Annotated in this window: 34 protein-coding genes (2 of these 34 running past the window's edge); 3 read left to right on the forward strand and 31 right to left on the reverse strand. The window is 54.3% G+C overall.

Annotated elements, in window-relative coordinates:
- The 10 genes from R3I13_RS01475 to R3I13_RS01520 form a co-directional block, all read right to left on the reverse strand.
- A protein-coding gene (locus R3I13_RS01475; RefSeq protein ID WP_346316136.1) for a TonB-dependent receptor crosses the window boundary here: on the reverse strand, window positions 1–2,237 show its 5' portion. The gene continues 745 nt to the left of window position 1, outside the view; only the first 2,237 of its 2,982 coding nucleotides appear in the window; its start codon is at window positions 2,235–2,237; the stop codon falls past the left edge of the window.
- A 12-nt stretch (window positions 2,238–2,249) separates the two neighbouring features.
- Entirely contained in the window at window positions 2,250–3,293 is a 1,044-nt protein-coding gene (locus R3I13_RS01480; protein WP_346316137.1) for a sialidase family protein, read from the reverse strand.
- 466 nt (window positions 3,294–3,759) lie between these two features.
- The gene (locus R3I13_RS01485) at window positions 3,760–4,455 is read right to left on the reverse strand and encodes a GntR family transcriptional regulator (RefSeq protein ID WP_346316138.1); all 696 of its coding nucleotides are present in this window, start codon (window positions 4,453–4,455) and stop codon (window positions 3,760–3,762) included.
- A gap of 314 nt (window positions 4,456–4,769) precedes the next feature.
- Window positions 4,770–6,134 carry a TlpA disulfide reductase family protein gene (locus tag R3I13_RS01490; RefSeq protein WP_346316139.1) on the reverse strand — a complete coding sequence of 455 codons (1,365 nt, stop codon included), beginning with the start codon at window positions 6,132–6,134 and terminating at the stop codon, window positions 4,770–4,772.
- Window positions 6,135–6,154: 20 nt separating this feature from the next.
- On the reverse strand, window positions 6,155–7,687 hold the full coding sequence (locus tag R3I13_RS01495) for a PKD-like family lipoprotein (RefSeq protein WP_346316140.1): 1,533 nt from the start codon (window positions 7,685–7,687) through the stop codon (window positions 6,155–6,157).
- A gap of 18 nt (window positions 7,688–7,705) precedes the next feature.
- On the reverse strand, window positions 7,706–8,476 hold the full coding sequence (locus R3I13_RS01500) for a DUF4843 domain-containing protein (protein WP_346316141.1): 771 nt from the start codon (window positions 8,474–8,476) through the stop codon (window positions 7,706–7,708).
- A 15-nt stretch (window positions 8,477–8,491) separates the two neighbouring features.
- Window positions 8,492–9,946, reverse strand: a complete 1,455-nt coding sequence (locus R3I13_RS01505; protein ID WP_346316142.1) for a RagB/SusD family nutrient uptake outer membrane protein — start codon at window positions 9,944–9,946, stop codon at window positions 8,492–8,494.
- Between the two features lie 19 nt (window positions 9,947–9,965).
- On the reverse strand, window positions 9,966–13,280 hold the full coding sequence (locus R3I13_RS01510) for a SusC/RagA family TonB-linked outer membrane protein (protein ID WP_346316143.1): 3,315 nt from the start codon (window positions 13,278–13,280) through the stop codon (window positions 9,966–9,968).
- Window positions 13,281–13,455: 175 nt separating this feature from the next.
- A complete protein-coding gene (locus R3I13_RS01515) occupies window positions 13,456–14,604 on the reverse strand; it encodes a FecR domain-containing protein (protein ID WP_346316144.1) in 1,149 nt (382 codons plus the stop codon).
- A 61-nt stretch (window positions 14,605–14,665) separates the two neighbouring features.
- Window positions 14,666–15,247: a sigma-70 family RNA polymerase sigma factor gene (locus tag R3I13_RS01520; RefSeq protein WP_346316145.1), complete on the reverse strand. Its 582-nt coding sequence runs from the start codon at window positions 15,245–15,247 to the stop codon at window positions 14,666–14,668.
- A 237-nt stretch (window positions 15,248–15,484) separates the two neighbouring features.
- Between R3I13_RS01520 and R3I13_RS01525 the strand changes: the two genes are divergently transcribed.
- On the forward strand, window positions 15,485–16,663 hold the full coding sequence (locus R3I13_RS01525) for a prolyl oligopeptidase family serine peptidase (RefSeq protein ID WP_346316146.1): 1,179 nt from the start codon (window positions 15,485–15,487) through the stop codon (window positions 16,661–16,663).
- A gap of 25 nt (window positions 16,664–16,688) precedes the next feature.
- On the opposite strand, the gene R3I13_RS01530 is transcribed toward R3I13_RS01525, so the two are convergent.
- From R3I13_RS01530 to R3I13_RS01610, 17 genes are all read right to left on the reverse strand, one after another.
- Window positions 16,689–17,132 carry a hypothetical protein gene (locus tag R3I13_RS01530; protein WP_346316147.1) on the reverse strand — a complete coding sequence of 148 codons (444 nt, stop codon included), beginning with the start codon at window positions 17,130–17,132 and terminating at the stop codon, window positions 16,689–16,691.
- Between the two features lie 256 nt (window positions 17,133–17,388).
- Entirely contained in the window at window positions 17,389–20,292 is a 2,904-nt protein-coding gene (locus R3I13_RS01535; protein WP_346316148.1) for a discoidin domain-containing protein, read from the reverse strand.
- Window positions 20,292–21,695 carry a DUF5005 domain-containing protein gene (locus R3I13_RS01540; RefSeq protein ID WP_346316149.1) on the reverse strand — a complete coding sequence of 468 codons (1,404 nt, stop codon included), beginning with the start codon at window positions 21,693–21,695 and terminating at the stop codon, window positions 20,292–20,294. Before R3I13_RS01540 ends, R3I13_RS01535 begins: the two co-directional genes overlap by 1 nt.
- A gap of 6 nt (window positions 21,696–21,701) precedes the next feature.
- Entirely contained in the window at window positions 21,702–24,764 is a 3,063-nt protein-coding gene (locus R3I13_RS01545) for a TonB-dependent receptor (protein WP_346316150.1), read from the reverse strand.
- 33 nt (window positions 24,765–24,797) lie between these two features.
- A complete protein-coding gene (locus R3I13_RS01550) occupies window positions 24,798–26,507 on the reverse strand; it encodes a RagB/SusD family nutrient uptake outer membrane protein (protein WP_346316151.1) in 1,710 nt (569 codons plus the stop codon).
- A gap of 22 nt (window positions 26,508–26,529) precedes the next feature.
- The gene (locus R3I13_RS01555) at window positions 26,530–29,610 is read right to left on the reverse strand and encodes a SusC/RagA family TonB-linked outer membrane protein (RefSeq protein WP_346316152.1); all 3,081 of its coding nucleotides are present in this window, start codon (window positions 29,608–29,610) and stop codon (window positions 26,530–26,532) included.
- Window positions 29,611–29,637: 27 nt separating this feature from the next.
- Window positions 29,638–30,600, reverse strand: a complete 963-nt coding sequence (locus tag R3I13_RS01560; protein WP_346316153.1) for a DUF4961 domain-containing protein — start codon at window positions 30,598–30,600, stop codon at window positions 29,638–29,640.
- Window positions 30,601–30,619: 19 nt separating this feature from the next.
- Window positions 30,620–31,051 carry a DUF5004 domain-containing protein gene (locus R3I13_RS01565; protein ID WP_346316154.1) on the reverse strand — a complete coding sequence of 144 codons (432 nt, stop codon included), beginning with the start codon at window positions 31,049–31,051 and terminating at the stop codon, window positions 30,620–30,622.
- A gap of 11 nt (window positions 31,052–31,062) precedes the next feature.
- The gene (locus tag R3I13_RS01570) at window positions 31,063–32,766 is read right to left on the reverse strand and encodes a RagB/SusD family nutrient uptake outer membrane protein (protein ID WP_346316155.1); all 1,704 of its coding nucleotides are present in this window, start codon (window positions 32,764–32,766) and stop codon (window positions 31,063–31,065) included.
- A gap of 488 nt (window positions 32,767–33,254) precedes the next feature.
- A complete protein-coding gene (locus R3I13_RS01575) occupies window positions 33,255–35,561 on the reverse strand; it encodes a GH92 family glycosyl hydrolase (protein ID WP_346316156.1) in 2,307 nt (768 codons plus the stop codon).
- 4 nt (window positions 35,562–35,565) lie between these two features.
- Entirely contained in the window at window positions 35,566–36,942 is a 1,377-nt protein-coding gene (locus tag R3I13_RS01580; protein WP_346316157.1) for an SGNH/GDSL hydrolase family protein, read from the reverse strand.
- A gap of 403 nt (window positions 36,943–37,345) precedes the next feature.
- Window positions 37,346–39,835 (reverse strand): glycoside hydrolase family 38 C-terminal domain-containing protein, encoded by a 2,490-nt coding sequence (locus R3I13_RS01585; RefSeq protein ID WP_346316158.1) that lies wholly within the window; start codon window positions 39,833–39,835, stop codon window positions 37,346–37,348.
- Between the two features lie 7 nt (window positions 39,836–39,842).
- Window positions 39,843–41,327 carry a RagB/SusD family nutrient uptake outer membrane protein gene (locus R3I13_RS01590; RefSeq protein WP_346316159.1) on the reverse strand — a complete coding sequence of 495 codons (1,485 nt, stop codon included), beginning with the start codon at window positions 41,325–41,327 and terminating at the stop codon, window positions 39,843–39,845.
- Window positions 41,328–41,645: 318 nt separating this feature from the next.
- A complete protein-coding gene (locus R3I13_RS01595) occupies window positions 41,646–44,978 on the reverse strand; it encodes a TonB-dependent receptor (protein WP_346316160.1) in 3,333 nt (1,110 codons plus the stop codon).
- A gap of 39 nt (window positions 44,979–45,017) precedes the next feature.
- Window positions 45,018–45,998: a FecR domain-containing protein gene (locus tag R3I13_RS01600; RefSeq protein ID WP_346316161.1), complete on the reverse strand. Its 981-nt coding sequence runs from the start codon at window positions 45,996–45,998 to the stop codon at window positions 45,018–45,020.
- A 77-nt stretch (window positions 45,999–46,075) separates the two neighbouring features.
- On the reverse strand, window positions 46,076–46,672 hold the full coding sequence (locus R3I13_RS01605) for an RNA polymerase sigma-70 factor (protein WP_346316162.1): 597 nt from the start codon (window positions 46,670–46,672) through the stop codon (window positions 46,076–46,078).
- An 83-nt stretch (window positions 46,673–46,755) separates the two neighbouring features.
- Window positions 46,756–49,029 (reverse strand): GH92 family glycosyl hydrolase, encoded by a 2,274-nt coding sequence (locus tag R3I13_RS01610; protein ID WP_346316163.1) that lies wholly within the window; start codon window positions 49,027–49,029, stop codon window positions 46,756–46,758.
- A gap of 165 nt (window positions 49,030–49,194) precedes the next feature.
- On the opposite strand from R3I13_RS01610, the gene R3I13_RS01615 reads away from it, so the two are divergent.
- Window positions 49,195–49,632 carry a hypothetical protein gene (locus R3I13_RS01615; protein WP_346316164.1) on the forward strand — a complete coding sequence of 146 codons (438 nt, stop codon included), beginning with the start codon at window positions 49,195–49,197 and terminating at the stop codon, window positions 49,630–49,632.
- The gene (locus tag R3I13_RS01620) at window positions 49,629–50,120 is read left to right on the forward strand and encodes a nucleotidyltransferase (protein WP_346316165.1); all 492 of its coding nucleotides are present in this window, start codon (window positions 49,629–49,631) and stop codon (window positions 50,118–50,120) included. Before R3I13_RS01615 ends, R3I13_RS01620 begins: the two co-directional genes overlap by 4 nt.
- Before the next feature lie 82 nt (window positions 50,121–50,202).
- Here R3I13_RS01620 and R3I13_RS01625 read toward each other — a convergent pair whose 3' ends face one another.
- The 4 genes in view from R3I13_RS01625 to R3I13_RS01640 are tightly spaced (at most 31 nt apart) and all read right to left on the reverse strand, a layout consistent with a single transcriptional unit that may run on beyond the window.
- Window positions 50,203–51,216, reverse strand: a complete 1,014-nt coding sequence (locus R3I13_RS01625; RefSeq protein WP_346316166.1) for a DUF5627 domain-containing protein — start codon at window positions 51,214–51,216, stop codon at window positions 50,203–50,205.
- A gap of 25 nt (window positions 51,217–51,241) precedes the next feature.
- The gene (locus tag R3I13_RS01630) at window positions 51,242–53,005 is read right to left on the reverse strand and encodes a RagB/SusD family nutrient uptake outer membrane protein (RefSeq protein ID WP_346316167.1); all 1,764 of its coding nucleotides are present in this window, start codon (window positions 53,003–53,005) and stop codon (window positions 51,242–51,244) included.
- A gap of 22 nt (window positions 53,006–53,027) precedes the next feature.
- On the reverse strand, window positions 53,028–56,060 hold the full coding sequence (locus R3I13_RS01635) for a SusC/RagA family TonB-linked outer membrane protein (protein ID WP_346316168.1): 3,033 nt from the start codon (window positions 56,058–56,060) through the stop codon (window positions 53,028–53,030).
- A 31-nt stretch (window positions 56,061–56,091) separates the two neighbouring features.
- On the reverse strand, window positions 56,092–57,671 hold the 3' portion of the coding sequence (locus tag R3I13_RS01640) for a RagB/SusD family nutrient uptake outer membrane protein (RefSeq protein WP_346316169.1). Its footprint extends 214 nt past the window's final position; 1,580 of the gene's 1,794 nt are visible here — the last part of the coding sequence; its start codon lies beyond the right edge, outside the window; it ends in the stop codon at window positions 56,092–56,094.

The raw sequence follows: 57,671 nt of genomic DNA on the forward strand, positions 1-57,671 counted from the left end.
TTGTTCTGCAAGCCGCCGGTATTATACAATGCGCTGCTGAAGCCGGAATACGCCGGAAGGTCTATGGTAAACAACAGGTCGCGGGTATCTTTTTTATAATAATCCGCGGTCAGCCTTAACCGGCTGTCGAAGAAGGCAAGGTCGAAGCCGATATCCCATTGCGCTGTTTTTTCCCATTTCAGTTCGCCATTGGCCAGCCCGTTGTGCCGCGCAGCGGGAAATAGTTTGTTATCGAAGATGTAGAAATTGGAAGTGGAAAGCGTGGCGAGGGACTGATAGCTCCCGATCTCCTGGTTGCCGGTCAGGCCGTAGCTTCCCCTGATCTTCAGGTCGGAAAGGAATTTCAGTTCTTTCATAAACGGCTCCTGGGACAAGCGGTACCCTACAGCGACTGAAGGGAAATATCCCCATTTATTCGAAGCGCCGAACTTTGAAGAACCGTCTGCCCTGAACGACGCGGTGAGCAGGTATTTATCATCATACTGGTAATTGACCCTTCCGAGGAAAGAGGCCATGGCCCATTCGTTCACCGAAGAATTGATGATCTTGGAACCCGTAGCGCTGCCGATGGAATTCACGCCCAGCCTGTCATCCGCAAAGCCCGAAGGTTCGGTGGTGTTGCTGGCGTCCTGTTCTTTTTGCCAGGAAAAGCCGCCGAGCAATTCCACGTTATGTTTTTCGCGGAAGATCTTCGTATACCTGACCGTATTTTCGTTGAGCACATTAGTGACCTTCCGTTCGCCGATCATGCCCAGCCCGCCTAAGAGCCCGCCAATATAGGTGGTGGCCCTGGGGTAATATTCCTGGTTGTTCCTGCTGATAAGGTTTATGCCAAGGAGCGATTTGAACGTCACGTTTTCAATTGGCTTGTATTCCAGTGCAATGTTGCCGAGGAAATTGTCCCCCTGCAGTTTGTTTTTAATGGTCAGCAACGAGGCTACCGGGCTTTCGGACTTTGCCGCATTGTACCAGTAATCGACGTATTTGCCGTTTTCATCGAACACGGGAATAGTGGGCGAAGTGGCATATATCTTTTCCCCGACAGACCGCACGTTACCGCCTCCCGCGCCACTGGTGGGCACAGAGCGGTTCACGGTGCGGGAGAAGGAAAGGGATTGCGAGAACTTGACCTTTTCATTGAGCCGCGCGTCCGCATTCACCCTGAAAGAATAACGTTTCAGGTTGGAGTTGATCACGATGCCGTCCTGGTTGAAGTAGTTGCCGGACACGAAATATTTCAGGTTGCCTTTTGCGCTGGACAATGAAACCTGGTGGTTTTGGATAGCTGCGGTCCTGAAAAGCTCGTCCTGCCAGTCGGTACCCTTGCCGATGGCGGCCGGGTCTGTGAAGGGCGTGGGAAGATTGCGCGAAGCTGCCCAGTCGTTGAGGTATTCCGCGTGCTGCTGCCCGTTCATCAGTTCCAGTTTGTTGGCGACAGTCTGCACGCCGTAGTAGCCGTTATAATCCACCGTCATCTTGTTGCCTGATCCGCGTTTCGTGGTAATGATAATAACGCCGTTCGATCCTCTTGAGCCGTAGATCGCGGTGGCGGATGCGTCTTTCAGCACCTGTATAGACTCGATGTCGTTCGGGTTGAGCGATGCGAGCGCGTTGGTAGGCGTGAAGGTTCCGTAGGAAGTACCGGACGGGTCTTTGCTGTTGTTGTACACCGGCACATCGTCTATCACGAAAAGCGGTTCGTTGCCGGCATTCAGCGAGCTGGCGCCCCTGATCCGGATATTCAGCCGCCCGCCTGGCGCACCGGAAGCCTGTGATACATCAACGCCTGCCGCGCGGCCCTGTATCAGTTGGTCCACACCTACTGCCGGCTGGTTTTTAATAACGGCGGAAGAAATGGAAGCAATGGAACCGGTAATATCTTTCCGCTGCTGCGTGCCATAACCCACCACCACTACTTCCTGTACGGAAGCCGACGCAGGCTCCATCATGACGTCGATCTTAGACTGCCCGCCGATCTTTATTTCCGTTGTTTTGTAACCAACGTAGGAAACGATCAGCGTGCCGTTGAGGCTGGAAACCGTGATCTTAAAATTTCCCGCGGTATCCGACCTGGCGGCGTTGGTGGTTCCTTTTTCCAGGATGCTGGCCCCTGCCAGCTTTTCACCGTTCTGTGCGGTGATGGCGCCCGTTAGCGCAAATTTTTTTTCCTGCGCGCGGAGCAAAAGTGCGGACAGTATGCATAGCGTGAATAAAGTGGAGAAGATTCTCTTTTTCATGTCGTGAAATTTTTACGGTTGAGATCTGGCGGCCATCATTTGGTCTGTTTCCTGGAGGCTGAAGCGTGTGCTGACCACCGAATTTTTGTTTTCCCCGGGTTGGTATTTGATGTAGGTTGTTGTTACGAACGTCTGGTCCGGCAGCAGCTCGATGCCGCTGTAGCCGCAATCCCATGTCTTATAACTGTGCAATAATTTGATGCGGTACAACCCGGGCCTTTTGCTGGTGATATCGTCGTATGTGCCTACCCAGGCCACGTAAGCGTTTTTAGTAGAACTGTTGCCGCCGGTATCCCTGAAAACAACTACCAGTCTTCCGTCTGCGCTGTATTTCGCCTTGTGCCGGTCGCCCCAAAGCGGTTCCGGCAAGGGCTCCGGGCTGGTCCAGGTGGCGCCTTCGTCGTTGCTGAGCATGTACAGGGATATTTTCTTTTCATTTTCCCGGATAAGGCAAAGGAGCTGTTTGCCGGAGGGCGAGCGGATTATTTCCGGCTCGCAGGGTTTGAGGCCGGCGGTGTCCAGGATGGTGCGCAGCGGTTGCCAGGTAAGGCCGCCATCGTTGGAAATACTTTGCACGAGGATGCATGATTTTTTTTCCACCATTTCGCCGGGCCTTCTCCGGTTGGTCATACCCAGCAATCTTTTGCCGCCGTCGATGGGGATAATGGTGCAGAACGGCATGCCGACCGGCCCAAGGCCATTGCCTTTCATGGGACTCCAGTTCTTACCGTCGAAGATGGCTTGTTGCATATTACGGTCTGGTCCGCTGCCGGCGAATACGATAAGGTTTTGTTCGCCTTCAGGGTTCGGCAGCAGGTATATAGCGGGACAATTCACCGCTGTGATCCAGTTGGACGGCACAGGCTCGGTGGCCCAGGTGCGGCCGCCGTCGCTGCTTTTTTTGAGGGGGCCGCATTTGCCGCCGTGGCCGTAGGTCCATACGCAGTAAATGGTTTTGCCATCCCGCATGAGAGCGGTGGTAGGCTGGCCGTTATAAATATCTTTTGTGCCCTGCGCTACGATCACATGGCGGGCGGTGTCAGTTGATAAGTCCACGACAGACAGTTGCCCTCTGCTGGAAAAAGATGACAAAAGGAGGCCCGTAAGCAGTAAATACGTGCTTATGCTCATAACTGTGGAGATTTGAGTTTTGTATGCGGAATTTTTATTGTCCTATATGTACTACATATAGACAAAATAAAAGAGAATTTTTAAGTTTTCCTAATTTCTTTGGAAAAAATCTATGAGTGAAGAGCTGATTGCAGGTTATGGTTTTCTAAAGACAGGTATACGTTAAAAGCAAGTCTGTCATTGCAAAGAGCGGAAGGAGCGACGAAGCTGAGAAAGTCGTCATTGCGAGGAGCAGCAAAGCCGAAGCGGGTGGGGCGACGAAGCAATCTCTTCATTGAATTGGCATACTCCAGGCCATGGAGGAGATTGCTTCGTCGCGCTTCCTGTCGCACGGAATCCCTCATTGCTCCTCGCAATGACGAGTCCTTCCTGGCCATTGATGGGTATTACATTATTTCAACCGGTCGAAGTGAGGCTTCAGGTGCTCGTACATGCCTTTTTTGAAATCCTCTTTGGTGCCGTTGCGGAGGATGTCTACCAGGCCGCGGTGGTCCACTTTGCCGCTGTAAGGCTTATTCACCAGGGTGATCACATAAGCGAAAATGGGAAGCAGCATGATCTGGAACCGCTTGAGGGTGCCGTTGCCCGTCATTTCATAGAGCTTGCCGTGAAAGGCGATCTCATTTTTTACACGGAAGGATTTGTCTTTATTGATCTCGCTGTTGGCGATCTCTTCCAGTTCATCGATGTCTTCGGGGGTCATGCGGGCGTAGAGAAGGTCTGCCAGCCCCATTTCCAGCACGAGGCGCAGCTCAAAGATGTCGCGGAGGGTGGTATCGTCTATGATCAGCGGGTCCAGCACCCGCTCGAAGGCCTGGAGGATATCAGGACTGGCCAGCACCGCGCCTTTGCGCTTGCGGGTCTCGATCATCCCCAGCATGCGCAGGCGGCTCATCGCCTCCCTTACCACATTGCGGCTAACACCCAATGCTTCAGCGAGATCGGTCTCTTTGGGAAGCGGGTCCCCGGGTTTCAGCGACATTTTCTTCAAATACTGCCGCAGCTTCGCTTCCACATCATCGGCCATCGTGTTGGCCTTTACCCTGCCGAGGTTTTTGCTCAGATCGTTGATTAACTCATCCTTCATCGTGCCAGATTGACTTTGTGCTATTATGTACTACAAATATATAAGGTTATTCGGTTATTGCGGCAAAAATCCCGTCATTGCGAGGAGCTGCGTGGGGTTTGTGCAAGGGGGGCGATGAAGCAATCTCCTCTGAAGATTGGAGTACTTCAATTTAATGCAGGAGATTGCTTCGTCGCCCCTCGCTTTGGCTCTGCAGTTCCTCGCAATGACGGGATTTCCTGGTCAGCGGGTCGTTTTCCGGGAAAATCTGAAAATAAAAAAGAAAAGGCCGCCCGAAGGCAGCCTCTTGCTTTTAATGGTCAGTTGGGAAAAAATTATTTCTTCGCTTCGTTCTCCAGCAGCAACTTCAATTCTTTGTTAGACGGGCGCGGCGCGTCCGTGGAAACGATGTTGCCTTTTTTGTCGAACACCATGAACCGCGGAATGCCCTTGATGTTGTAGAACTTGGCGATATCGCTCCAGCCGCTGGCAAACAGCTGCACGCCGCCCAGCTCTTCGCTGGCGATAAAATCCTTCCATTTCTGGTGGTCTTTCTGCTCGTCTACAGACACGCTCAGGAACAGCACATCCTGCCCGTGCATTTCTTTTTCCAGCTTTTTAAGGTGAGGGATCTCCCCTTTGCAGGGCCCGCACCAGGTCGCCCAAACGTCCACCAGCACTACTTTTCCTTTGAAATCACTCAGCGATACCTGCTTGCCGTTCACATCGGGATAGGTGAAGTTTACCGCCGGACCGCCTGCAGTAGTGGCTTTTTTTGCCAGCTCCGTTTTGATGCTGCCGGCGCGGAAGGCCTGGTCGCGGGTGAGCAGGTATTTGCCATATTGTTTGTCCAGGTCTGTATACCCCAGGAAGGTCCTGAGCCCGGCGGCCTGCTGCAGCACCACTTCGCCTTTCAGCGTATCGTTCACAATGCCCTTCATGCGCGCTTCGATGCTGTAGTCCGTTACATCGCCTTTGCCCATGCGCGCGGGCATCAGCTGTAGGGTGCGCATCATCCGCATGCCGTAAGGATAACGCAGCAGGCGGGTATCTGTCGTGTAATAAGGTACGTCTATGCTTTTGAAATACGGTGTATAATCAGCCGCTGAAGGATGGGCGGAGCGGGGCGTGCTCAGCAGCTCGGCGGTAACATGGAACAGGTCCATTTCGCGGAACTTTGCAAACTCCGCATCAAAATACCTGTTGCCGGTGGACGCGAATTTCGTTTGCTGCGCCTGCTGGTGGATCTTTTCCAGCAGCGGGAAGAAGTCTGCATAAGTGCTCCTGGACTGCATGAAATAAACGCCTTTCCTTTCCAGCGGCAGCAGTGTGTTGTGCCATTTCTCCACCGCCTGGTTCTCTGCTGAATTCTTGCCTGTCAGTACATACGAAGTATCAGTCACCTTCAGGTTCAGCTGGTCGTTCTGTTTGAAATAAAAAGTGTATTTGTCCTGTGGCGTCTGTGGATTGCCGCTGCCGATCACATAAAACCCTTCTCTTTCAGGACGGTAATAAAACCCGAAAGCGGAATCGGCACCGGGTTTCGAGGCGGCCACTTCTTCCAGCCTTCCATGCTCTACGCGGAAGAGGCGGATATTGCCGTCGTGCCGGCGCGTCCATTCACCGGAAATGGTGACCTGCGCCTTCAGGAATGCGGGCAGGCAAAGAAGGGCCATTACACCCAGATGCAGTTTTTTCATTTGTGTTGAGATAAAGTTGGTTAATAACTGTTTGGATAAGTCGTATTGCCCATCGGCGGCGCCAGGTAGATCACGTCTCCCACGCTACCCTGCCCTTCCATCGTGAAAGCAGGACTGGCGGCCAGGTTGCCGGATGTTTTCGGGAATGCGCGCACTTTGTACTGACTGTTGACGGTAGTGCCTATCAGTATGTAATTGTAATAAAACGGCTGCTCCGCAGTTGTATTGCCGGCATACTTACGGTGACGTATAAACGTAATATTCTCACCCGCAGGCACGGTAAACTGCAATTGCTCCGCGCCATTGCTCAGGTTCCTGGACCATACCTCTCCGCCTGCCGAAAAATACAGGATGTTCTCATCGGCCACGATCATCCCAAAACGTTCGGCCTGGTTCAGCTTATCCGTGGCTGCCAGCGTATCGTTCTCCATTTTCAGCGAGAAATTGGAAGGCGTGATGATGGACAGTATCTTCAGCGCAGGGTCCGTCTTATCGCGGAAGAGCGCCACGCCGGCATATGGGTTGGTGGATTTGATACCCATGAACAGCAGCTCTTTATTATTGCTGTTGGCAGGCATTTCCGTGCCGGGCGCATCTGTAACGGCGGACAATACTGACCCTGTACCGGTGGCGGAAACAAAGGAAGAGCTAAGCTCGTCGAAGAAGAATGGATTATAGAACGAGTACGCCAGGAAATACTTTGAAAGGCTGTAGGGGCTGTTGTTGTCGTCGCGCAGCTGCTTGCCGCCGAACAGGCCCACGTTGGCAGACATAGAATAGATGCTGTGCAGGTGCCCGCCGTTCACGAAATAATTGGCCTGCGAAGCTTCGCTGATGCTGCCGGGCTTTTTCACGGAAGGCGTTTCATAGAACAAGCCGCTGAGGCCATGTATTTCCTTGAAGGTATTGATGTTCACCACGCTGGCATCTTTCCCGGAGAGGATGAAAAGCGCCCTGGTATTGGCCAGCGTGCCGGTAACATTCGATTTGTAATTGGTATAGAAACCGAAAAGGCTTGCTTCGCCATCCAGCTTCCTGTTGTTTACCATCGAAAATACATTCTCCGTTTTTGACGCAGGAACAATGCCGGAAGGCGTTAAGAAAAGATCCACATCTGTTTTGGCGCCATCATCTTTCATCACGTACCAGCCGCGGGTGAACTGGGTGATCACGTTTACGCCGGCGGTCACGATCCTGCTGACGCCGGTATGCACGTTCTTCGCGCCGAACACGAGTACCCAGCCTTTGGCCGGCTGCGTTACCAGGTAATCCAGCGCCTTGGTACGCCCGATGGTATCCACTTTGGGCGCGGAGCCCTGTACATTGGTTTCGTAAATGCCCCACCAGTAAGTGAATTCCGCCTTGGGATCGCTGGAGCTTACCTGCGGGTCGATCGTGATCCTGTCTACCAGCGAAACTTTATCGTAAGTGCCTGCAATACCGGTAATGGTGATCTCTTCCGGCACATCGTAGGTATAATTGCCATGGTCCTTGTAGCAGGAGCTGATCAGCAGCATGCAGCAGGCGGCCAGGCTTTGATATATCAATTTCATGAAAGGTCGTTTTGAAGATTAAGGGAATACGACAGTTTCGCCTGTTTCATCCGTCAGCGGCTCGCCGGGATGGGCGTTGTTGTAATCGGTGAGCAGGGTACGCAGTTTCAGCCGCCAGAAAGTGAGCAGCGCATAATCCGTATTCACAAACACCAGGAACTCCTGGTCCCACTTCTCGCCTGTTTGTTCAATCATGAAGGAATGTTTCACGCGGCTGTACTTGCCCCAGTAATATTGCGTGGCAGAAGCGTTCCACGCGGCGGGCTGGCTGAGCATGTCGGTAAATTCCACCCTTCTCCACAGCTTTCTCACTTCTCCCGGCTGGAAGTGCTCATTGGCCTTCACCTGTATCTGCAGCTTCACGCTTTTGTTTTTCAGGGAAGGGTCGCGCAGCAGCACGATGGGCACGGAATCGTGCACCTTGCCTGCTTTTATCACATACACGTCTTTCAGGGAAGGGTCTGAAAATGCTTTGTAATGCACGCCCGGCACAGCATTCTCCTCTCCTTCCAGGTTTACCTGCTCAATGGTGAAGGGCCTGTCTTTACCGCTCACGCCGCCGATGGCATAGATGTCGAAGTACACGGTATCTTCGGTGGTGGCGGCCGGTTCGTAGTAAAAAGTATAAGGCTTCACGGTATCTGCCATATCGAAAGACGCCGAGTAGATGCGGTCTGCAGCCGGCCCGAACTGCAACCGGGCGGTATCGTTGTAGAGGTAGTACTGGTCTTTTTTGCAACCAGCCAGCAAAGCGGCCAGCATGGCTGCGGTCAATATATGATGCTTCATTCTTTACGCTTTTTGTTATTGAACAAATTCACTTAAAGGCAGCGGCACCACGTAGTTGATGGTGGCTGCGGAAGGCGCCCAGAGGAAACTGGCCTTGGGAGCGTTGATGCGTTTATAGGCGAAGAACGACTGGCCTTCGGCGAAGAATTCCTTGCGGTATTCTTTCACCAGCTCACGTTGCAACTGCACCGGGTCTGCGGGCAACGGCGCATTGGAAATATTGCGCGCGGTGCGGAAGGCGTCCCAATACTGCTGGCCTTCTCCTGCCGGGGCTGTTTCCGCGGCAACGAGGTACATTTCGCTGACGCGCAGCATCGGTACCTGGAAAGGCGCTATCTGCGCGCTTTCCGTGGAAGCGATATATTTCTTCATGATGTAGCACTTGGAGCCGTTGGCCAGCGTGATCAGCGACCAGAGGTTGGTTTCGCGGATATCCGTACCGGTATTGCCGTACAGCTGGTTGTTCACGGTGGTAACGGCGCTGCCTTTCTTCAGGTTGCCGGACAGGAACTGCGCTTCATACTTCGCGGCCAGCTGGAAGTCGTACAGCCCGAACACATGTTCCATGGAAAGGTTCAGGTTGCCGCCGGACATATCGCTGAGCAGGCCAAGGCGAAACTTGGCATTGCCATCCGGGTTCTTTGCGTCTATCACTTCTTTGGCGCAGGCGTAAGCGGAAGCGTTGTCCTGGAACCAGAGATAGGCGCGGGCCTGCAATGCTTTCACGGCATAGTAGTTCATCCGCAGGAAACGCCAGGCGGAATAATTGTTGTCTGGCCGGAAAGGAGAACTGCTGCCGCCGGGATTGGAAAGGTCTGCCTGGGAATATTTGGTGAACGGATCAACCTCTTTCAGCAAAGCAGCAGCTTCAGTGAGATCGTTCAGCAGCTCGGCCTGGTATTGATCATAGGCCAGGTGCTGGTTCGGATCTTTGGAGATCTTTTTCACATACGGCAGCACGGTGCCGCCGGGTATGTTGCCAGGTACCGGCCCGAAAAGCCGCAGCAGGTCCAGGTGGCAATATGCGCGCAGCGCGAGGCATTCGCCTTTCATCATTTCGTATGAGCCGGGGGAAAGGAACACGTCCCTTTTGGCGTCCACTTCGGCGAGGATGGCGTTGATGCTGGAAATGATCTTGTATTCCTGCCCGTATATGCCGGAGAGCGCACCCTGCACGCCTTCATCGGAATAGTTGAACAGGCCCAGGCGCTGCTCGGTGGTGTTGCTGGTCACATCCCAGGAAGAGGTGAGCCTTTCGATCGTGCCGAAGGTCATATGCTGGCCGTAGGCGGAGGCAGATTTCATCTGGATGTACACGCCGGTGAGCGCGTCCTGGAAGCCGCTCTCAGTGGTAAAAAGCACGTCTGCGGGCATCTGCGTTTTAGGCTGAACGGTCAGCCATTTTTTGCAGGATGTAGTGCACAGCACCATGCCCAGCAGCCCCGCGATAATATATTTACTCGATGTCATTGGAATACTGGTTTGCTGGTTAGAACATAGCGTTTACGGTCAGGGACATCTGGCGGGAGAAAGGATAGTTGGTACCCCTTTCGCGCCGTACGGTAGACAGGTAAAAAAGATCGGCCATGTTTGCCGAGAAAGACAATGCCTGCATCTTCAGCTTTTTCGCGAATGCGCTGCGCACGTCGTACTGGAAGTTGGCGTTTTGCATGGTGAGCGTTTTTTCATCCTGCACAAAACGCGAGGTGCGGTTGGTGCGGGCCGTTACCAGCAATCCTTTGAAAGCCGCATTGTCTCCCGGTTTCTGCCAGCGGTTGTCGTACACGCGGGAATCCACGTTGTAAGCGTAATCCGCGTTCTCCACTTTATTGATCAGCGTCTGGTTGTAGAGCTGGCCGCCGAAGCGGTAACCGAAGGACAGGTTCATGGAAAAGTTCTTATACCGCAGCATGGTGCTGAAGTTGCCGAAGTAAGCCGGTTCGCTGATGCCGCTGGCGCGCAGGTCCAGGGAGTTCCAGGTGTAGGTGGGCTGGCCGTTCCGGTCCAGGTACATTTCCTTGCCTGTACTGGGATCTATGCCCAGTGAAGGCACCACCCAGATGGTGTTGGAAGAATATCCCTCTTTGTACAGGAAGCCGGGCACCGCGCCTGCAGCGTTCTCCGTACTTTTCTGCGCGGCCTTGAGCGCGTCGGATATTTCCACGATCCTGTTCACGTTATGCACCAATGCACCGCTGACGCTCCAGGCAAGCCCTTTCTGCATATTGCGCACGATGAATGCGGTGGCCTTCACCTCTATCCCGCGGTTCTCCAGTTTCCCGATATTCTCGATATAGCTGGAGAAGCCGTTGGATGCAGGAAGGTCTACAGAGGATATAAGTCCGTTGGTGGTTTCAATATAATAATCCGCCACAAGGCTCAGCCGGCGGTTGAAAAGGTCCGCTTCCAGCCCGATGTTGTAGTTCATTTTCTGTTGCCATTTCAGGAATTCGTTGCCCAGGCCCAGCAGGTAGGCGCCCGTCCAGTTGAAGTAGCGGTCGTCTGTAAAGTAGCGGTAGGTAGACAAAGCCTGGTAGGCGTTGAAGTTCTGCGAACCGGTAACGCCCGTGGAGCCGCGCAGCTTCAGCCGGTTGATGAACGCCAGGTCTTTGAACATGGATTCTTTATGCAGGTTCCAGCCGAGGCCGGCAGACCAGAAAGGCGCAAAACGGTTGAGCCTTCCGAACTGTGAAGCGCCGTCTGAGCGGAGGGAGAGGTCCATGAAATAGCGTTCATCGTAGGTATAGTTCACGCTGCCGGTAACGCCTACAGACCGGGAGAGGCTTTCGGAGCCGCCCGGTTTGCCGCCTTCTGCGTATTGCAGGGCCATGGAAATAAAGTCGAAGTTAGGATTGGTAAAGCCTTCCGCGAGGAAGCTGTAACCGGAGGTCCTGGTCTGCCGGATGTTATAGTCCAGCCCGGCAAACAGTGCGTGGGCGCCGAACTGGCGGGTATAGCTGAGGTTGGCGCTGGCGTCGTAGCGGAAGCCTTTGTTCACGCCGTATTGGTAGGAGCCCCTTCGGAGGATGTTTTCGGTGGAAGCAAACGCGGTATGGTCCGCGGGCCGGAAATAATCCGAATCGGAGTTCATCTTCGTAAGGCCGAGCCTTGCCCTGAAAAGCAGGTCAGGATGCAGGCGCCATTCTACGGAAAGATTGTTGGTAATGTCTGTGGTCTTATATTCCTGGAAGGTATTCAGTGTAGCATCATACAAAGGATTGGTAGGCAGCGGGCTCCAGCGGCCTGTGTAGATATTGGAACCGGGATAACCCAGCTGTTTCCTTACGCGTCCTTTTTCGTCGTAAGGCGCCCAATAAGGGTTCATCTTCACGTAATCGGAAAATGAGCCGTAGGGCGATTCCGCGCTTTCGCCCAGGCCGATGAGCAGGCTGTTGGTGAAGCGGATGTTGCGGTAATAATAGCTGAGGTTGATGGTACCGTTGAAAGTACGGCGGGCAGAGCCTTTCATGACGCCCTGTATATCGTTTACCTGCGCGGAAATGGAATAACGGAATGCGTTATCGCCGCCTTCCATGCGCACGTTGTGCCGCTGGCCGATGCCGGTGCGCACGGGTTTGGAAAGCCAGTCGGTTTCCACGCCGCGGTTCACTTCGCTCAGCAGGTAGTTGTAATACTGCTTCAGCACCACATCGTTTTCCGCGCGGGCATTGTCGTACAGGCCGACCTTATATTCCAGTTCCAGCTTTTCACGGGCGTTCAGCACATCGTAAGCAGTGAGGTCCGGCATTTCGATGTTCACATCGCCGCGGTAAGACAGGCGCAGCTTCCCCGGCTGCGGCGCCCTGGTTTTGATCACGATCACGCCGTTGGCGCCGCGGGAGCCGTAGATGGCCGTGGCAGACGCGTCTTTCAGCATGGTGATGGATTCTACTTCGTTCTGGTTGATGTCCAGCAGTTTTTGCAGGGAAGACTCAAACCCGTCCAGCACCACCAGCGGGGTGTTCATGCCCACGCGCGTTTCATCCTGCAGCTCGTTCACATTGGGCAGGCTGGAGTTGCCGCGGATCTGTATTTCCGGCAGGCGGTTGGGATTGGAGCCGAAAGTGTTGCTCTCCACGATGTTGAAGGATGGATCGATGTTGCGGAGGGAAGTGATCAGGTTGCGGTTGCCGAACTGAGCCAGCTGCTCGGCGGTAACGGTGGTTACGGCGCCGGTAAAACTTTCTTTTTTCCGGTTAAAAATACCGGTTGTCACCACCACTTCGCCGATCTGCTGCAGCGACCTGGCCAGCATTACATTTAGTGTACCCGGCCCCGTTACCCTTACTTCCCGGGAAGCATAACCCTGGCAACTGACCTGCAGTACGGCGGGAAAATCTTTCACCTCCAGCTTAAATGCACCATCCGGCGAAGACACAGCGCCGGTGGTGGTACCTTTCACGCGTACCGTCGCAAAGGCAATGCCCTTGCCGGATTCATCGCGCACGGCGCCGGAAATTTCCTGTAAGATCTGTTCCCCGGGCGTGGTGGTCACGATCTTTTCATTGATCACCACCATTTTGTTGACAATGCGGTAAGTGAGCGGCTGGTTGCGCAGCACCATGTTCATCACTTCAGGCAGGGTAGCGTTGGTTACCTGCACATCCTGCGGGGCCGATCTTCTTAAGATCCGTTCGTCCCACATAAATGACATACCTGTCTGCGATTCCAGTTTCCCGAAAATTTCCTTCAGGGAAGCGCGTTTCAGGTTAAGCGTGATCTTTTGCGCGGAAGCTGCGCTGGCATAGAGACTTACAACAAGAAAAAGAGCAGCGGCGATTTTCGTACGCCGTAACGGTCTCAACAATAATCCGGCAGGGACATAAAAATGCCGGACCAAAAACGCAATTAATTGCATACATTTGGCTGGTTTTGGTTGATAAATAAAACAGAACCTGTATTTGGTTTATTAGCCCGACCTTATAGCCGCTCCGTGAGTCAGACGGGGCGGTTTTCTTTTTTGGGCCGGGCCAATGTTTTTATGGTTGTACGATCAGTTTGCCGTTTTCCAGTCTGCAATTCACCCCATAAATATTCAATGCCTCGATTATATCTGTCAGGCTTACATTTCTCCCGATAGTGCCGCCAAAGGTGCGGTCGGGCAATGTGCCTCTCATGTCTACTTCTATATCATACCATCTCGATACCTGCCGGAACAATGCCGGCAGGTCTGTACCGCTCATGATGAACAGGCCGTTCTTCCACGCGACCGCATCTTCCGCGTAAGCGCTATGTTCCACGGAGAGGCCGTTGTTGCTGCCGATGCTTGCCTGTTCGCCGGGCTGCAGCACCTGTTGTTTGTTCACTCTTATGCTGCCGCGCAGGAGCGTTGTTTTTACCATTGGCTCGTCTGCATAGGCGTTGATGTTGAACGCTGTGCCCAGTACTTCCACTATGCCTTTTTCGCTGAAGTGCACGGAGAAAGGTTTAGCTGCGTCCGCCGCAACTTCAAAATAAGCTTCTCCCGTGATCCGCACCTCGCGTGTATTACCGGTGAAAACCACTGGGTATTGCAGGGATGATGCGGCGTTCAGCCACACCTTTGTGCCATCGGGCAATACGATGCGGAACTGCCGGCCTCTGGGCGTAGAGATGGTGTTGTATGCTGTGGCTGCTGCCGCGGTTTCTTCCGGGTCGTACACTACCTGCCCGTTATCCAGCACTACATTGGTGCCGGACTGGCTGGCCACCACGCCATTGTGCATGCTGTCCAGCAATACGGTGGAGCCGTCTGCCAGCGTGAGCACTGCGCCTTGTTTGCCGGGTGTTCCAGTGTTCTTCGCCTGCGAATAAGCGGGGGCAGTGCTGCCCCGCTGTTCCGTAAGCCGGTAAACGCTGCCTGCAAGCACGAGCAGGCCGATAGCCGCGGCCCAGCCCCAGTAATGCATCCGCCGCAGGGGCGCTGTGCGGGGCCGGTCGGTCTCGGTCACCTTGTCCAGCAAAGGCCGGAGCGCGGGATCAAACGCCAGGTCCATATCAGGCTGCCCGGTGAGCTCTATGAATATTTCCGCAAGGGCCTCCCGTTGCCCGGGATCCCCGAGAAGGGCATAGAATTCCTGCTGGCCTGCCTCATCCAGTTTGTTGTCAAGAAAATCCTGCGCAAGGTGATGTAATCGGGTATTTTCCATGCTGTTCATAGTATAAGATCATGGCAAGCGGGGTTTTGTCATCATCCCATGAAAAAAAATTTTAGCGGTGCAATAAAAGCAACAGCGTAAGCAGCCCGGAAGCAGTGAGCCGTTCCCTGATAGCCGCCAGGGCCGCGCTGAGCGCGTTACGCACGTAGCCGTGAGACAGCTGCAGCTCTTCGGCGATCTCGCGGGTGGTCTTTCCTTCTACGCGGTTCAGGCGGTAAATGATCTTCCGTTGCTGGGGAAGGGATTCGATGGCTTCATGTACCAGGTGACGGATCTCTTTCAGTTCAAGGGTGCTGGTATTATCGAAAGAGCTTTGTCTTAACTGGAAGGCTTCCAGCCGTTTATCATCGGCCGCATGGCGTTGCAGTGACAGCAGGCTTTGGTTGACGGTGACCTTGCGGAGCCAGGCGCCCAGGTTCTCTACTTTGCCCAGCTTATCGCGGTGCAGCCAAACCTTGATGAATACCTCCTGCACTACTTCCTGGCGGGCATATTCGTTCTTCACGATCTTCATGGCAATAGCGGCCAGCGGCGTGGCCCATGTAAAGAACAACGCAGCAAAGGCCTGCTCATCGCCTTCGGCGATGCGTACAAGCAGAGCAGATTCATCAGTATGTAGCGATTCAGACGGCACTTATCAATTAGTTCCTGGTTTAATATGTCTCAAATACGGATGTGGCAGGATAGAACAGGAACGGAAAGTTCTTCGATTACTTTTGGCATTGCCGTGGATGAGAACGGCAAATTTTGAGGGCAAAGGTAAAAAGTTAAATGAAATTTAGGCGAAACGGGAAAAAATCGTTGGTGAAGCACCTTGACAAGCTGTCGATAAACAATTATTTTAGTGTTGATCCATGCAAAAAACTCCCGTATGAAAATCATCCCGTTCATCCTCGCCCTGCTATGCTGCATCACCGCGCAGGCGCAGCAGTACGACGAATCCAAAGTTCCTGCCTACACGCTGCCGGACCCGCTGCTGACGCTCAGCGGACAACGGGTAAAAAATGTGCGCACCTGGGAGAAAGTGCGGCGGCCGGAAGTGCTCCGTTTGTTTGAAGACAATATCTATGGGCAGATGCCGCATGATTTCGACAGCATCCGCTTTACCACCCTGCGGGAAGAGCCGCGGGCCATGGAGGGGAAGGCTTTGCTGAAAGAAACCCGGATCAGCGTATACCGCGCAGGACAATCCGTTTCCATCCACCTCACCCTGTTCATTCCTAACAACGTTCCCCGGCCCGTGCCGGTGTTCCTGCTGATCAACAACCGCGGGAAAAATATTACTGATCCCGACCGGAAAGAAAAAAGCCCGTTCTGGCCCGCGGAAGTGGTGATTGACAGCGGTTATGCCATTGCTGCGTTCCACGTCAGCGATCTTGCGCCCGACAATAAGGATACATTTGTGAACGGCGTATTGCAATTGTACCCCGGGCAGTTGCAGGCTGCCAACGGCATGAAAGCCATTGGCGCCTGGGCATGGGGTGCGGCCAGGGTAATGGATTATTTTGAAAAGGAGCCTTTGGTGAATGCTTCAAAGGTGGCGCTGACAGGTCATTCCCGCGGAGGGAAAACTTCGCTCTGGGCGGCGGCGCAGGATCAGCGGTTTGCCATCTGCATTACCAACTGCTCCGGGAACAGCGGCGCTGCCCTGGCGCGGCGGCAATTCGGCGAACGGGTGAGCCGGATCAATACCACCTTCCCGCATTGGTTCAATGATAATTATAAAAAATACAACGACCGGGAAAACGACCTCCCGGTAGACCAGCATATGCTTATTGCGCTAATAGCGCCCCGGCCCGTTTACGCAACGAACGCCACGAAAGACCTCTGGGCAGACCCGACCGGCACTTTCCTCGCCTTAAAAAATGCGGAAAAAGTGTACGCGCTATATGGTCTCAAGTCCAATCTCCCTTCTACTCCGCCTGCCACCAACGCAGCCGTGGCAACCTCCATCCTGGGCTATCACAACCGCGAAGGGGAACACGACATGACGCTGTTCGACTGGACACATTTTATCCAATTTGCAAACATTCATTTCAGGAAGCGGTGACCGGATGTTATAACGGGCGTTAGAGTTAACAGTCGTGGTAACGGTAATTGGTGTCATCGAAGTATTGCTTGTGTTTGTCAAGCACTTCTTTGGACACCTGTTTCTTTTTGAGAACGACCTTCCGCTGGGTTACGCCATCAGGGTGGATCCATATGCCGGAGAAGCCATCGTTTTCTTTGCGGAGGATCATAACGCCGGTGACCCGTTCTTCCAGCATCACATACTGGCCGGCATCGTTATAGTCGATCTTCAGCCAGAGCCAGCTATCGTTTCCCGGAACCTTATCATATTTATAGATACCCTCGTATACCAGCCTTGGCTCACAGTGATGCTCTTCCGCATGCAGGTACAGGGTGATCGCGATCTTTCCGTCGATAGTACCGGCGAATAGCTGGGGTTCGGCTTTCTGCGCGGAGGCGTTAACAGGCAGCAGGAAGAAGTTAATGGCGATAAGGATGAATGCTTTCATGGGTTTAATCCGTTTATGCGAATTTGCAACAATATTTTCTTATTGCAACCGGGTAATCCATATTCATCTGCTGCTGCAATTTATCCGCAAGGATCTGCCAGGGATACCGCCTGGCATAAAAACATCGGAAGATGGTTTTGGCTGGATGGGTGCAAAAAACGATCCCCGTCAGGTTTGTGATGTCAAGGTGAGGAAAAAGAAAAGACCCGCTGTGACGAGCCTTTTCCGGGTAAGATCTATTTTAAATTTGGTCGGGTCACCTGTTATAGGGTGTCACCAGTAATTTATACTTCCCGCCCTTTAATAATTTTTCTTCGAAAACGATCTCCAGCCGCCTGCTCTCCCCTTTCAGCAGCGTAAAATAATTATCATTCATCACCACCGGCAACACGCGTTCACCATTATCGGCCCTTACCAGCTGCACATGCACCGCAAATGCCGGGGCCTTCAATGAGTTTGTGACAGTCGCACTGATGTAAGAACTATCGCCACGGGTCAGCAGCGCGGAAGATACTTTCAACCGCGCGGGCGGGAGTTTGGACAATGCCGTGTAATCCGCCATGCGGCTGCTTCTCCAGTAGAAGTTCTCAGATTGCAGCCTGCCGTCCCCATCTTTCAGCAGCAGGCGGATAAACTGCACGTCAGATAAAGCGGTGTTCTTTTTACCATACACTTCAAAATCATACAGCGAATATCCCCACTCTGTAGCCCGCTTGCGGCCCAGCATACGTACGTAACGGGCTTTCACCGGTTTGAAGGAAATGGTCTCAAGGCCGCCTTTAGCAGTATCAATAACGTATACGTCTGCCCACGACTGCGCATCACCGGAAACCTGGAGACTGTAAGCGCGTGCATAAGCGGTTTCCCAATGCAGCACCACGCTGCTGATCTCCTGGCTGGCGCCAAGGTCCACGTACACCCATTCATGGTCCGCATACCGGCTGCTCCAGCGCGACCCGGTGCTGCCATCCGCCACTGCGCCGGCCTCGCCGCCTTCAGGGGAAAACGAGGACGCCACGGCTTGCTTTTTAAATGCGAGATTATCGATGTTGAAATTCAGGTCGAAACAGGAAGCAGCGGTATTGGAAGCCGCGTCTACCGTGAATTTCCGGCCGAATGCCTTTGCAGGTGTGCCGTCCATATTATACACGATGGCTTCGGCCTGCAGCTGGCGGTGGTCCTGCGAAGTAGTGTTGATCACTTTCACGGAGTTATCAGCGGCGCTCCATTGTATGTGTAGCGGCTCGCAGGCTTTTTTAACGCCCCAGTACGCGCCGGTGAGATCGTAATAATAGTCGTACGTCTGCCACACCAGGCTGGGATACGCGCTCTGGCTCATCCAGGTCATGATGCCGGATGCATCGTTCCACATATGGTGCAGCCAGCCTTCATACATGGCCTTGTTGGTTTCGATGTTCACCAGCTGGGCTTTGCGGCAGTAGTCCTCAATTCCTGTGGCAGTGCCGTAACTTTTATTGATGGCGTCATCATACCGGTCCGGCCCTGCGTTGGCCGCGGAGGGACCGAAGAAATGGAGGTCCCACATCTTGTTGCGCGGCCACCAGCTGGTATCGGGCATGAATTTTTTAAAGCTTTCAAAGGAAGTGAAAACGGCAGTGCCGATCTCCGTACGCAGGCCCCAGCCGGGCGTTCCGCCGAACCCGCCGGGGTATTTTGTGAAATACCAGGCAGGCATAAAGTTCGTCCAGGGACCGCTGCCGGTCAAACCGTCGGAATGCGAGTTGGGTTGGTACAGGCGGTCGTTGCCATCGAAGGCCGCTATGTTCTCCCGCAGCCAGCCGTTCAGCGGCGGCAGGGGATAGCCTTCATTATCACCGCACCACACGGCAATGCTGGGGTGATTGCGCAGGCGTTTGATCTTTTCCACCGCGTTCCTGTTGAAGGCAAAAACATCCCTGGGCAGGTTGGGATGCGAATTCAGCCAGAAGTCGTCCCATACCAGGATGCCGTATTTATCGCAAGCGGCGTAGAATTCTTCGTCCGTGGTGCTGCCGATCCAGTTGCGGATCATGTTAAAGTTCATTTCCTTATGCAGCTTCACTTTGGTATCGTACTCCCCTCCGCGGCAGCGCAGCATGTATTCAGACATGCCCCAGTTGCCGCCTTTAATGAAAATGCGCCTGCCGTTGATATGAATATGCAATACGCCGCCGAGCGTATCGTAGCTGTATTGCTTTACGCCGAAGGTGATCTTTTTTTCGTCGGATATATTTTCGTTGACGGTGAATTTCAGATCGCAGGTATACAGCGGCTGACCGCCGTATCCATTGGGCCACCAGAGCTGCGGGCGCTCAATTTCAGGCAGGAACGAGACCTGTTCGGTTTGCCCGGCGGGTATCTTTACCTTCTTCGAAAAACTGACCCCTCCCGGCTGGATCACGCCGGATACGGTCCCTTCCTGCGTTTCAGCGGAGTGGTTATCCAGCTCCATGCTGATGCTGAGCCTCGCGCGAGAGGTATCCGGCAAGGCCGTGCGCACCCAGGGATCGGTAATGGTTACCTGCCCGGAGCTGCTGAGGAACACATCGTCTGTGATCCCCATGTTGAGGCCGGGCACATAAGGCATCCAATCCCAGCTGGCGCTGGAAATATAGGTAGGACTTGAATAATTCACGATCGGCGTACCGGGCCAGCTGACCAGCAAGGCCAGCACATTGGATTTACCTTCCTGCAAAATACCCGTCACATCAAACTTCCCACGGTCCATAAAACCATCCAGTTGCCCAAGGCGGCGGCCGTTCAGGAACACTTCGGCCTTCCGGTTCACACCTTCAAAATTGAGCCATCGCTTCTCCCCGCTTTTCCCGGCGGAAGCCTCAAAAACAACCCTGTACCAGAAATCCCTGTCGTATTTTGTTTTATCAACCTTATAAATATTATCCCCGAAATTGGGATCCTTCTCCAGCCCCGCTTCCACAAACGATCCGAACACGGTTCCGGGCACAACGGCTTTCACCCAATCGTTGTCGTTGTAGCCCGCTGCATGCAAACCGGTACCAGGCAATACTTCAGCCGCAGCCTTTACCTTCCAGCGCACCTTTGCATCACTGTTTAAACTGACTGTCTTGTCCTGTGCCTTTGCTGCCATGGCTGTGAACAGCAACAGGCTCAATAATCTTTTTCCTTTCTTAATGAACATTATTTCCAATTGAATACGCGAACGAAATATGGCCTGTACCGGTCTGCACTGCCGGGTTTATTGAAATTGGTATTAAAGTCTACGGGATTGATGTTATAAGAGATCACCAATTCTCCTTCCCTGCTCAGCGCGTGATGCACGAATGCATTGTAGCTGATGAAATCGCCGGTGTATTTTTCAGGAATGCGGTACAGCGTGCGCTTATTGGTCCAGGGGCCAACGGGCGTACTGGATTCGTAGATGTAGATATCCAGGCCGAAGATGATCTGCTGCGATACGAGGTAATATTTGCCGTCCTTATAAAATACATTCGGCTGGGAAATATCGTTGCAAACATTGAATTTCTCCGGCGTGGCGCTCCAGCCGTTCTGCCCGTAATATTCCCAATTGCCTGTAAGATCGTGCCCCGCGGCACGTGCCACGTACATGAAAGAAGTGAGGAAACCGTTTTCGGTGCTGTACATGTAAGTATACCCATCAGGCGCTTTCATGCTGCCGGCGCTGTAGTTGCTGTTCAGGTCTTTATCTTTTATAAGCTGGCTGAGCTGCATGGAAGGCAGGTCGAATATTGCGAGGTCGGTGCTTACGTGCATAAAATCCCAGGTGCCTCCCCCGGTTTTCCTGACGTGACTGAGCAGCATCTGGAATTTCCCGTTATGCACCTGCCCGGTCCCGGGCCAGTACCAATCCTGGTCTTCGGGCGCATTGCCGTATTTTATCCAGGTCTGGCTTTGGTTGCCGGTACCGGGGTTGAGTGGTATGAAACTTTGTAAGGAAGTATCCAGCTGCAAATGTGCCGCGTTGCGTAGCATCACGTTGTTGGTGCGGTTGCGGTCTGCGCTCACCTGCCCAAAAAAGCTGTCCTGGAACGACCATACGATGCGGCCGTCCGGCAGCAGCACGGAATAACATCCGTCGCCGCCGTTCCAGTCCTGGTAGCGGGTGAGGTATTCGTTGTAATCCAGGTCGCTGTAAACGGTCACGCGCGGATCCCATCTGCCATTGCTTTGCAGCAGTTCCAGCCGGGGGCCGGCAGGCTGTTCGTCTTTCTTCAGGATGCGCACGTACCAATATTTTGCGATGCCTGCTTCGGAGGTCACCCGGTAGGCATAACGGTTGCCGTTGGAAGCAAAATCCACTTTCACTCCTTTCGCCGGCAATACGGAAGCGCCCTTGGAAACGGTTACCAGCGGGCTCACCGCGCTCAGGTCCGGGTCGTTTTCCACCCATACGGTGATGGTGGCCGAGTCTGCACCGTTCACGATCTCCGCTTCACCGGCCTGCCCTTCAGGCAGCCTGAATGAAAGGATCGCGCGTTCCTGGCTTTTGTAGCCGTCCAGCGGGTTTTTCATGCAGGAGGTCAATATACCGCCGGCTATCAGCAGCATTATCATTTTGTTCATGTTAGTTTATTTAAAACCGATCTGGATCCCAAGGTTCACCACCCGCTGGTTGATGTAGGCGTCGCCCGCGGTGTTGCTGGATACTTCAGGGTCCTGCTGGTATTTATCGTAATTGGTCCAGGTGAAAAGATTGTATGCGCTGAGGTAAAGCCTTGCGTTGTTGATCCGCTTCGGCAGCCAGCGGCTGGGTACCTGGTAGCCCAGGTCCACGGTTTTCAGGCGCACATACCGCGCGTCTATCAGCCAGAAATCGGACATGTAAGTGCGGGCGCTGTTCACGGTGGTCGGGTTGCTGGTGAGGCGCGGGAACTGTGCATTCGCGGCGTTCTCAGGCGTCCATCTTTCCTGGTGGATGGGCTGGAACTGGCTCTGGAAGGTTTCGATACCGGTGCCCACCACGCTGAAGCTGTAACCGAAGGAACCCTGGAACAGCAGGTTCACGCTGAATCCCTTATAATTCGCGCCCAGCGTAAGACCCAATACGGTGCTGGCCAGGTTCGGCTTGCCGATCGGCCCCTGGTCGTTGTTGTCGATCACGCCGTCGCCGTTGACGTCTTTGTATTTGAGATCGCCGGCCTGTATGGGATATTCGGTGAGCGGCGTAGCAGGCTTGTCATGTGCATTGGCCTGTATCTTCGCGATATCGTCGGGCGTGTAATAACCGATGAAAGTATAACCGAATGGCTGATCGATGGGCAGGCCGGTTTCACGCAGCCAGGGAAATGCAGGTTGCGCTTCGTCTTTGAACAGGACTTTGTTCTTGAAATACTGGAACACCAGGCTGGTATTGAAGTTCACACTGCGAATATTGCCGCGGTAGTTGATCTGCCCGTCGAAGCCGGTGTTGCTGGTTTTGGCCACGTTGGTAGGACTGAAGCCCACGCCCAGCATATTCGGCACAGAGCCTTTCCGCACCAGCTGGTCGTAACGGATGTCGTGGAAATAATCTATGGTAAACGACAGCTTGTCTTTGAAAAGGTTCACATCTATCCCCACGTCCGCTTTCTTCGCCTTTTCCCAGGTCACATCCAGGTTGCCCAGCTCGCCTTCGTAGATGGAACCGGTCTGTGTATGATTTTCCCCGAAGGAATAACCGCCGCCGGTGAAGTATTCCTGGCGGAACAGGTAACGGTTGCCGGAAGTAACATCGGAGCCAACCACGCCGTATGAACCGCGGAGCTTCAGCAGGCTCACGAATGTAACATGATCCTTGAAGAACGGCTCCTGCGAAATGCTCCAGCCAACGCCCACTGCGGGAAAGAAGCCGTTCCTTTTCTTCGCCTGGAAACGGTCTGACCCATTATAAGCGCCGTTGAAATCCAGCAGGTATTTCTGCTTGTAGTTATAGCCTACTTTAAAAGAGAAACCCCTGAAGTTCGCCGGGATGTCTGATTTGAAAGAAAAACTCTGCCGGTTGTAAAGCGCCAGCGCATTAAATGCATGCGCGCCGAAAGCCCGGTCGTAGCTGAGGAACGCCTGTGTGTTCACGTTGCGGCTGTAAAGATCGGTATTGCCGGTCACGCGGTATTTCTGCAGGCGGTAATTGCCACGCGGGTCCAGCGTATACGAGCCGTCGGCGGGATTGTAATAGAAAGAAGGAGGCTCCGCTTCGCGGAAAAGGTTCCTGGAATATTGTTCAATTCCCGCATAAGCCACGCGGCCGGTGAGGGAAAGGCCTTTGGTGAGGAAGTCCAGCTGCTGGGTGGCGCCGAAGAGCACGTTGAAGTCCGTTCTTTTGCTGCGGCTGTAACCGCCATTGGCCAGCCTTGCGTTGAGCGTGGGCAGCGCGTCTTTGGTATCGGCGGCGAAGGCATAGCTGCCGTTCGGGTTCATGAGCGGGGCGGAATATGGGTGGATCTTTTCAAAGTTATATACTTCAGATACCACGTTGGCCGAGCGCGGCTGGTTGATGTCGCCGAAGCGGGTAGTGAGGTCCAGCCGGAGCGTCAGCGTTTTGGTGGCGCGCATGTCAAGGTTGGAACGGAAATTATACCTGCGGAAAAAATAGTTGGTGTTCACTTCGTTCCTCGGGTCTGAAAAGTCGCGCACCAGGCCGTTCTGCGTGAGGAAGCCGCCGGAAACAAAATACTTTACAGCTTCTGTTCCACCGGAAATATCTACGTTGGTATTGGCCTGGTAAGCGTGTTTTTTGAATACGGCCTCATACCAGTTGATATTCGGATGCCCGTAGGGATCGTTACCGTTGCGGAACAGCTCCAGGTCTTCATTGGTAAACTTCAGCGGCAGCCCGTCATTTTTATAGGCTTCGTTCACGAGCAAAGCCGTGTTATAGGAATCCAGGAACTTCGGCGTTCTTACCGGGGACTGCTGCCCTGTTTCCACGCGCAGGTTCACCTGCGGGCGGCCGCTTTTACCGCGGCGGGTAGTTACCACCAGTACGCCGTTGGCGCCTTTGATGCCGTATATCGCGGTGGTGGACGCATCTTTCAGGATGGAAATGCTTTCGATCTCGTTCACATTGATCTGCTGCAGCTGGTCGTAGGAATATTCGATATCGTCTACGATGATGAGCGGTTTATTGCCATCCGCATTCAGCGAGCTGACACCGCGGATGAAAAAATCGGAAGCATCCCTTCCCGGCTGGCCGGAACGCTGCTGCGATACGAAGCCCGGAAGTTTTCCCATCAGCGCGTTCTGCACGTTGGCGGTAGGCACATTCCTGATCTCGGCCCCGGTAATAGCGCTCACCGCGCCGGTGTTCGTAATACGTTTGGCGGCGTTGAAACCAACGATCACCACTTCATCGAGGCCCTGGGTGGAGGGCTGCAGCACTACGTCTATAGAAGAGCGGCCGGCTACGTCTATTTCCTGCGCGGTAAACCCGATCAGTTTTACGATCACTGTATGGGAAGTGCCTTTCAGCGTGAGCTTGAAGCGGCCGTCAGGATCCGCGATCACGCCGTTGGTGGGCACGCCTTTCTCCGAAATGGCTGCCCCGGGCAGCACACCGTTCTGGTCTTTTACAGTGCCGCTGATGGTCTTTTGCTGGGCTGCCGCGGTGAATGGCATCGCGGCGGTGAGCAGGAGGAACAGTATAATATTTTTCATCTTCTTAGTTATGATTCATGAAAGGAATAGGGCTCACCAGCCCGGGTTCTGGCGCATGTTGTCGTTCTTCACCACTTCATCGTAGGGGATGGGATGGAAATACATTTTCGGCGCGATGAATACGGGCTTGAAAACCTCTACCACGTTATAGTTGAAGTCCGGCCCTTCTTTGATGATGCTCATGCCGTGCAATGCTTTTCCATACACCTGCTGCGCGATCTTCCAGCGGCGGATGTCCCAGAAGCGGTGCTCTTCAAAGGCCAGCTCTATCCTTCTTTCATTGCGTATCACCTGTCGCATTTCTTCCGGCGTCATGCCGTCTTTAAGGCCATACATCCCGTCTGCCCCTGCCGCAATCCCCGCGCGGGCACGCAGGTCTTTCAGCACCTGGTATACTTCGCCGGTAGGACCGCTGTATTCATTCTCCGCTTCGGCGAAGTTGAGCAGCACTTCGGTGTACCGCAGGATGATCCAGTCGTGGCTGGTGTTGGCGTACTGGCTGGCATTTTCGAAGTTGCCCATGAATTTGCGCATGTAATACGATGTTTTTGAACCGGGCTCTGAACCGGTGCCGGGCTTGTTCTGCCCGCCGTCGAACATCTGCAGGTCCGCGCCCAGCCAGCGTGAGCCGTTGTACATGATACTCATGCCCAAACGCGGGTCGCGGTTGGCATAGGGATTATTGGAATTGTAGCCGGATGCAGGATCGGTGATAGGTAAACCGGTATTCATGGGAAACGCGTCTACCAGCTCCTGCGTGGGATTGGTGCGGCCGCGCGCCACGATAGCGAAACCAACAGGCCCGTTGGTCTTCTCGATCTCAGTGTTATTCCCTCCCTGGCGGAAGAAGAGTATCTCACTGTTATTTTGTGTAATAAATATGTCTTTGAAATTGGGCAACAGTGAAAATTTATTTTCGCTGATCAGTTCGCGCGCCGCGTCTGCCGCCAGTTTCCAGCGCTCTTTGTCGTAGCTCGTATAACCGGTAAGCGGGTTATTCGCGGCGATATTCTGGCCATTGAACAAGGGACTCGCAGCGTACAACAACACACGGGCTTTCAAAGCCTGGGCGGCTCCTCTCGTGGCCCGGTGGCTGTTCAGCTCCGGGGCCGCAATGGGATTGGGCCGCAGGCTGTCTTTGATGGCTTCGCATTCGCTTACGATATAGTTCACACATTCTGCAAACGAGCTCCGGGCCACCTGCACATCGTCTCCCAGTTCCCGCACTTTATCGCCCATCAGCGGCACGCCGCCGTAACGTTTCAGCAATTCAAAATAAAAAAGCGCCCTGATAAACCGTGCCTCAGCCTTCCAGGCATAACGCACGGAGCGGCCGTTGGGCAGCTTTTCCTTCACCGGCGACACATCTATGTTCGACACAAAAATGCCGGCAGACCGGATGGCCGCGTAAGCATCGTTCCAGGGCGATTCCCCGGGTATTGGCGAATACGAAGTATAAGCGCCGGTAGCCAGCTGCAATACGCCGGAAGTGCCCACCAGCCCGGAAATGGCGTCATCGGAGGCTGCGTCCAGCAGGTCGCCGCCCACGCGGTTGTAGCCGCCGGGAAGCTTGGAATAAATAGTGTTCAGGAATTTGTTGGCATAAGTGCCCAGCGAATCGTCTTTATCGAATACATATTCTATGGTGACCTTTTCGAGCGGTATCTCTTCGTAATCCTTGTTGCAGGCCGCCAGGGCAGCAAGGCAGCCGGCCAGGAATATCATTATGCGGAATTGCTTCATCGTACTTTATTTAAATGGCTGACTAGAATTTAACATTGATGCCGGTGTTCAGCACACGTTGTATGGGATACGCCCCCACTCCCACTTCGGGATCCACAAAGTCGTAGGCTGCATGTGTGAACAGGTTTTGCGCATTGGCAAACACCTTGATGCTGCCTACTTTGACGCGGCTCGTCCAGCGGTAGGGCAGGTTGTAGGCGATGCTCAGGTTCTTCAGCCGGAAGTAGCTGCCGTCGCGCATCCAGAAGGAAGAAGAGGCTTTGTTGTAGCTGTGGTTCGCGTCTGCGGTCAACCGGGGATAAGTGGCTGTGGCAGCGGTTTCGGGCGTCCAGCGGCCGGTGATCTGCTCGTAGGCCTGGCCGTAGGTGAAGTTGTTGAACTGGAACCCCATTTCCGTGGCGAAGTTGGCCACATAATTCACACGGTTGGCCACACCCTGCAACAACGCGCTCGCTTCGATCCCTTTCCAGGAAAAACCGATAGTGGCGCCGTAATAAATACGCGGTTTATAAGTGCCGATAGGCGCTTCGTCGAACTGGTTGATCTCGCCATCGCCATTCAGGTCTTTATACCGTATATCTCCCGGCACCGGCTTGTAACCGGCAATGGTGGCGCTTCCCGTGGCTTCTTCGGCGGACTGGAAAAACCCGTCGGCAATATACCCGAAACGCATGCCCACCGGCTGCCCGGTTCTTTTGTTCCACTCATATTCGCGGCGCTGCTCGTCCATATAAATGGCCTTGCTTTGCTCGATATTGCCGTTGGCGGTAATGAAATAATTGAAAGCATTCACGCGCCCCTGGTAGGTAACGGTCAGCTCCCCGCCCTGGTAAAGGTTGACACCGATATTCTCCGGCGGGTAGCTCGCGCCGGACAGCGCGATGCTCTTGCCTCTTATCTGCAGCAGGTTCTCATAGCGGTCGTGGTAATAATCTCCCGTGATCTGCACGCGGTTGTTGAACAGGGAAACATCGATCCCTACATCCAGCTTCTTCGCGGTTTCCCAGGAAATATTCACATTGGCCAGGCCATTTTCCTGGAAGCCGCTCGCGGGCGAACGGGCGGAGCCCTGCTCGTAGATGCCGCCGCCAACGCCGTTATTCTCGCTAAAATCCTGTCGCCAGATGTAATACCCTGAATTATCAACCCCGCTGCCGGTGTGGGCATATGTGCCTCTCAGCTTCAGCTGGTTCAGCCAGCTTGTAGTGCTTTTGAGGAAATTTTCCTGCGCCAGGTCCCAGCCAAGGCCGCCGGCGAAAAAGGTGCCGTACTGCTTGCTGGGGATATAGCGGTTGTAGCCGCTCCGGTTCACCGCGCCTTCGATAAAATATTTATCGGCGTAACTATAAGATACTTTACCGGAGAGATTAGTGGCTTTGCCCGGCAGGTCATAGTTAAAGATCGTCTGCCGCCTGTCCGCCAGCACCACGGCATTCAGGCCATGGCGGCCAAACTGCCTTTCGTAGTTGATGGATACCTGCCCGAAGAAATACTGCGCGTTGAAAACAGACATGAAATTGTTGCGCTGGGCAATGGATTCGCCGTATTTATTGTATATGGTATCACCCTGCGTTACGGCCATCCGGTACACCAGCTCCTGCTTGCTGCGGTCTATGGCGTTGGCGGATTGTATAGACAGGTTGCCTTTTCCTTTTACGGACAGTCCCGGCAGCCAGTCGCCCAGGTCGTAACGGAGGTCTACATTCGCCATCACATCTTTGCTGTTGTCCTGGATGTAGCCGCTGTTGAGGGTTTTAGACAGCAGGTTGGTGGTTAGGTTATTGGTGCCGCCCCAGCTGCCGTTAGGGTTGTAGATGGGATAAGCGCCATTAGGCGTTGCCAGCAAGGTTGAAAGAATGTTGCCGGTGCCTGCTCCTGGCTGTGTTCCTTCCTGCAGGCGGCCGAAGATCTGCATGCCCACGTTCAGGTTGTCTGTCACATCGATGCTCACGTCTGTATTGATCAGGTAACGTTTCAGGCCGGCATTGGTGTTGTAACTGGCCCCGGGTGCGGTTTTGAACATGCCCTGCTGGTCGGTGTAGTTCAGTGAAACGGAATAACGGGCAACGTTGCCGCCGCCGTTGACGTTCAGGTTGTATCGGGATAAAAAGGCATTGTCCCTTAAAATGGCGTCGTACCAGTTTACATCCGGGTGGGTGTATGGATTGGAATGATCGCGGAAAGCGAGGAAGTCTGCTTCTTTATAGAACGGTTCCTTGCCGTCGTTTTGCAGGGCTTCGTTCAACAGGTAAGCATATTGCCAGGAAGGCAAAGGCTTCGGCAGGTTGATGGATTGCTGCACGCCGGTTTGCGCGGTGACCGATACCCGGGGTTTGCCTGCACGGGCTCGTTTGGTGGTCACCAGTAATATGCCGCGCGAGCTGCGCTGGCCGAGCATAATGGCAGACAGCCCGTCTTTCAGCACTGAAATGGATTCTATGTTTTCCGGGTCGATGGAAAATAGGTCCCGCTGCACGCCGTCCACTATCGTTACGGGCGTTTGCCCGCGCAGCGACAGCCCGATCTCTGTATTGTCGCTCGGCTCCTGCGCGCCGGGCCTTGGAATGTTGCCTACAAAAATGTCTATATCAAAGTTATCGCCGGTAGCGGGGTTGCGGAAACCGCTTGCCTGCTGCGTGTACAGGCCCGCCAGGCGCCCGGGCAGCGCATAAGCGTAGAGCGTAGCCGGGGTGGTGGACAGTTGATTGGTATACACTGTGGACACAGCGCCTACAAGACTTTTCTGCGACGCTTCACCATACAGCACGGGAATGCGCTGAGGCGAAGGGATGTACAGTTCTTCCAGGCGCAAAGCTACCGGTTTTGCATCCCGTACTTTATGCTCGATGGTGTAATAGCCTGGATATTGAATGATAAGTGTGTTATTCACGGCGGCCTTTACGGTAAACCTTCCCGCTGCATCACTGCTCGTACTGTCTGTAGTGCCTTTCACGAAAATAGCAGCCCCCGAAACAGGCTGGCCGTAGTTATCCGCCAGCAGGCCGGTTACCGTGCCCGGCTGCTGCGCCTGCACGCTGCCGCAAAATGCGAGCATACAACAGGCAAGGACTGAAATATATTGTTTGAAGTAGCTGTAAGCCATTGTATCAGTTTTATCGAACGATGGTGGTTATTGGCATTTAAATGTGTACACGAAAGGATTCGCCGTATTGCTGTATCCCACTTTGACCGTGCCGGTGGCATCCGTGAAGAAATATTCGATCTTCTCCAGCGTCTGCCCGTCCTGCATGTTGAAATAGGCGCGCGGCCAGAATGTGATGGCTGATTTATTGCCGGTGTATTTTTTCAGTTTCGTGGCGTCGGTTTGCGCACATACGTCCAGCACCTGCCCGGTGGTGGTGTAACCTTTGGCGCAGAGGTAAATGCTGCCCACGCCGTTCAGCGCTGTCTGCACCACGTCCGGGTCGAAGCTCAGCGTCAGGAAATCGTTGTCTGTGGCCAAACCTGGCGTAACGGCGGCAATTGCGGGATTGCAGAAGTCGATCAGGTCGCCCTGGCCGTCGGTAATGCTGAAGCAGTCTTTGAACTGGCATTTGTATACGTTATTGGAACCGAACACATCGCTGAGGCCTTCACTGCTGGTGCCCAGGAAATAACCGGTCTTGAACTGCATGTTCTCCGGCCCGGCTTTCAGCACGATCTTCACATCGATGTTCTCTTTTACGCCCTGCGGAACGTTGTAGGCCTGCTCCGTCCAGAACACGACCCATTCCAGCTGGTCCGTCATATAATTGCCGCCCATGCCAAAACGCTCTTTCAGCGCTTCCGGCCAGTTCTTCCCGTTGGCGGCGATCACGTTCGAAGGCACCAGCACCATTTTGCCGTTGCCGTAGGAATTCGTGGTATAGGTGATGTTGGAATTTGCGGCGGCAGCCCAGCTTTTCGGCGCCAGGAAACCGATGATCAACCGCACGTTGCTGCGCCCGCCATCGGCCACATCAATGCGGTTGCGCATGGTGATGATCATTTCTTCCCCGGCTTTGGCAGTTGTCGGCTGGTCTACCCCTTCGAGGAACACGCAGCTCGCCAGCAGCAACAGGATCAGGCAAACGCCGTATAAATGTTTTTTCATGTCTTGTGTTTGTGTTGGATCAGGGATTTACTCTTTCAAGCGTATACAGGTAAGTGTTGGCGGTGCAGCCGGGACTGAATGAAAAATTCATGTTGCGTTTCCCGTTCACCACCGGGTAGGTAAAAGTGCTGCTCACCGCGGTTCCGCCGGTTTGACTGAAAGTGATGCGGAACGGGAACTTCGGATCATCCATCGCATAGCTGCCGTTTTTGCTGACGATGAAGGGCAACGGGTTTTCGATGGTGTATTGCTGGTTGGCGTTGAAATGTATCCTGAATTGCGTGAAATCGGCCAGTGCCGTGATGTCTATCCCATTGCGCATGGCTTTGGTGATACGCCATTCGCCGGCGATGTCTTTCGGCTGCTCGGGTACGAGTATTTCTTTTCGTTTGCAGGAGGTGATGGCCAGGGAAAGCGCCATCAGCAAACATATCGGGAGTGTGAATTTCATGTTGTAATTATTTACCAGGAAGGATTTTGTTTCAAGTCGGGCGACTTCGCGGTTTCACCCTGCGGGATGGCCCACAGGTACATGGCTTTCCGGAAATTGTGCTTGCGTACGGGAAAGACGGTATAGGTAACCGTGCTGCCATTGCGCCTGATCTCCATACCGGTCATTTGTTTGTTCTCCGTTTGTTCGGCGATCTTCCATCTTCTCACATCCCAGAAGCGGTGGCCTTCGAAAGCCAGCTCCACCCGCCTTTCGGCACGGATGGCCTCGCGCATCTGGTCTTTGGTAAGCCCGGCGGCAAGCTGGTAGGGCTGCAGGCCGGCACGCTTGCGTACCAGCTCCACGGCGTTGTATACTTCCTGCGTGGGACCGGCGTATTCATTGGAAGCCTCCGCAAAATTGAGCAGCACTTCCGCGTAGCGCATCAGCGGGAAGCAGCGGTTGCTGCCGTGGATGAAGTTGGCCGCGATGTTCTCATCCAGCATTTTATTCGTGTAATAACCGGTGGGCGTGCCCGCGTGCACCGCATCCTGGCTCACACCTTTGCCGTCGGGCCCGAGGTAGATGTTTACCGGTTCTTTCAGGCCGGTGTTCTGTATCAGCGGCATCTGGTCGCGGATCACTGAGTAGGCCAGCCGCGGATCGCGGTTCCTGTAAGGATCACTGGCATTATAACCGGAAGCGGGATCGGTAATTGGAAGGCCGTTAGCCATGCTGAAAGCATCCACAAATTCCTGGTAGGGAAAGCCGCCCTGCGCGCCATTGCGCGACGGCGGCTGCCAGGCGGATTCCAGCTCGCGGTTGCCGCCCTGCATTTTGGCAAGGATGTATTCCGGGTTTACGCGGAGCGTGAATAATTTGTAAAAGCCATAACCCGGCGCGGTGGTATTGTCTTCGTTGAGTGAATACGCCGCTTTGTTCATAACCGCCAAAGCAGCATCTGCCGCCAGTTTCCAGCGTTCAGGCACTGCGTCCGGGTAGCCGGTGACATTGTTGCCCGGCTCTATGCCGCCGCCATTGAAGAGCGGGCTGGCGGCAAACAGCAGCACTCTCGCCTTCAGCGCCAGGGCAGCCCCGCCACTGGCCCGGCCATAGTCTTCCCGTATGCGCACCAGCGGCAGCGACCCGGCTACTGCATCACATTCGGAAACGATGTAGTCTACGCATTCCTTGTAGGTATTGCGTACGGAAGGTATTTTATCGCCGACGTCGTACACCGCGTCGCCCAGCAATGGTATGCCGCCGTAGTGTTTCAGCAAAGCGGCATAATACCATGCCCGCAGGAACCGCGCTTCCGCCGCCATCACATTCCGGATATGCGGCGGGATGGGCGCCCCGGGCAAATGTTTCAACAGCTGGTTCACCCTGCGGATATTGGTGTAAGGCAGGTTCCAGGCGTCGCTGCTGATAATCGTCGGGTTGACGGTGCCGGTCGCGAATTGGATAGATGTAGTGACGGTGGCGGATTTCTGTGGCTCTGCCTCGTCGCAGGACGCATCCAGGCCTCCGTTGCCGAAGCGGGTGGCGCTTTCAGCAAAACCGATGTCGATGTAAATGTTGGTAAGGAAAGCTACCGTGCGGGCGCTATCCGTAAATACTGTCTGCTCGTTCAGGTTGGTGGTTTCGGTCTGGTCCAGGAAATTCTTTTTTCCGCAGGAAGACAGGATAAACATTCCCAGGCACAGGCATGCAGGAGCAGCGAACGTGAATTTCATTGTCATAACGTTAATACGTGGAAGCGTTCAGCTTTCGGTGATAAAATTTGCTACAGCGCATTACGGGACCGGCTCGTAAAGTTTCCTTGTACGAAACCCGGCCCGTAACGCAGTATTCTTTTTTTGAACCAGTTACTATTGTCCTACCAGTAATGACACCTTAAGAAAGCGGTACCGCCATTGAGGGTGGAAATTTTTAAAAGAAAATTTACATTGACCCCATAAGGCCAGCGTAGCACCGGTAAAGCAAAGTCCGTCATTGCCCCAAAAACCCGTCATTGCGAGGAGCAGCAGGAGATTTTGCGCGGGGCGCGACGAAGCAATCTCCAAACACTGGGTGTATCAATCCAACGTAAGAGATTGCTTCGTCGCCCCTCCCGCTTTGGCTCTGCGGCTCCTCGCAATGACGGGTTTTTCTAACGCATGACGTCCCTTTTCCCGCAATGACGATCTTTTTTAGCAACGACGGGCTTTTGCCTGTATCATGATCAATTAATCCCCCAACTCTTATTAGGCTCATCCCCCATTTCCAGCAGCAGCGTGCCTCCAGCGGCAATGCTGGCATGGTCGATGTAGCTGTGATGGTAGGGCTTGCCGTTCAGCCAGGCGCGGCGGATGTAGCGGTTGGCGGGGGAATTGTTGCGGGTGCTCACGTTGAAGCGTTTGCCTTTGGCATAGGCGGGATCGAGGGCGATGGTGATGGTGTCGAACACGGGACTGGTGATCTCGTAGCGGGGGCTGCCGGGGCATACCGGGTGCAGGCCGCTGGCGGCGAGCACGTACCAGGCAGACATCTGGCCCACATCCTCATTGCCTACCAATCCTTCCACGGAGTTTCGGTAAGCCCGCGCGCAGATCTCCCGCGTCCATCGCTGGGTAAGCCAGGGAGCGCCTAGGCGGTTGAACAGGAAAGGAACGTGGTGAACAGGCTCGTTGGCGTGGTTGTAAAAGTCATTCCACATCATGTTTTCCGGCACTTTGTCGAAGAAGCCCGTCAGGTCGGCGAGCACTTTTTCCCGCCCGCCCATGAGGGCCACCATGCCGGGTACATCGTGCGGTACGAACCAGCCTTGCTGGTAGGGGCTGCTTTCGATGGTGCCGTATCCCTGGCGCATGCGGCCTTCTTCCGGCCATGGCTGCCAGCTGCCGTCGTCGTTGCGCGGGCGGAACCAGGCTTTGGCGGTATCGAATACGTTCCGGTAATTGCCTCCGCGCGACAGGTAGGTCTTTTCATCTTCCCGCTTCCCGAGGGCGCCGGCCAGTTTGCCCAGGCACCAGTCGAAGTAGGCGTATTCCAGCGTGAGCGATACGCCCAGGCCGCCGGTGGAGTAACCTTTGCTGCCGTTGCCGAATTTCTCCACGGAATTTTTAGCGAAGGCATAGGCCTTTTGCACATCGAAGCCGCGTATGCCTTTCAGCCAGGCGTCCGCGATTACAGAAACGGCGGGATTGCCGATCATGCAGCCGCTGTAGGCATTCAGGAACTCCCAGCGTTCGAGATAGTGTTTGCCGCTTTCGTCCGCCAGCGTCACCAGCGAATTGATCATATCGTTTACCACCCGCGGGTTGATGATAGTCTGCAACGGCATCTGGCTGCGGAACACGTCCCAGCCGCTGAAAATGGTTCGTTTGCTGAAATCCTTTACTACATGGACTTTCCCGTCGCCACCGATGTATTTCCTGTCTACATCCGAAAAAGTGCGCGGGTCTATCATGGTGTGATAAAGGGCGGTGTAGAATACGGTTTTCTCTTCTTCAGTTCCACCGGAAACGGTCATCTTCCCAAGCGCTTTGTTCCACAGATCGGTGGCGCGCTGGCGCACGAGATCAAAGTTCCAGTCTTTTATTTCCGCTTCCAGGTTGGCTTTGGCGCCTTCGATGCTGACGAAGGAAATACCTGCTTTCATCAGCACTGCCTCGCCGGCAGTGGTCTCAAATTCGGTGTAGAAGCCGGTATGTTTGCCGGCTTTTTCTTTGACGCCCGGTAATACTGCGGCTTTGGCGATCTGTTGCTGATAACGCGCGCTTTCGATGTCTTCGCGCTTGCGCGTCCATCCCTCCGGGATGTCTGCACTCCACACGCCGTATCGGGAAAGCGGTTTGCTGAACTGTGCGTAGAAATAAACGGTGTAATTGCCTTTGCCGTCGCCATTGCCCCAGCCGCCGCCATCGGGCGTGCACTGCATATACCCGGCAATCGTATGATCGTCTATCACCTTCACTTCCTGCCAGGTGGAAGTGCCGCCCACCCTGCGTGCCAGGTCTACCTGGATGCGCGATTGCCGGTGCGCGGGAAAAGTAAACCGCATGATGCCGCTGTGCGGCGCGGCGGTCATTTCAGCTTTGATGCCGTGCTCTGTGAGCTGTACGCTGTAATATCCGGCGGCGGCTTTTTCGTCTTGCTTCGAATAAGCAGAGCGGTAACCTTCTTCCGGGTGCTGCTGGCTGCCCGCGGAAGTCTGCAAAGGGCCGGTGGCCGGCATCACCAGGAAATTCCCAAGGTCGCCATACCAGCCGATACCGCTCATTTGCGTAAAAGCAAATCCCTCAATGGTCTTGTGCTCATAACTGTAACCGGAGCCATTGTCGCCGCCGGTAATGGTATTGGGACTGAGCTGCACCATGCCGAAGGGGGTAGCGGCGCCGGGGAATGTTTTACCGAGGCCATGGTAAATGCCGGCCGCACCTTCGCTGGTACTGGCGCCGATAAAGGGATTCACGTAAGCAGCGGGTCCCTGCGCGGTGGCGGAAAGGGAAAGCGTGGCGAGGAAAAATATCGTAGCAGTGGTTTTCACGTCTTTAAATTTTTACGATCTCTATTGTATGAAGAACAGGTTTATTCAGGGTATAGATCAGGCCGATGATCGTGTCGATCTCCTGTTGCCAGGCCGCCCGTAATTCTTTATACATGGCCGTTTCATAGTTTTCTTCGTGGTAGCGCAGCATACCGTCTGTTTTGGCATACCTGCGAACGCTGTCCAGCGCGGCGGCATTGTCCTGCAGGCGCATATTCCGCTTGTCGAAGAAATTTCCCTGCACCCAGTAATAACGGCGCAGGCGGGCTTCCACTTCAGCGCGGCGGAGATTGAGCTGCATGATGGAAGTGGCTTGTTTGTATTGCGGCGTTTCCTGCACGGTGGCCAGGTTGATGCCTTCAGCCAATGCGGCCGCATCCCATTTGCCCACGGAATGGCCGTCTACCAGCAGGTTGTATTTACCGGCCTGCAAGCCTTGTACCTGCAGCATTTCGCGGTTAAAGTCCTCTGTAAAAGGTATCCATTGCAGCGCGTCCGATTGTTTCTGGTTGTTGCCCCACATGCGCGCAACGGTATCGACCGGGAAAGGCAGCGATTGGGCGAGGTAACCGAAGCTCACTTTAGCAGCGGAAGCGGAAAGGTTGCTGATCTTGCAATTCACCGCCTGCTGCAATTTACCCTCAGCGGCATTGATACGCACGTCCGCCACGGGCTTGCCATCCAGGCCCTGGCTTTTCAGGAACAGCGAGGCCATCACCAAATGACCCGCAGGGCCCGGGTGAACCCGGTCGGGGCCTATCAGGGTAAAGGCTGAATCTTTCTGTTGCAGCTGTACATTCAGCGCCGTCATCGGGCGGAAGAGGTCCGCAAAAGGCCAGCTGTTGCGCTTCGCGGCCGCTTCCTGGAACTTCACCACTTCCAGCATGGCTTTATGTTTGCCACGAAATACATTGCCGCCAATCTTCGCGGTTTCGTCATACGGCGGCGATGACATCAGTATTTTCTGAACTGCCGGCATTTTGAGCAGACGTTGTTCGATCAGCACATAATTTTTCCGGGAAGCTTCTATTCGCTCAGCGGCGGTCTTATCCGCATCGCTGTTGTTGAATTCGAAATAACCCGTGTCGTTCATGCCGAAGGTCAGCACCAGCACATTCGGTTTTTTGGCGAGAATGTCATAATCCAGCCGCCTGTAAATGTCGGACGCTTTGTCGCCGCCGATGCCGCCGTTCAGGATAACGAGCTTCCTGCCGGGAAAATGGGTCATGTAATAGAGATAGATGTACGACACATACGCGCCGGCTTCGGTGATGCTGTTGCCGACAAATATCACGCGGTCGTTCTGCTGGAAAGGCTTTACCTGCGCCTGTGCGCACAGGGATGCAAGGCTTAGCCCGAAGGAATAGAATAACTTCTTCATATCGTGTTTTTAGTAGTTTAAATGATCATTCATTTTTTATACCGGTATAGGAAAAATGCCCGTCGTTGCGGAGCAATCGTCATTGCGAGGAGCTGCAGGGAAATTCTGTACAGCGGGAAGCGAATCCACAAAGATCGTCATTGCGAGGAGCTGCATGGAATTCTGTGCAGCGGGAAGCGCGACGAAGCAATCTCTTCCTGGGATTGGGACATCTCCGTTCAACGCAAGAGATTGCTTCGTCGCCCCTCCCGCTTTGGCACTGCTGCTTCTCGCAATGACGACTTCCTTTGCTTTATTGCTCACCTACTGAGGCTTTGCTGGTTCTTTCAATGACGACTTTCCGTGCGTCCTTACTTTTCCCGCTTTAGCCTCGCTGATTATAGCAATGACGGCTTTTCCCGGTCTATATTGTTACATTTTTAAGCCGGATGGTGCGGATACCGAACCGTGGCATGAATAAGCGGATGACCGTTTTACCGGAAGCCTGCCGGGTTTGGAGGGTTTCCAATACCTGGCCGTCCAGCCGTTCCAATACAGCCTTCCCGGCTTTGCCATTGAAATATATTTCCTGTGTATGATGATCTCCGGAGGGATTGTAGAGCCTTACCAGGAGATCGTTTCCGTCCATCACAAGAGCTGGTATCTGCCAGCGTTCATCCTGCAGCTGAAACAGGGAGAAATCATTTCCGCCGGTGGAAGGCGCCACGGTAAGCGGTTCGCACCATTTCGTTTCCTCATTGGCAATGCCGCCTGCGTCCCACTTTCCATTGTGCGGCACGATGGCGTATTTCACTTCAGTGGGTCCGTCAATGTCGTAATTCCTTCCCCACAGCGCTCTCCCGGCGTATTGCAGCGTGAGGCCCAGCGGATGGCCTTTGCCATGCACATAGCTGGTAGTGTGGTCGGAAAGCAGGGCAAGACCGGCATTTCCGCCGGTTACATCCACCCAGTGGAGAATGACGTTGTTCTTGATGCTGTCCCAGCTGTTGAAGAATGTATTGTCAAGGCGGCTTTCTGTTACATCATATGGCGCGTCTTTGCTGAGTTGTTGCTGTGGCAGGTTGAGGGGAAACAGTACCTGCAATTTGAAACTGTCGTTATAGAATGCTTTGCGGTAGGCTTCCGCGCGGTAATGCTCTGCCTGCGAATAAGCCCCGATACCAGGATTACCCTGCCAATCGATCTTCACCTGCATATCTATCCGGCGCTGGCCATGTGTAAGCGTTACCAGCTGCGTGAAGGGATGCCCGGCGATAAACCCTTTGATCTCAACCACCACACGCGCTTTATTATCTTCCGCGATACGCACTGCGGCAGCGGTATCCATGCTGGAACGCCAGGCGGATTCATTGTAAAAATATCCTCTCAGCTCATTGAAACCACGGGCATTTTTTGCGTCCACCATTTCTTTCCTTCCCATCCTTTTGGCCACCAGGCTGGTGATCACGCCGCCCCTGGCAGGATCGATCTCTATTTGATAAAGGTCTGTCTCTAACCGGTAGCGGCCGTTGAACAGGCGGGCTGCAGGTTTTGCAGGCGCTTCAACTGCCGCTGTTTCCCGGACACGGTAAACGCTGAAACCCATGGCAGGTACGCGGGCTTTGAACATCATCGTGCCGTCTGCCTGTAAGCATGCAGCCACCTGTTTCCCGTTAGCATCCATCACTTTCATCATGTTTTTATGATGCGGCAATACGACCCATTCCTCGCGGGGAAGCGCGGTGGTATTCAATACGCGCACATATTTTTCCGCACGGCCGCCATCCTGTTGCAGGATGCTGTCGCTCACCGCCAGTGTCTTATCCGTCCAGCGTTTTACCTTATCTATCCAGGTATCGCCTTTGCGGCCATTGTAGGGAACAATCCAGCAGTCGTGATGCTGGGCCAGCAGCAAAGATTTCCAGGCCGTGTCCAGCGCTTGCTGAGGCCATGCTGAACCATCGTACAACGTGCTGATGGCCGCATATTTTTCCGTCGCAGCCAGTTTGTTTTCCGCAGCCCTCACCTGCTGCGCAATGCGCTGCAATACCTGCGCTCCCCATACAAGACTCACCTGGATATCTTCCTGGCTCAGCTTCCAAACTTTCGCATTTTGTTTATCCGCAATACGCCCGATATAATTCCGCCAGGTTTCATAACGCGCTTTTTCCTTCAGCCATGGCCCGTTCCGCCAGCCCGCGTCTTGCAGGCACATGCCAACGGGATTTTTGATACCCGCCGCCAGCGCGGTTTGAATGTACTCACGGCCATTGTTCCACGCCGTCGTCTGCCAGGTGGAATTCGCTTCCAAGGCTTCAGAACTGTAGCGCGGCACGGTGAGCAGCCGGCTGCCGTCAGGGCCCTGCCATTGCACCAGCTCGCCGCCAAAAGCCCGCGTATAGCCGCCCCAGCAGGTGTTGGGATTTTTCAGCGAAGCGTATTTGAATCCAAAAGAAAGCAGCACCTGCGGCAGCGCGCCCGTAAAACAAGGCTCTTCGCTGGAATAAGTGGTAAATACGGCTTCGGGGAAATGTTCCCTTACTTTCCGCATACCATAGCTGAACTGCCTGATCATGCTTTCGCCGGAGCCGGTGTAGAGATAGCTCTGCCCATACGCAGGACTGACATATTCAATGCGCCCTGCGTCCGACTGGTCGGCAATCAGTTTTTTAAATTCAGCGTAAGCCTCCGGCTCCCGTACTTTCACCACATCCCAGGTTTCCGGTTCAATTTCAAGATTGATCTTCCAGTAAGGATGGGCCTTCAGCTGGCTGGTCATAAACTGCGTGTACCATGTGGGGTAATGCCCGTATACGCCGCCATGGTAGCCGTCGATAAAGTAATGCTCCTGGGCAAAAGATTCCTGTGCCGCAACGGTGAGCAACACCGCCAGGCAAAAACGTTTTAGTTTCATGTTATTGTTAAAGCGCCAAGTCCGGGTTTTTCTGAACTTCAGCTAATGGTAATGGAAATTGAAGGTCGCTGTCCTGGAATGCCCGCAGGTGGTTAGGCGCTTTGTAGCCTGACAGGGGCGTCATCACGCCGCGCTCCACATCAAAGGCCTTTCGCGTGCGCAGCATATCGTACCAGGCCTGGAATTCAAAACAAAGCTCCCAGTGTCTTTCTTTCAGTATCGCGTCTGTGGCCAGGCTGACAGGTTTTGCTTCCGCAGGGAAGGCCCGGCGGCGCACCGCATAATACGCGTCGATAGCCGTTGCATCGGAGGTAAGGCCGCCGTCGATCATGCTCTTCGCTTCGGCACACAACAGCAGCACGTCCGCGTAACGGATCAATGGAAAGTTGGCGCCTGAGCGGCCCGATTTTTCTGCTTCATCGTCCCAGAACTTAAAAATGTAAGGCGCGGGAAAAAAGATCGTTTCAGCGGGATTGCCATAGCGCGGATACCTCGTATAAAAAAACGCCCGCTCCTGCTTACGGCCATCACCGTTCCCGTATGAATCATAAAATGCCTGCACCGGCGCCATTGCCCCGCCGTAAGCGGGTTGTATGGAAATGGGCTGGTCCGGGTAAGGCAGGTACGCGCCGTGTATGTTGCTCGCTGCCACAGTGGGGTGGCGCTGCAACATAAAGATGTGCTCCCGCGTGTTTTGCAGCGCGGGGTTGCGCAGGTCGCCGTATTGTTCGAACAAAGAGAACTGGCCGCTGGCGATCACTTCCTTTGCTTTGTCGTATGCCTTCTGGTAATAAGGCGCCCCCTTCTGCAAAGGATACCCGGCCATGGTGATGTAAACCTTTGCCAGTAAAGATTTCACCGCGCCCAGGCTCACGCGGCCGCTGGGGTCCGCCCAGGGCAGGCCGCTGTCTTCCGCTGCAGCCAGGTCTTTGAGTATCTGTTCATACACCACCTCTTTCGGCGAACGGCGGATTCTCACATCGTTCAAATCCTTTGTGGTGGTTAGCTTCAGCGGAACGTCCCCAAAAAGCCGTACCGCCTGGAAATAATACCATGCCCGCAGGAAATACGCCTGGCCGAGGTAACGCCGTTTGGTTGCTTCGTCTACCAGCGTCGTCGCGCTTACGTGTTCGATCACGCTGTTGCAGTTCTCCACCGGGTAATACGTCGCATTCCACCAGCCCTGCAGCCGGGAGTTCGCATCATCAAGCCTGTCCAGCCGGAGGAACTGGTCGTCCTCAAACCCTGATGGCCGTGGCCTGCGGCTGTAGCCGGTGATGTATTCCAATGAATACACCGGGCTCACGGATATGCCGAGGTTCGCGGTGAAAGGAAGACCGAGCCCTTCGTACGTACCGTTCACCGCGGCTTTCACCTGTTCGGGCGTTTTGTAGTAGTGCTGCAGGTTCAGCGAGCCGGAAGGTTCTTCTTCCAGGAATTTGTTGCAGGATGCAACAGCCGCCAATAGCAGCAACATCACTATTCTTTTCATCGTCAGACCGGTTTATATCGATATAAAAAAGCATTACTCCGTCATTGCAAGAAGCAGCAGAAAATTCTGTGCAGTGGGAAGCGAATCCAAAAAGATCGTCATTGCGAGGAGCTGCAGGGAAATTCTGTGCAGCGGGAAGCGCGACGAAGCAATCTCTTCCTGGGATTGGGACATCTCCGTTCAACGCAAGAGATTGCTTCGTCGCCCCTCCCGCTTTGGCGCTGCTGCTTCTCGCAATGACGACTTCCTTTGCTTTATTGCCCACCTACTGTGGCACAGCTCCCACACAACCCCCGCTCCTCAATGACAGGCTTTATTTCAAAACGTAACATTCAATGTGAACGCCAGCGTTTTCGCTTTCGGGTATTGATACACATCCACGCCCTGGTTGAAATCGCCGTCGAACGACGATGCTTCCGGGTCGTAGCCTTTGTATTTGGTGAACAGGAAATAATTTTCCAGGTTGAGGCTGAACATGGCCGACTTCAGGCGGTACCGCTTCAGCCAGCTCTCGCGCAGGCGGTAGCCGAGGGCGATGTTGCGCACGCGCAGGAACGTTCCTTTTTCTATGTTGTAGCTGTCCATCTCACTGTCGAACCCATCGGCCGGCAGGCGCAAAGCGGCGCCCATCACTCCCTGCCGCTGCGGCGTCCAGGCGTTCAGCAGGCTGGAGTAACTGTTCGTTGAAGGCGCGGCGTTTTCCATGATCAGCCGGGTGAAATTGGCGAGGCTGTGGCCGTAGATCGCCTGCAGATCCACCGCCAATGAAAAATTCCGGTACGTCACGGTATTGGCCATGCTGGCCTCGAAATCGGGCATGCCGTTGCCCAGCACTGTCCTGTCGTTCGCGTCTTTCACCTTGTTGTTGTTCAGGTCGGCGTATTTCAGGTCGCCCGGCTTTTTGCCGAACACGGCTGCTTCCGCCGCTTCGTCAGTACCCCAGGTGCCCAGCCGGAGATAACCATAGAATTCATTCAGCGGGCGGCCTTCCATGATGCGGCCTCCCCAGGGATACATGATGTCGCCGTTCAGCTCCAGCACACGGGAGCGGTTCATGGACCAGATCAGCGAAGTGTTCCATGAAAAGTGCCCGCGGCGGATATTGCTTGTTACCAGCGACAACTCTATGCCCCTGTTGCGGATGGAGCCGATGTTGTCATACACGCCTTCGTACCCCGTGGTAGCCGGCAGCAGCTTGTAATACAGCAGGTCTTTCGTGACGCGGTTATACGCATCGCCGGTGAACTGCACCCGGCCTTCGAACAGCGACGCGTCGATGCCGATGTTCAGCTGGTGCGCCTTTTCCCATTTCAGGTTGCGGTTGCCCAGCGCTTCCAGCGTGGTAGAGGGTTCCAGCTGGCCGTCGAACACGGTCTGGCCGCTGCGTATCCTGTCCTGCGTTACATAATCCCCGATGTCTGCATTGCCGACGATGCCGTAGCTGCCGCGCAACTTCAGGTCCGTAATGTTGCGGATGCCGCGCATAAAGGGCTCCGACGAAAGGCGCCAGGCGGCGGAGAAGCTGGGAAAGTACCCGTACCGGTTGTTGGCGCCGAAGCGGGAAGAACCGTCAGCACGGAAAGAAAAACCGAACAGGTAGCGGCTGTCGTAATCATAATGAAAACGCATGTAGTACGAATTCATCGCCGTGTTGCTGTTCCCTGATTTCGGCCGCTGCGGCACCAGGCCGGTTTGCAGGCTGTTGTAAGAAAAGAAATCATCGAAGAATCCTTCGCTGCCCGCCTGGGTGCTCATGTTCGCGAAATAGTACCAGCTGGCGCCCGCCACGCCGGTCACTTTATGTTTACCGAACTGGTCGTTCCAGGTCAGGTAGTCTTCGGAGGTCCAGGAGCCGGAATTGCCGTGGGTGCGGGTGGCCACGCCCTGCTGCGTATCAGAATACCCGCGGATGTCGCGGCCGGAATAATACAGGTTGTAGCTGGCGCCCGTTTGCCCGCTGAGGCCCGCGGTAAAGTGCAGCTTATCGCTGAAACGGACGGTGGCCAGCAGGTTGCCCATCGTGTAAGTGCGGCCCGCTACGGATTTCACTTCGCGCATCAGCCTCACCGGGTTCTCTGAATCTTCCGCGCCGGGGTAATCGCCTTTCCGCGAATAAGTGCCATCCGCATACTGCACCGGCAGGAACGGCAGGAACTCGTAAACCTGCCGCACAGCGTTCAGGCCGAATGTATTGATGTCTACATTATTCTGTTTGAACGCGCCGCTATTGATCACCGCCTGCACATGCAGCCATTTTTTCGCATCCCAGCCCAGGTTGATAAAACCGTTCACCTGCCGGGAATAACTGTTGATGAGGATGCCCTGCTGATCGTTGTAAGAAAGGTTCACCAGCGCCGTGATCCCATCCTTGCCGGCAGAGAGCGACAACGAATGTTCGTGCGACACGGCGGTGCGGCTTGCTTCGTCTTGCCAGTCTGTATTGTATTTCGGCGTTCCATCTGCGTTGAACAATTCATCTTTCCGCGGGAACTGCTTCGCCGGGTCGAGGTGCGGCGCGGTGCGGCCGGGCAGGTATTCGTATTCGCGCCTGAACATTTCCAGCGCTTCGTTTGCGTCCATCAGCTTCACTTTCCGCGCAAGGGAACCGAAGCTCAGCGTGTTGCGGAACGAAACGGCCGGGCTGCCTTTTGTCCCTTTTTTGGTGGTGATCACGATCACGCCGTTGGAACCCCTTGAACCGTAAATTGCCGAGGCAGCGGCATCTTTCAGCACGTCTACCGCGGCAACTATGTTGGGATCAATGTTCATCGGGTCTGCCCCGACAATTCCGTCGATCACGTATAATGGTCCGTTGTATGCATTGATGGAGCCCGTGCCCCGGATCTTTACGATAGGATTCCCGCCTGGCTTGCCTGAGTTCATCATCACGCTTACCCCGGCTACTTTGCCCGCCAGCCCCTGCATCACGTTCATGGTGGTGGCGCGTTCTTTCAGCTCTTCCCCTTTCACGGCGCCTACGGCGGTGGTGAGATTTTCTTTGCTGGAAGTGCCATAGCCGATCACCACCACTTCTTTGAGGGACGAATGTTTCGGCAGCAGCGCGATGTACAGCAGGTCCGCCTGTTCCACCGGCACCTCCTGTTCCCAGAAGCCGAGCAGGCTGAAGCGGAGCGTGTCTCCCGGGCCCGCGCGGATGCTGAATGCACCGGCCTGGTCTGTTGCAACGCGCACCGGCGAACCTTTTACGGTTATGTTCGCGCCCGCCAGGGGATTGCCTTTGGTATCGGTCACCCTGCCCGCCAGCGTTGGCCCTGCAACCGCATCGGGAGGCGGGGCCTCTTTCCGGGTGATGAGGATGTTCCTTCCCCGCAATTCATATTGCAATCCGGAAGGCAGCAGTTTCAATACCTGTTCAACGGAAATATTCTTTTTTGAAACCGTTACCTTACCGCTGCCGGTTATTTCAGAAGGATTATATACAAACCTGAACCGCGTGGCCGCTTCTACCTGCTCGAAGACCTTATCGAGCGTTTGATTGGTGACCTGTATGGTGACCATCGTTCGCCGCAATTCTTCGCTGGTGCCGGGTTGCGCGGATGCGCGCGGGATGCAGAGGCAATACAATGCCAGCGCCAGGCAGGCGAGCCACCCGGGCCTGATGTGCAGGCGCTCCGCTCTTACTTCATTCATAACTTGAAATTATCTCTCCACACGGACCATATCCGGTTTTTATTTATTTGGTTGACCGTCGTATACAAGGTACTCTTCTTTTCCCGGCTCCTGGCGGTAGCTGAAGCCGTAGATATCGCACAACATATCCAGCACGTCTTTCAAAGGCACATTTTCGTCGAACCGGGCGGTGAGCAGCGCATTGGCAATATGTTCGCCGGCAAAGCGGATGCGCACGTTGTAGCGGCGTTCCAGCTTTTGCGCAATGTCGCTGAACATGGCTTTTTTGAACACCAGCTGCCCCTGCCGCCAGGCGCTGAAATCCGCCGCCGTAATCTCGCCTGTTTCTATTTTGTTGGCCGCCGCATGGTATACGGCCTGCTGGTTGGCGGCAAGTGTAGCGCGGGCCGCCTTGTCGCTGCCTACCGCCACTTTGCCGCCGGCCACGGTTACCGTCACCGTTTTCCCGGGCGTATAGGCATCTATGTTGAAGCTGGTGCCGAGCACCCGCACGTCCAGCTTGCCGGCGTGCACCAGGAAGGCTTTGCCTTGCTGCGGCGCTACTTCAAAATATCCTTCGCCTTCCAGCCAGACCTCTCGGCCCTGCTGTTCGGCATAACGTATCTTACTGTCGAAGTTCAGCCAAACCATTGTGCCGTCTGGCAGCGCAATCTTTTTGATGCTGCTCCTGCCTGTTTGTTCAGACAGCGTTACCGCCGCTGTTTCCGGCTGTACCGCGCGCTCACGGATGAAATAAATCCCGCCCAAGGCCAGCAGCACTGCCACGCCGGCGGCGGCCCACCAGTAACGGAAGGCGGGTTTGATCACCCGCATACCCGGCCCAGCCTTTTCGATTTCCCGGCTCACGCGCAGGAATAGCAATTGTTCCAGGGCAGCTACCTGTTCCGCATTCAGCTGTTCGGTAAGCCCCCTGTCCCGGTCGAAAGACTGGTACCAATCGTCTACCTCCCGGATCTCAGCCGCGGTGGCGGCTCCATCCAGGTATTTATTCAATAGTTCTTTTAACCGGGTATTGTTCATCTTAATAGTCTCTCTAACATTAGACACCTGAAAAACGGCCTACCGCCACTGCATCCCAAAAATAAGTTTGCGTTCCTTCACCATCCCAGCAAAACGGCCAGGAACCAGAATACGGTAAAGTTGTATTCTTTCAGGCGCGAACGCAGGATCTTGAGCGCCTTCACCATATGTTTTTCCACGGTGCTTACGGAAATGCCCAGCTGCTCGGCAATATGCTGGTACGATAAATGTTCGCGCCGGCTCAGGTAAAATACTTCCCGGCATTTTTCCGGCATGCTGGCGCAGGATTCGTCTATCTGCTGCTGCAGTTCCTTCAGCTGCAGGCTGCTTACGGCATCCGCCTGGTAAGGCTCGCCGCCTTTCAGCATGTGCTGCTGGTAGGTATTGCGCACCAGTTCGGAACGCACCGTGTTCAGCACTTTATTTTTCAAGGAAATATGCAGGTAGTTGCGCAGCGAATTGTTGAGGCTGATCGTTTCCCGCTTCAGGTAGAGGTTTACCAGCAGGCCCTGCACCAGCTCCATCGCGGTTTCCTGCGCTTTCACGCGCCGGTAGGCGGCATCGAGCAGCTCCTGCCAGAAACGTTTGTAGATCTCCTCAAACGCCTCTTTATGCCCCTGCTTCACCAGCAGGAACACCTCCTCATCGGTATACGTGGAAAAATCTTTACGCATGGCGGGAATTCGAACTGACAGCTAATTTAAACGTTTTAGCATTATTTTTCAGCGCCGGTCCGAAATAATCATTTCCCGCCAAATCAGGGCCTGCTCAGGGAAAAAGGCTTGTCCGCCTCCGCGATGCCCCTGCCCGTGGCCGGCTGATTGCCCATTTCAAGCTGCAATACGCCGCCATTCACGATATCCGCATGCCGCAGCCAGTTGTGCGGCCAGGGCTGGCCGTTGAGGGTGGCGGATTGGATATACACGTTTTCCGGGCTGTTGTTGCGGGCTTCCACCACGAATTTCTTCCCGTTTTCCATGGTGACCGTCACTTTCGGGAACAGCGGGCTGCCGATCACATACTGGTCTGTTCCCGGGCAGACGCTGTAAAATCCCAGCGCGCTCATCACGTACCACGACGACATCTGGCCCTGGTCTTCATCGCCCGGGTAGCCGTTTTCCGTGGCATCATAGAGCCGGGCCATTACGTTCCGCGCATGCGCCTGCGCTTTCCAGGGCTGGCCGGCGTAGTTGTAGAGGTAGATCATGTGCTGAACGGGCTGGTTGCCATGGGCGTACTGCCCCATGTTGGCATTCACCATTTCCGTCATTTCATGGATCGTTTGTTTATAATGGCCCACGTTTACTTTGCTGGGTGAACTGAAAACTGCATCCAGCTTTTCAATAAAGCGGGCGTTGCCACCCATGAGACTGATGAGCCCCTGCGTGTCGTGAAAGACGGACCATTGCCAATGCCAGGCATTGCCTTCCGTGTAAGGGCCGCCCCATTCATAGGGATCGAAATTTTCCAGCCACTCCCCATCCAGCCTGCGGCCGCGCATGAAACCTGTGATGCTGTCGTACTGGTTTTTGTAATTGTACATGCTGCGGCTGAAGATGTACTGGTAGAATTTGTTACCGGTCATTTTCGCCAGCTGGTAGCCGCAGAAGTCGTCGTAGGCATACTCCAGCGTTTGCGAGGTGCTGCCGTGCGATTCGGGGAAACTTACATAACCGAGCTGGTAATACTCCTTCCAGCCCGCGCGGCCATTGGCGCCGCCCCAGGGGCCTTTGTTCATCGCCTCGTGGAAATATGCGTCCAGCGCCTGTTTGGGATCGAAGGTGCGGATGCCTTTCACCCAGGCGTCCGCCAGCAGCGAAATGGCATGATTGCCCAGCATGCCCCCGGTTTCACCGGGAAAGGACCAGGCCGGGAACCAGCCGCATTGCTGTTGTGCATCCAGCAGGGCCTGCATGTAGCGGCCCTCCATGGTGGGGTGCAGGATGGTATTGAGCGGGAACTGCGCGCGGAAGGTATCCCAGAAACCGTTGTCCGTATACATGTAGCCGTTGTGCACTTTGCCGTCGTAAGGACTATAATAATAAGGCTCTCCTTTGCTGTTGTATTCAAAGAACTGGTGGGAAAACAGGTTGGCCCTGAAGAGGCAGGAATAGAACGTCGCTTTATCTTTCTCCGTGCCGCCTTCCACCCGCACACGGCTAAAAAGCGCCTGCCAGGCCTTGTTTGCCGCCGCGCGTGCCTGTTCAAACTTCGGGAAGCCGCCCAGCTCCCGCTGCCAGGTCACTTCCGCCTGCTCCGGGCTGATGTAGGAAGAAGCGACCCTCACCTGCACCTTCGCGCCGCTGCGGAAGCGGATGAACGCGCCGGCGCCCTTGCCTTCGGCAGACAGGTTCCCCTCGGATACCTGGTTGTTCACATTTTCCCAGGTGCCGCTGGCTTCGAAAGGCTGGTCGAACACCATCACGAAATAATTCCTGAAATCTTTCGGGATGAAGCGCCCATTGGTGACATAGCCGGTTATTTTCCGCTCCGCGGGAAATATCTTCACGCCGCTCAGCGCATTGTAGCCATCCAGCACAATGTAGGCCGGGCTTTTGGCGGGAAAGGAAAAACGCAGGTGCACGCCTCTTTCGGTCGGAGAGATTTCCGTGGTCACCTTGTTCTTGAAGGTCACCTTATAATAATCAGGCCGCGCCACTTCGTCTGCATGACTGAATTCCGCCGCCCGCTGGTCTTCATTCACTTTCAATTCCCCGGAAACCGGCATCAGGCTGAAAACGGCGTAGTCGCCCACCCAGGGGCTGCACTGGTGCGTCTGCTGGAAGCCGCGGATGGTATTGGCTTTGTATTGGTACTTCCAGCCATCGCCGTTCTTCCCAGTCTGGGCAGACCAGGCATGCATGCCGAAAGGCAGGGCCGTGGAAGGATGCGTATTTCCGTGACTGAGTGAGAATTCAGAATTGGTGCCCTGCAGGGTGTTGGCGTAGGCTACGGGATCTTTTTGCTGCGCAGGCGTTGCGAAGGAAATGCCGCAGAGCAGGGTGGTGATAAACAGACGTGGTAATTGCATGTTTTGTAAGTGTCTTTGTGGTTAGACACTTTAAGGGGGGTGGGACCGCTATTGGGTAGGGAGTATTTAGATACAATTAAGAATATAATGAATCTGGTCGAAGACCGCCTTAACTTCCCGCACTTTATTTGACCAATATTTACCGATTATTTGTTAAATTCGTGTATGTCTACACCGGTTTCAAATAGTAAAAGAGTGATAGTGATATATTGGAAAAATCAAGATGAACATCCGTTTGAGGTCTTTTCAAACCTGAAAAACTTCTGCCTGAGTTATCCGGAATACAACTATAATACGCTCAATAATTATTTAAGCAAAGGAAAAGTTCCCTTTGAAAACAAGGAGGTGCGGGTGGAACGGAAAAATGTATTTAGTCAACCGAAACCAGCTATTTCAATGGCCCGTACTGGCCGTATGATTGTGCCGGTTGCCCGGAAAGTTGCCCTTAAAGATGCCCATGATACTTCCCGCGATTGGGAATACTGGCTGAATCAGTCTCCTTCCAAAAGGCTTGCGGCTGTAACCTTCATCATCACTCAATCCCTGGGGAAAAATACCCGTATGGATAAAACAGTGGTAAGCAGCAAAACATTGAAGTCATGATACTGGCGAAAGACTTTGAAGATTTCGTGAAACTGCTTAACGGGCACAAGGTAGATTACATGGTTGTAGGTGGTTATGCCCTTGCCTTTCATGGCAAACCCCGTCATACAGGCGATTTGGATATCTGGATCAACGTTTCTCCGAAAAACGCCGAACGAATGCTCAAGGTAATTGCCGATTTTGGCATGGGCTCTCTCGGCTTTGAAAAAGACGATTTTTTGAAGGAGGGGTTCATTAATCAAATTGGTCAGCCTCCGCTGCGGATTGACATTCTGAATAGCATCGATGGTGTTGAGTTTTCAGAAGCGAAGAAAAACCGGCAACAGATTACACTCGATGACGGTCTGGAATTATCATTTATAGGGCTACAGGATCTGCTTAAAAATAAACAGGCTGCAGGGCGGAATCAGGATCTTGCCGACATTAAAGAGATCAAAAAGATTCTGCCGAAAAAACAACCCGGTAAAGGTCGCTCCCCAAAACGATAAACGCTCTTCGCTCGATGCAAAAAAAAGAAACCGCCTCAACAGGCAGTTCCCTTTTTATATAAGCGTTATAAATCAAATACGATCAATACACCACCGGCTGGTATGTTTCCATCACCACTTCCCTATCCCGCACTACCAGCACATCATTAGCGTTGTAAGTTTGCCCGCCGCGGGTTACCACATAGTTCAGCACGATGCCGTTCCGCTTTTTATCGCCCCATTCGTACGCGTCTTTTTTGAATTCACCGGTGCCGGTGATGGTGTAAGGTGCGCCTGCAGGAGCGGATATTGTGCAGTTGTTGCCGTTGAAATCCAGCAGCATGTTCACTTCCCCGGTCATAACAGTGGAGCGGAGGAAAATGCTGGCAGTGACCTGGCGCCGGCCGGTGGTGTTGAACCTGGTGACAGGATTGCTGGTCAGGAATTTGTGCGCATAGGTGGTATCTTCCAGCACCGTATTGGCCGCATCCTTCACCTGGCTTTTCCCGTAATGGAAATAGGTGGCGTGGAATTCGTTGATGAACTTTATGCCAAACATCGTGAAGTTCTTCGGCGCAACGGTCCACTCGCCGGGCAGGCGCGGATCCGCATTCGGGTCAAGCGATTGGCCCGCCAGGATGGTGTCTACATCAGCGGAGCCTTTCAGCCTCACGGGGATCACGTAGTTCAGGCCGATAGCCTTCGGGTCTGCAAAGAACTCATCCGTGAGCTGCACGATCACGCCGCCGTTCATTTTGCCTTTCGGAATCACGATCTTGTTCGAAGCCAGCGAATAAAATTTGGCAGGCAACGCACGCACGGTATCGCCGCCGGATGTGAACAGCAGCTGGCTGGCCAGGCTGTTGTCCACCTCTATGTCGAAGCTCCTGTCTTTATCATTTTCGTAGAGCCCGCCCAGGTGAGCGGAGATGAGGAACCTGTGATTGTTGTCATTCGTATTATCGAAAATATAATCACCGAGCACAAGCGTTCTTACAGGGAACTGGTACGGGAAGAAGCCCGATGTATATTTAAAATCCGGGTGGGTGATCTCGAAGTTCTTGCAGGCGTGTAACCCCAGCGCAAGCATCGCGAATACCATCATTGTCTTTTTCATGCTTCTAGCTTTAAATTTTTAAATATTACTGCCAGCCCTTGTTCTGGATAAAATTGAATTTCAGGATCTCCCTGTTCGGGATGGGCCCGTAGTGCATATAGCTGTTGTTGTACCCGCGTTCTTCTACGGTAAAGTATTCGTAAGTGCCGTTGCTGATCTTTACGCCTTTTACCGGTTCCGTAAGACTCTCGGCCCAGCGGCGCAGGTCCCAGAAGCGGAAGCCTTCAAAACAAAGCTCCAGCCTTCTTTCATTGCGTATCAGCGCGCGCATGGCTTCTTTGCTGGTTACGGACTGAAGATAGGCGTCGGGCTGCGTGATGCCGGCGCGCTTGCGGATGGCGGCGATCACGCTGCGGGCGGAATAGGATTGCGCGCCCGTACCGTCGGGGCCCCAGGCTTCGTTGGCGGCTTCCGCATAGTTCAGGAACAGTTCCGTATACCGGATGTGCGTATTGAAATGCTTTTGATCGGATGTGGAAACGGGGTTGACGTTCACGTCTTCACGCAGCAGTTTTTTGAGGTAATAACCCGTGCGCGTAGAGTTCTGCAAAGCGTCCAGCCCATCGTCTCCCGCGCCGACGCCGGTGTTGATGGTGGTGTTGCGCAATTTGCTGCCATTATACACGATGTAGAGGCTCAGCCGGGGATCCCTGCCTTTGTACGGGTTGGCGGGGTCGAAGCCGGAGGCCCCGTCGGTGATGGGATAGCCGTTGGCCATGGGGAATGCATCCACCAGGTTCTGTGAAGGGTTGATCTCACCGCGTCCATACAGGGTGGGCGGGAAGTTGTCCTGCTCACGTACGCGGTTGGTGTACACAGGCCGGCGCCACAGCATTTCAGGGATATCTTTTTTATCGCCGGCGGTAAGGTCGGCATTGTCTACCTGCGCTTTGAGGTAAAAGATATTTCCTTTGGGATCCAGGCCGGATACGCCATTGATCTCCGCCAGCACATCGGCGGTGAGCTTAGCGGCATTTTCCCAGAGCTGCGCATTACCGGCGGTATTGAACGCGGGGCTGGCCGCCAGCAGGGCCGTGCGCGATTTTATCGCCAGGGCGATGCGCCCGCTGACACGCTGCTGGGTTACTTCACCGAACACGGTGTTGTATTTGTCTATGTCGGTGATGTCCTCAAAACCCGGCGGCAGGTCCAGCGGGCTGCCGATGTTGCCGTAGTTGGGCGACAGCAGGGCCAGCGCGCTGTCCAGGTCTTTGTAAGTGCTCCGGAGGCTTTCGGCAAAACTGCTGCGGGGCGCTTTAAAGTCTTCCGGCGATGTGATGAACTTATCATAGATCGGGAAACCGAGCAATTCACCGCCTGCGCTAAACCCCGCATGGTTGCGGAGGAGGTAATATTTGAACATCCCGCGCAGGGCGATTGCTTCTCCCTTCAAACGGCGGATGTACAGGGCGTTCAGCTTCGCGTCCGTATATTTCCAGGGCACAATATCCACTACATCCAAAAACTGGTTGATGTACATAATGGCCCGGTATGCATTGTCCCACAGGCTTTCCGGGTTGGTCACCGAGGTCCAGCCGCCGGTGGCCATGCGTACCTGCGGGTTGAATTTATCGTTCGTAGCAGCATCGTCCGTCGCTACTTCGCTGAATGTATAATCATTGGTGGGAATATACGTGTATGCCTTTATCAGCAATCCTTCCGCAAAGGCAGGATCAACATACACCCTGTCCAGCGTGCTGTGATTGTCATTATTCGGGTTGAACATCTTTTCACAGGAGCAGAGCAGGCATGTGAAAAGCATGAACAGTTGTATTTTGCGTGTTTTCATAACATTCTCTTTTTAACGGTCATTAAAAGCTGGCATTGAGGCCGATGGAAAAGACGCGGTAATTCGGTTCCCCTCCGATGCTCAGATCCCGTATCCTGCGGCTTTTGCTGAACTGGTATACGTTGCTGGCGTCAGCGAAAATATTGAGCGCCCTCATCAGCAGCAGTTTACTGACGGAAGCCGGCATGTCGTAGCTCAGCTGCACCCTGCGTATCTGGAAGAAATCGTTATCGTATTTCCAGTACGTGGACTGGCGATGGTTGTTGTTATTGGTCTGGGAACTGAGCCTGGGATACGTGGCGTTTGTTTTGTTGGCGGGCGTCCAGCTGTTAAGCACTACATCGGAATATTTCTTGTTCCCGTCTACCCAATAATAGTTGCCGCTCAGGAATTCATCTGCGCCGTAAGCGCCTTCGCCGAGCGCATACAGGGTGATGTTCCGGTAAGAGACCTTTATCTGCAAGCCTCCTGCAAACGGCTGCTGGTAGCGGCCCAGGTACTTCTCGTCGTTCTCGTCGATAATGTTGTCGCCGTTCTGGTCTTTGTATTTGATATCTCCCGGCCGCACTGCGCCAAACACCTGCTGCGGGCTGGCGGCTATTTCCGCTTCGTCCTGGAACAGGCCCAGGGCTTCGAGGCCGAAGCGCGCATCTGTGGGATGGCCTTTCCTGTACTGGTAGTCGTTGTCATATATTTCATCCATTTTCCTTACTTCGGAAGTATTGTACAGTACGTTCACGCCGGCAAAAATGGTCCAGTCGCCGAAGGATTTGGTGAAGTCGACGCCCAGTTCCACGCCTTTATACATGTTGGCGCCAAAGTTCTCGTAATGCACGAAGTCCGAATAAAAACCGGGATACCTTGCCGAAGGTTTGGACACCAGGTTGTCGTACACGTTGTAGAACAGGTTGGCATTCACGCCGAGCACTTTGTTGAAGAAGAGGCCTTCCAGGCCGAGGGTCACTTCTTTGCGGCGGGCATATCCCAGGTTGGGATTGCTGCCCCAGCTTGCGGCAATGCCGTTGCGGCTTCTGCCGCCCTCAAACCAGTTGTAGCTGCCGGAGCTTACATACCTGTTGTCGTACAGGAAGAAATTATCGATGAGGAAGTCGGAATTCAGTATCCCCGCGGATGCGCGCAGCTTCAGGTAATTGACGCTCCTGGTGGGCGGCATAAAGTCTTCTTCGGTGAGCACCCAGGCCAGGCCAAGCGAAGGCGAGAACTGCCCGCGGTTGCCTTCGGCCAGTTTCACGGAGCTGACGTACGCGCTGCTGAAATCGACCAGGTAACGTTTGTCGTAGGCATATCCAAGCCTCAAACCCGCATGCGCCAGTTTAATGCCCTGGAAGTCGCCTTCCACCTTGTAATTGCCCAGGAAACCGAGCAGGTTGCCGGTGAAATGATGGCGCTGGTTGAATTCCCTGTCGTAGCCCAGCATGCCGTATGCCCCGAACCTCCTGCGGAAGGACGAGCTGCTGACAGACTGGGTGCCCGGCCGGGAATCTTTGCCGTATTGTTTGAGGTCGATGATGCTGTCTGCCGTGCTGCTCCATACCGGTTCATACACGGAATATTCATTGGTCACTGTCTGGTTGTAGGTCACAAAATAGTCGAAGCTGACATTGGTGTGGAAAGACAGGCCCTTCGTAACTTTGTCCAGCTTTACATCCACGCGGTTGTTGAATGCGAAGTTGCGGGAAATGACTTCGTTGGTGCCGCCTGAATACCCATTGCCAAACGGCGTGGTGATGCGGTTGGAAACGCCGCCCAGCAGGTACTCGCCGTCCAGGTCGTTCTTACGGGCCAGCAGCAGCGGGTTGGAGGGGTCCATGAGGTTGATGGGCAGCAGCGGGGTGTATTCATGCGGGCGGATGGCGGCTGCATCAGACCAGTAGTTGCCGCGCGGCCCTTTGTTGCTGATAAACACGCCGGATACGTCCACCGCCGTCTTGATCCAGTCGTTCACTTTCAGGTCTACGTTGCCGCGCACGTTGAACCGGTTGTTCCTCCCGCTTGCGCCTTCGCCGAAGTTCATCAGGCTGCCGGTATTGTTCCAGCCAAGGTTGGCATAGTATTGCGCAACGTTGTTGCCGCCGGAGAACTCGCTGTTCAGGTCGTAGTAGTTTTTGAAAGAACGCAGGTAGGCGTCTGAATAATAATCCACATCCGGGAAACGGTATTTGTTGCCGCTCCTGAAGTTCTCGATGGTCTCGTCTGTGAACTGCGGGGCTAAACCATCGTTGACGCGGGCCTGGTTGAAATAGGTCATATAGTCTGCCGAGTTGAGATATCCCGGCAGCGCCCTGGGCGTGGAAATGCCGTAGTTGACGCTGAAGTCCGACCGTTTTTTGAATGCCTCGCCGCGTTTGGTGGTGATCAGCACCACGCCGTTCACCGCGTCCGTACCGTAGAGGATGGCGCTGTTCACGTCTTTGAGGATGGTGATGCTTTCCACTTCCGTCAGCCGCATATTGTCTATATCACGCGGCAGGCCGTCTACCACGAACACTGTTCTGCCGGTACCGCTGCCGGTGATATCTTCGATGGTGATGCCGCGGCCGAGGCCCCTGATGCGGTCGTTCCCTATCATGCCCAGTGAACGGCCCGCGATCACGTCTACCAGGCGGAGCGTGTGATCATATTTTTGTATCCCGGCAACGTCGAGTTTTGTTACGGAGCCTACAATGTCGCCCTGGTATGATTTCCTGAAAGCAAGGTTCACCTTGTCTTCCTCTGCGTACATCAGCGCCGCTTTTTTCAGCGTGATGCGCGGCTGGTCCAGCACATCAGCCGATGACAGGGATGCCTTCTCAAAACCTTTTGCCACCACCACCAGGTCGGCGCCGGCTTCAACGGCTATCGTGAATACCCCCTGCGCATTGGTTTTGGCGTAAGCGCTCCCGCTGTAAATGTCCGCATTCTTTACGGGCTTCCCTTCTTCGTCCACAACGGTAAAACGGCTCTTGGCCGCTTTCTCCTGCGCCGAGGCCCGGGGGCTGATGCAGAGCAGTAAAACGCCCAGGCAGGATAATATAATGGAATGTCTGAATTTCATTTGTCAAGTTTTTAGATCGGATGCACAAAGATTACCATCCCGGGTTCTGCGGGAAACCTTCATAGAGATTGATGAATTTGACCTGTATGGGCAGCCAGTTATGTTTCTTTGTAGCCACTCTCCTGATGATGAGCCTTTCCTGTAAGTTAACGGGCTTGCCATCGGGGCCGCGGTCGAAATCGATAGCGGTCTTATCCAGGTAACGGGGATCGCTGTTGCGGTTCCAGCGGCGGAGGTCCAGGAAGCGGGCTCCTTCGAATGCCAGCTCTACCGCGCGTTCCCTCACGATCTCCTCGAAAAACACCTGCGGGTTGGCGGTGAACTTTGCATCCAGGTTGGGCAGCTGCGCCCTGTTGCGGATCCTGTTGACCGCGCCCTCGGCAGTAAGGCTGTAGTTGCCGGAGGTGCTCTGCGGCGTGCCGCCGTTTTTGCTGTACAGCACTGCTTCCGCATACATCAGGTAGATGTCCGCCAGCCGCAGGTAAGGCACATAAGCCTGCAGGCCGTTGGCTTTGGATACGGTGAAAGAGGCGTCCATGGGCGAATACCTTTTTGCATAATAACCGGTTATGCTGGGCGGCTGTATCTGCGAGCGGTGGCGGCCACCGTTGTACAACTGCGCGGTAGCGTCTGAGCAGGAGCAGCTCATGATCTTGTCGCCATCCACTACAATGTCTTTATAGAACCGCGGCTCGCGGCCTTTCCAGGGATCGTTGGGATTGTAGCCCGAAGCGGGGTCGGTGATGGGAAGACCATTGGCCATGGCATAGTTCTTAATGAAATTATGCGTGGGCACATCCGCTGAAGAGCCGCTGTTGAGGCCGAAGGAAGAGGGTACGGTAGCCCCTACGGTAGACCATCTCACGCGCGTTCTGTCGTAAATGGTAGGCGCCATGATCACTTCCGTGCCGCCGGTCCGCTCATTGTTCCAGCGCCAGAAGTTATCGGTCCAGGTGCTCCATGATTGCAGCTTGTATTCCCCCGTCTGGTCGGCCAGCGTCAGCAGTTCGCCAAACGCTTCCGCCGCCTGCTGGCATAGATCGGGATCAAATGTATTGCTGCCGGAGGCTTCCTGGTTGATCATCGGGCTGCCTGCAAAAAGCAGGGCCTTGCCCAGGTAACCCAGGGCAAAATATTTATTCACCCGGGTACGGTTCTGGCCCAGCGTAGGCTGGCCGGTAGGCACATCGTCCCAGTTGGCCGGCAGCAGGTCTGCCGCTGCGCGGAAATCTTCCGCCATTTTTATCGCTGTTTCCTGGAAGTTGAGGCGTTTGAACTCTTCCGTAACAAGGCTTTCCTTTTGATCCAGCACGCGGGTGATATAAGGCATGCCGCCCCAGTACTGCGCGATCTGGAAGTAGAACCAGCCCCTGAAGAAAAGGGCCTGGCCTTTGATGATCTTCTTCTCTTCTTCCGTGCCCTGGAACAAACCATCCTGGTCTATTTTCTGAATGGCCTGGTTGGCTTTGGCAATGGCATACCAGGCGTATTCCCATATCCTTTTGGAGCGGGAATTATTGTCCGTGGTATTTACGCCCTGGCCATAAAAAAGGCCTTCCGCGCCCCAGTAGTTGCCGTTGTCGAAATTATAGGGAGAGTTGTTCAGCGTTT

The sequence above is a fragment of the Chitinophaga sp. YIM B06452 genome, from assembly GCF_039655965.1.
Taxonomy (GTDB): Bacteria; Bacteroidota; Bacteroidia; order Chitinophagales; family Chitinophagaceae; genus Chitinophaga.

What these genes read in the sequence shown, in the direction of transcription:
- R3I13_RS01545 (WP_346316150.1), bottom strand. Translation starts at nt 24,764, where the DNA reads ATGAAAAATATTATACTGTTCCTCCTGCTCACCGCCGCGATGCCATTC.
- R3I13_RS01635 (WP_346316168.1), bottom strand. Translation starts at nt 56,060, where the DNA reads ATGAAATTCAGACATTCCATTATATTATCCTGCCTGGGCGTTTTACTG.
- R3I13_RS01540 (WP_346316149.1), bottom strand. Translation starts at nt 21,695, where the DNA reads ATGAACAAAATGATAATGCTGCTGATAGCCGGCGGTATATTGACCTCC.
- R3I13_RS01590 (WP_346316159.1), bottom strand. Translation starts at nt 41,327, where the DNA reads ATGAAAAGAATAGTGATGTTGCTGCTATTGGCGGCTGTTGCATCCTGC.
- R3I13_RS01620 (WP_346316165.1), top strand. Translation starts at nt 49,629, where the DNA reads ATGATACTGGCGAAAGACTTTGAAGATTTCGTGAAACTGCTTAACGGG.
- R3I13_RS01580 (WP_346316157.1), bottom strand. Translation starts at nt 36,942, where the DNA reads ATGAAGAAGTTATTCTATTCCTTCGGGCTAAGCCTTGCATCCCTGTGC.
- R3I13_RS01490 (WP_346316139.1), bottom strand. Translation starts at nt 6,134, where the DNA reads ATGAAAAAACTGCATCTGGGTGTAATGGCCCTTCTTTGCCTGCCCGCA.
- R3I13_RS01495 (WP_346316140.1), bottom strand. Translation starts at nt 7,687, where the DNA reads ATGAAATTGATATATCAAAGCCTGGCCGCCTGCTGCATGCTGCTGATC.
- R3I13_RS01570 (WP_346316155.1), bottom strand. Translation starts at nt 32,766, where the DNA reads ATGAAATTCACGTTCGCTGCTCCTGCATGCCTGTGCCTGGGAATGTTT.
- R3I13_RS01615 (WP_346316164.1), top strand. Translation starts at nt 49,195, where the DNA reads ATGTCTACACCGGTTTCAAATAGTAAAAGAGTGATAGTGATATATTGG.
- R3I13_RS01550 (WP_346316151.1), bottom strand. Translation starts at nt 26,507, where the DNA reads ATGAAGCAATTCCGCATAATGATATTCCTGGCCGGCTGCCTTGCTGCC.
- R3I13_RS01530 (WP_346316147.1), bottom strand. Translation starts at nt 17,132, where the DNA reads ATGAAAGCATTCATCCTTATCGCCATTAACTTCTTCCTGCTGCCTGTT.
- R3I13_RS01585 (WP_346316158.1), bottom strand. Translation starts at nt 39,835, where the DNA reads ATGAAACTAAAACGTTTTTGCCTGGCGGTGTTGCTCACCGTTGCGGCA.
- R3I13_RS01625 (WP_346316166.1), bottom strand. Translation starts at nt 51,216, where the DNA reads ATGAAAAAGACAATGATGGTATTCGCGATGCTTGCGCTGGGGTTACAC.
- R3I13_RS01630 (WP_346316167.1), bottom strand. Translation starts at nt 53,005, where the DNA reads ATGAAAACACGCAAAATACAACTGTTCATGCTTTTCACATGCCTGCTC.
- R3I13_RS01600 (WP_346316161.1), bottom strand. Translation starts at nt 45,998, where the DNA reads ATGAACAATACCCGGTTAAAAGAACTATTGAATAAATACCTGGATGGA.
- R3I13_RS01565 (WP_346316154.1), bottom strand. Translation starts at nt 31,051, where the DNA reads ATGAAATTCACACTCCCGATATGTTTGCTGATGGCGCTTTCCCTGGCC.
- R3I13_RS01610 (WP_346316163.1), bottom strand. Translation starts at nt 49,029, where the DNA reads ATGCAATTACCACGTCTGTTTATCACCACCCTGCTCTGCGGCATTTCC.
- R3I13_RS01595 (WP_346316160.1), bottom strand. Translation starts at nt 44,978, where the DNA reads ATGAATGAAGTAAGAGCGGAGCGCCTGCACATCAGGCCCGGGTGGCTC.
- R3I13_RS01560 (WP_346316153.1), bottom strand. Translation starts at nt 30,600, where the DNA reads ATGAAAAAACATTTATACGGCGTTTGCCTGATCCTGTTGCTGCTGGCG.
- R3I13_RS01555 (WP_346316152.1), bottom strand. Translation starts at nt 29,610, where the DNA reads ATGGCTTACAGCTACTTCAAACAATATATTTCAGTCCTTGCCTGTTGT.
- R3I13_RS01525 (WP_346316146.1), top strand. Translation starts at nt 15,485, where the DNA reads ATGAAAATCATCCCGTTCATCCTCGCCCTGCTATGCTGCATCACCGCG.
- R3I13_RS01535 (WP_346316148.1), bottom strand. Translation starts at nt 20,292, where the DNA reads ATGTTCATTAAGAAAGGAAAAAGATTATTGAGCCTGTTGCTGTTCACA.
- R3I13_RS01515 (WP_346316144.1), bottom strand. Translation starts at nt 14,604, where the DNA reads ATGGAAAATACCCGATTACATCACCTTGCGCAGGATTTTCTTGACAAC.
- R3I13_RS01605 (WP_346316162.1), bottom strand. Translation starts at nt 46,672, where the DNA reads ATGCGTAAAGATTTTTCCACGTATACCGATGAGGAGGTGTTCCTGCTG.
- R3I13_RS01500 (WP_346316141.1), bottom strand. Translation starts at nt 8,476, where the DNA reads ATGAAGCATCATATATTGACCGCAGCCATGCTGGCCGCTTTGCTGGCT.
- R3I13_RS01505 (WP_346316142.1), bottom strand. Translation starts at nt 9,946, where the DNA reads ATGACATCGAGTAAATATATTATCGCGGGGCTGCTGGGCATGGTGCTG.
- R3I13_RS01485 (WP_346316138.1), bottom strand. Translation starts at nt 4,455, where the DNA reads ATGAAGGATGAGTTAATCAACGATCTGAGCAAAAACCTCGGCAGGGTA.